The organism is Sphingobacterium bovistauri (assembly GCF_020295405.1).
GTDB classification, from domain to species: Bacteria; Bacteroidota; Bacteroidia; order Sphingobacteriales; family Sphingobacteriaceae; genus Sphingobacterium; species Sphingobacterium bovistauri.
The window spans coordinates 1-57,671 of sequence record NZ_JADEYP010000024.1; the positions used below are offsets into that span (position 1 = coordinate 1).

A 57,671-nucleotide genomic window follows, 5' to 3' on the forward strand; every position below is an offset into this window, starting at 1 on the left:
ATTGTACTTTCATATCGTTTTTTGGGTGCACCTCAATTTACAAAAAATTGAGGACAAAAAACATAAGCCCCGCCATTATTTTTTAATGACGGGGCTCTTTAATTAACAGACCTTTTTAGACAGCCTCTTTTATTTTGCATAATTGAAATAGCATTAAATACCAGTATAATCTCTTACGCAACGTAATGCAATCTTTCTATTTAAGGCTCTATCAGTTTCTTTAAGATAATTTTGTTCACCATCAATTTGAACCATATCATAAACTCCCCCTGTTGCATCTCCATTAACTACATGCAATAATGCCGAATCATTTAGACCTAAAACCCAAGAACTATACGCTCTATTATAATCTGTTGTAAAAATAGCCGTTTTAAAAAACGTAACCCACTGTCCGTCATCACCTTTAAATGATGTGTATGATTGTTGAGGAACATTAACATATGGTTTCGTCGGCCAAGTTACAGGAGAGCTATTATCCCATCCATCAGCTTGTTTTCTATCAGTAGCAGGGGTAGAACTTCCTCCAAGCAATAAATATTCAGCACTAGTAGGTAATCTCCAGCCGCCAGGTACTTGACGACAAGGATCTAGTGATGTACTCCAAGTAGCCCCCCTATGTGAAACGTCATTTGATATTGTAGCATCCCAAGGAGTCAACGAATTATACATCCAATAATCATTTTCTGCATTTACGACAACGCCATTGGGAGTTTTATTAATTCTATAAGTTTTAGTAGTTGGATTATAAGAAAGGTTACCTCTCGCCCAAATAATATTCCCCTTACGGATACCATCTGTATTTAACAAATTCAATCTTGGCGAATACGACGTTCCTGGTTGAGGAATAACAGCTGTTTTCGCTTTGATAACAAAATCCCTATTTGAAATAACCGGATAATCAAAATCTCGATAGGTATATATATCCTTCAACTGAACAGAATTAACACGTAACGTTATATCAGTAAACGCATTAACAAAATCTGCAGTATACAAATATGCAACACGAGATGAATCACCATCTGAACTTACAGCCGGAACAAATCCCAATGAACTTACTGTACTACTTGCAACATTACTAATTTGATTCGACACTAGGTTTAGTGACCCACTTTTAAAGTATGATTGACTAGTAGCAGCTAATTGTACATTAAATTGCGAATTTGGCATTATAGCCGGAAAATCATTTGCTCTCACTGTAATTGCTAACCTAGCAAGCCTATGTTTGAATAAAATATTTACTTTTACATCAGGGACATTCGTTGAATTATCAACTGGAACTAAAATATTAGCAGTAGATGCTGCGTATAATAAGTCTTTATCGACAGGGGTTTGTATTGATAAACTACTTGCGTTTATAACATCAGTTATTGGTTGATTGTTGTTATATGAATAGGCAACCCACTTATAATTTTTCCCTTTGAATATTGGAAATGAGGCATTAGTATAAGTCGTACCACGTGTTAAATCTTTATGAGCTTTATAAACAAAATTCCCTCCCTGCTCTTCAAGTAAGACAAACCTGTATATAATAGTACTACCTAACAGAGTAGCCCCAACTTTATTCATACGGTTGCTATTCAGTTGATTCTTTATAGTTGAAGTACCAAAACTCTCTTTATCGAATGATGTCGAATAATATATTTCACCCTCTTTAATAGTATTTACAACTTCATCATTATGAGATTCTCTACTATTTAAAATAGTATTAGAAGCAGAAATATCCAATTGCTCTTCTATTCCGTCAATATTTATTGTAAAATTCACATTCTCAGTCAAGGAGTTAACTGGATCTACACTCTTTTCTTTACCACAGCCCCAAAATAAGAAGACAACAGAAAGAAGATATAGACTTAATGTATTGCTAATTTTATATTCTATATTTTTCATACTCAAAATTTAATTCTAATAACGTGAATCCTTAATTTATTATTACAAAATCGTTATCATCAAATCCACTTCCATCAGTCCAATTTTCAACTTCTACTGTATTTGATGAGGGATCAATACCTAATCTTGCATTTGACGTACTTGAAATGGAATCTTCCATGTAGATAATAAAAACCTTACAGAATGGACGTTCATATTTTTTCATATTAAGTATTTTTGCTTTGTTAAAAATTAGTGTGTAGGCTAAAACAATAGGTTAAAATTAACTACTCGGCGAAAGTACACATTAATAATTAAGAAACAGGATGTAATACAGGTGTAATAAATTAACTGTAAAGGAAGGGCTACAATTTAAAACACAGCAGCATACAAAGCATATAAACTGTAGATAAATAGCTATACAAAATAAAGAAAAAAGATATTTTCACAGAAACTAACCATGTACCAACATGGAAATGGCTAATTAATTTTCTCAAAAAAATAAAGTAACCAAATAAATCTCATAGCAATAAGTAAGACGGAACATTTACCTAAGAGATCAACACTATAGACTTGAAGAATGTTTGGAGATTAAATATTTGTGTTTTGCTATATAAAATATTGCACACATTCAAAATATAACGAATAAGGCCACTATTTATAAATAGTAGCCTTATTCGTTATATAATCCAAATCACTTTTTATTTCCGATATTTCTTATATACTTTAATAAGCATCATCAGAATTATAGCAAGTCCTACAAGTCCTACAACTCCAAATATCCAATTCAAGGTAGATTTTAGTATAACTAAAAAAACGATTGCAAATAATATAAGAGTTGATATCTCATTCCACAAACGCAGTTGACCAGATGTCCAACTTGACTTTTGATCACGTAATTGATACATGATATGTTGGGTTTTGAAATGATAGATCACCAACGCTACAACAAAGCCTAATTTAATTTGCATCCATCCTTGTCCCAATAGAGCCGAATTGTAATATAACATCAAAAGAGCAGAACCAATAGTAATGTACATCGCTGGAGTAGTAATAATCCACCATAATCGATTCTCCATTACGGTAAACTGATTATGCAAAACACCATATACTTTATCGCCCTTATCCTTTGCTTCTGTATGATAGATAAATAAGCGTGGCATATAGAATAAGCCTGCCATCCAACATACGACGAAAATTACATGTATTGCTTTAGCGTATAAGTAAATCATAAATCTTAGTTAATATTCAAAAATAAGAATTCTATACAAAAACCTATTCAAAATAATAAGGAGCAAAGTTACCTTTGCTCCTTTTATAGTAATTTCTACAAAGAATTAATATCTAAATTCTTTGATAGTATCGATCGCAAACTTCACATGATCAAACTTCATATCTGGCGAAATACCATGCCCTAGATTACAAATAAAACCTTTCTCGCCACGCATTCTTTCAAATAATTCATGAATCTTTGCCTTGATCACTGGTTTATTTGCATACATTATAAATGGATCCAAATTTCCTTGAACTGCCATACCTTCTGGTAAAGACTTTTTCATATTCAATAAATCTGCATTCCAATCCACAGACAAGACATCAGGATTAGTTTCAACCATTAATGGTGCAAATACCGAAGCTCCTTTAGCAAAGGAAATTACTGGAACAGTACGTTTTAGATTCGCAATGATATATTTATTGTACTTATGTGAAAAATCTCTATAATCATTCCAAGATAATGCAGACGCCCAGCTATCGAATAGTTGTACTGCATTCACTCCTGCATCGATTTGCATATTCAAATATGCAATCGTCAAATCAGCTATCTTTTGAAGAATATGATGTGCCAATTCTGGCTCATTGTTCAACATCAATTTTGTTAATTTAAAATCTCTTGTCGAACCTCCCTCTACTAAATAACTTAAAATTGTAAATGGTGCTCCAGCAAAACCAATTAATGGAATCGAGCCATTCAGACGTTGCTGAATTACTTTGATTGCATCCGCAACATATTGCAATTTGTCAATACTCTCAGCACCTGCTAACTTTTTTGCATCAGCTAAAGATCGTACAGGATTTGAAAAACGAGGACCTACCCCTTGTTCAAAAGAAAGATCACCTCCCATCGCTTCCGCAGTAACTAAGATATCGGAAAACAATATAGCAGCATCAATCCCCAACAAGTCAACAGGCAACATTGTCACATCAGCCGCAATTTCTGGTGTTTTACACATTTCTAAGAATGTGTATTTATTTTTAATCTCCCAATACTCTGGCATAAAACGTCCTGCTTGACGCATAAACCATACTGGAGGTCTTTCAGTTTGCTGCGATAATGCAGCTTTAATAAACAAATCGTTTTGTAAAATCGTACTCACTATGCTAATTTTTATGTTTTTCAGTTTCGCTTTTAATTTTTTGAACAATATCCTTTTGTCTTTCTGTCAATTTCAACTTTTCCACAACACCAAGATAAACTTCTGTTCTATCGTACTCTTTTTTTCGAAGATTGATATTAGCCAAATTGATTAATACCATAGCCTTTTCATTATCCTTACGCCACGGTAAGCGCGAAGCCAATTGAAAATGATATTCTGCCTCTTCAATATTGTTATCTTTTAGCGCAATATTCCCAATCATGAACTCATAGAAATTCCTTCTCCCCTTACGTAAATGATCTGGATTTTTTATTTCACTCAATAGACGTTTGGTTTTTTCGTAATCCTGCTTGTGAAAAGCTTGTGTAGCCAAAAATACAGTACCATCACGGTATTGACTCCACACCATGTATCCTATCAAACCTAGAATATACACGCACGTGTAATAATACCCTGATACAACACAATAAGCTAAAGCAATTACAGCAAAAACTAAAATGACAAGACGAAATCTAGTATTCATTCTATATTATCCTTCACTATTGTCAGTAAACTTGTATCCTACCCCACGAATGGAATGAAAATAAATAGGATGCTTCTGATCTGGTTCGAAATATTTACGGAAGGTCAATATAAAATTATCAATCGTACGTGTCGAAGGATACACATCATAATTCCATACCGTTTCTAATATTTGCTCTCGAGACACGGCTTCATTACGACGTTCAATCAACAATTTTAATAACATTGTTTCTTTTTTGGTCAATGACGTGATTGCTCCATCGGCCTGATGCAATTCAAATGAGTTAAAATAAATTGTTTTATCACCAATCGTATAAGAATTCAACTCTTTTAAATCTTCTGGCTTAAGCCCACGACGAATCAGGTTTCCTACACGAAGAATCAACTCTTCTAAATTAAAAGGTTTAACCAAATAATCATCAGCACCTTTTTTAAGTCCCGTAATACGATCTTCGCTGCTATTCTTAGCAGTTAAAAACATAATAGGCACCTCTGTATTTTGCAAACGAATTGTTTCAGCCACTTGGAAACCATCGATTTCTGGAATCATGACATCCAGAATAATCAAATTAAAACGCTCTTCTTTAAATACTTTAAGCGCCTTCTTACCATCTGTAGCAGTAGTTACACGGTAACCCTCTAATTCTAAATTAAGTTTAATAGCTTCCAACAAATGTTCTTCGTCTTCGACTAGCAGTATTCTTTGTTTAGCTTGCATAATTTTCAAATATAACTTCAAAAACACTACCTGAAGGCTGATTATCCTTTACTTTAATGGTAGCATTATGTCTTTGTAAAACGGTTTTTACTATATATAACCCCAAACCAGTTCCTTTGGTTTTACGAGTTGATTCATTTCCAACACGGTAGAACTTATTAAAAATAAGTTTTTTTTCATTATCAGCAATACCTTGCCCATGATCGGCAACTGTAAACACCAAATCCTTTTCTCTTTTGAACATTCTAACATCTACTGTAGCACATGGTGGAGAGTATTTAATAGCGTTCTCTACTAAATTGTTAACTACGTTTGTAATTGCAAATCTATCTGCATGCAGGGTAATATTGGGCTCAATATCGACCTTAATCATCTCTGTCTTGCATGCATTTTTTTGTAATCGATCTGTCACATCTTCAATAAGTGTTGAAAAATCAAAATCTTCCTTAGGTAGGTTAAAACTTCTATTCTCTAATTTAGTAGCCAAAAGTACATTCTCGACCAAGTAGTCCAGTCGTTCAATATCTTTCAACGAATTGGACAAAAAAGCTTTTTGCTGCTCACGATCCAAATCTCTTTTGAGGATAGTCTGCAAATACAATTTAACCGAAGCAAGAGGAGATTTTAATTCATGAGTGACAGACAAAAGAAAATTATTTTGCTGCTGCGAATTATTACGTTCTTTTTCCAAATGGTTTTTAAGGCGTATGATACCTAAAATGAAAATGAAAATAAAAATCATTCCCTCTCCAATAATCATCCCCTTACGATCAGGAACATATTTAATAAACATATACCCCCAAGCAAACAACTGGCAAATTGCGTAAAATGCTAATACATAAAACCAAATTAAAGCTCTCTTCATGTCTTATATTTCAACAAAAATACTTAAAAGCCATAGCAATAGAAAATGCGGCATATTTTATGACAATAAGAGGAAAAATCAAATTCATCCGCATAAGACCTCAATTTTATATCTTTGCATATGTTTCATCACAAAAAAGATATTTTCTTCGATTTAGATCATACGATTTGGGATTTTGATCTCAACGCGAGGCAGACTTTGCACGAGTTATATTACATCTATAAGTTTGACCGACTCTTTAACAGACCTAATTCTGACGAATTTATTGAAACCTACACTATGAATAATCACCGTGTTTGGGATTTATATCATCACGGCAAAATCGACAAGCCAACATTACGCAAGCTACGATTTTCTGACACTTTTACTCAATTAGGTGTTGACCCCGAATTATTTCCGATAGATTTTGAGGAAGATTATCTAAAAATTTGCCCCACCAAAACGAATTTATTCCCTAATGCTATTGAAACATTAGCTTATCTACAAAGCAAGTACAATCTTCACTTGATATCCAATGGATTCAAAGAGGCTTGCGAAAAAAAGCTATACCACAGTGATCTCGAGAAGTATTTCAAAACAATCGTTATTTCTGAAGTTTTTGGTGTTAACAAACCAGATCCAAGGATTTTTGATTATGCCATAACTAATGGTCAGACCCAAAAGGATAAATCAATTATGATTGGTGACAATTTGGATGCTGACGTAAGAGGAGCATTAAATGCAGGGCTAGATGCTATATTTTTTAATGTAATTAGCGCTGAGAAACCAAATGATGTACCGCATATGATTGTTGATTTAAAAGACCTCCAAGAACTCTTTTAGAATTAAAAGAGAGCATTCACTCAGATATCTAAAATATAAACATCATCTACAAAAAAACAGATTAGCATTTAATGCAACATTTTGATGTTTGAAACAAAATCCCACAGCCCCTTACACCTAGAAATTTCGCAAATAAAATCTCCACATATTTAAATATAAAATTTATTTAATCGCACAAAAATTCAGATTAAACCTTCATTAACCTGCACTCTCCCAATCTTTTCTATTAAACTAAAAGTTAACACTTTAAAATCAAACAATATAAAGCCCTAATAATACTTTTTATTCAGCAAAGCTTTATACCTCTTTTTATTAACATAAAATAATATTCCAAAAAGTTAATTAAATATACTTTATGTAAACTATATACTACAATAAGAAAATTACTTAGCTACATTTTTTTAAAACAACTATTAGATTTCTCGAATCTCACAAAAGTTATCAGCAAATTTGCACAACGTTTTAACACTAACTAAAACATAACTAATGAAAAAGAAATATTACACGCCAATGTGTCATGTTACTATTGTTGAAATTGAAGATAGCTATTGCAATGCCTCATCAACGATTAGTCCAAGCTCCAATGATACAGATATTGTTTCTGAATATGAGACAGGACCAGATGACAATAGATCTTTTACTTGGCAATAAATAATAAGAAATAATGAAAAAAAACACTTTTTTATATACTTTTCTACTGCTATTTCCTATAATAATCATTCAATCTTGTTCAAATAAAACAGATAATATAGATATTGAAACAGCCGTCCCCGAAGGATATGGATTAATAAAGGTTGACTTGCCTGAGATTGTATTTCAGGAAGAGAACATGGGAGGAGATAAAAACGCAAGTACTAAATCTACCGCTCCTACTACTAACATTACTGTTAGTGATGGTTTTGTATGCGATGTCAAATTGGAACCTATCGGTACCGCCCGTGGGCTTGATTTAAGCGCCAAAAGTTTTGATAAAAAAGCCGCAACTATTACCGAACAAGTAAAGAAAGACGTAAGATATAGGTTGTATATATTTGACAAAACAACAGGTAATATTGTTGATTCAGCTAAATATATACGAGGAAAAGAATCTACAGTAGCTCCTTTAAAAATTGTTGGGGGTAAAGAGTATACGATAATCGCCTACTCTATAAATTCAACAACAACTGACCCAGCTTATTTAGCAAACAAACAAAACATAAATTCAGCTGAAATTATAAATAAAGATGTTGATTTTATGTTTTACAAACAAAATATTACAATTCCTAACCGAAGCACTAACACCTTAAAAATAAAGTTTAGACACACTTTCAGTCAGATTACAACAACTGTTAAATTGGACAATGCTACAGCTGCTTATTCATACATAAGAAATATCAGTTCAGCAAGTTTTGTAAAACCAAGCTTTACTACAACCAAGTTTAGAGTCAGCGATCAAACTATAACAGGTCTAGAAGAAAACCCTCTAGGAGCACCTGTTATTTTCCCATTTATTCCTTTGACCAACACCTCATACAAAACCATAACAACTACATCACCAACTATTGTAAATTCACCTGCAACAGGTAGTAATGGAAAAATGATCTTTGAAGCCATGACAATAGGTGGAGTAACTAGAGGAAATATAATTGTAGATAATTTAAAACTTACACCAGGAGTAAAGTATAATCTTATTCTCACTTTCAATGTCCCAGAAACAGTAGAACTTGGTGATAACCCCTATTTTAAATATTATGACAACTCTAATACTAATGGAAGCACTTATTTTGACCATGAAGTAAAACTTATCAATCCAACATACGGAGCTCAATTGGACATATTTTACTTAGATAATTCGTTTCAATTATTTGTTAACGATAAACCTGTTTTCTCAAGAGAAATAAACTTCGAAGATTACTTAGGCTCTGATGTAATATTTTCTGATGGTACATGGTATGGATCTCCAAACTCTGGAACATCCGTGATTTATGCGATTAACAAGGATACACCAAGACAAGAAGTCCCTATAATAAGACTCGTAATTGATGAAAAAGGTCAAATCGTATTATTAGGTAGAAAAAGCCTTAATGAGACGCTGCGCATTTTAACATTTAGAAATGGTGTAACATATACTCCTGTTCAATTCAACCCTAATGCTGAGAACAAAATTAAGTTCAGATCTCACAACTGGAATATTACAGACGTATGGGGTCGACTATACGGAATTCGATTGAAATAAAAATACACCTGAATATCTAACAGAGGCATTAGTAGAAATATTAATGCCTCATTTTTTTATAGGATTCTCTTTAAAATCTTATGATAAGCTTCTGCTATTTTAAGCATTCCAATGTCATTTGGATGGGCATAATCAACAGTAGAATTTATATCTAAATTATAATCCATTGCCGATACAAAATACAACTTTTTTACACCTGATTTTTTCAACCTTTTCACGGTAGCATGGACAACTTTTGATGATTTTCCATATTCAGCCATTGTATGTATATTCTGAAACCCTCTAGTATATGCAGAACTATGCTCTGCTAATACAATAGGTGTAGTTGGATGTTTAGAACGCAACAATTGGACAGCGTGTGTAATAAGCGAATCCAATTGTCCTTCCGAACGACTATTGGTGATAGCCAAATTGGGAATACAATCCAAAATATAAACCGCAGCATCTTCTTTATTAATTAAATCCAAAATAGGCTGTTCTAATCGACCATTCCCTGAAAAAGCAAGATTAACAACCTCATTATCGAACTCTCTTCCTAATATATTTGTCCAACCAACACCAGGTCGAGATGCACATGCACCCTGTGCTATTGATGTACCATATACGATAATAGGTTTATTGTCCTTTCGGATAAACTTAAAATTTTCATTTACATTTACACCTATTTCTAGCCATTCTACAGTGTTATAAAGTGGTAGATACAGCCTGTAAGTATGATTGATATTTTTACCTATATTATTAAAATTATAAGTAACCGTATCCTTAAATTGATATTGACCAAAAGCCCAATCCCAGCTTTTAGTTGTTTTATTGAACGAATACAGATCCACGCCACTCACCCCTGTACTAGGCATATGCGGCATGTTTAACGAACCTTTCACCTTATAACGGACCTGGATAGAGTCTGAACTCGTTTCGAACTCTATATAAAGTCCTGCTGAATTTGTCCCCAGAGACCAAACTGGATCTCTTACTACATTCTTGGATTCAAGAGGTAGCCTACCAAAATTTTTTGCTTCATCTAAGATGGCCAATCGTCCTTGTATAGCTTCCTGACCCAATGGATTGAAATATTTTTTACTTTGAGCTATAGCTACAGATAAACTCAACAAACAAAAGAGAGCGCATAATACGCTCTCTTTAATAAAACTATTTTTTAAAATCATTATTTTAATACTTTCACTTTCATATCGCGGTACCACACATCATCACCATGATCTTGAAAACCAATTAATCCAGATTTTGTTACCCCTCCAACATTATTCAACAACTCAAATGCCATTGGCCATTTTTCTTTACTGAATTTACTAGCCTGCAACAACTCGGTCCATTCCTTTGTACGCACAGTATATTCAACCACTTTGACACCGTTTTGGAAATGTTGAATGGTATTACCCTTCACTACAATTTTCGAAGTATTCCACTCGCCTGCTGGCTTTGCATTTTGTGGTTTAGCGGGTATCATATCATATAGTGAAGCAGATTTGCGATTACCATCTACCCCCATCTTAGCATCTGGATGTTTTTCGTTATCTAAGATTTGAAATTCAGGGCTTGAGATATAAATTGGTTGCCCCTTAATCTCTTTAGCAAGAAAGAACACACCTGAATTACCTGCTTCAGATATTTTCCAGTCAAAAGTCAATTCAAAATTCTTAAAATCATACACAAATACGATATCCCCTCCTTCAGGCTTATCAACATTAGGATTTTTTGAAAATTTTAATGTTCCATTATCAATATTCCATTTATTCGGTACATATTCTTTGTTATAACCTCTCCATCCATTTAATGACGAACCATCAAACAATATGTATGCACCTGAGTTATCCTTTTTAAGTGACTTTATATCTACTCTAGATAATTTTAATTCCTCGATTCCTGACTGTTCTTTCACGACCTCAAATGATTTTTTACCTTGAGCGCATGCCGTGGTAAACAAAAGTGATGCGACTAAAGATGATTGTAAAAAGTACTTTATCATAGCTTATAAATTGTATATCTTAAAAGTATAAAAAATATTGCTCACTACATACGATATTTTAATTTGTTTGATTAATAACCGCCATCACCACCATCATCCATAGATCCTTCATCATTACGCTTTGACTTTGAAAAATCCTGAAGGCCAAATCTATAAGAGAATGTCAAATTAAAAGTACGACGTGACCAACGGTGGTAGAAATCCGAATAACGTGTTGGAAGATATGTTTCGCCGCCAAATCTGCGTTTATCAAATACATCACGCACATTAAATAACAATGAACCCTTTCCTTTTAAAATATCTTGTCGCAATGCGAAATCAACACCGTGCATAGATTTCATTTTACCCTGAAGTGTCTTCATCGGTGCACGATAATCACCTTTAATTTGCATAGAAGTTGTAGTAGAAAACTTAACATTTGTTGTCAAATTAACATCCCAAGCTATATTTTCGACTTTGTTGATGTTATAACTTTCTACTGGATTAACACGTTGATAATACAAATTAGCATTTGCTGTAGCATCCCACCATTTGAAAATATTTACTTTAGAAATCAATTCTAAACCTGCATTATTACGAGAGCCTACGTTTTCCCAACGCATGAAAGTCGCATTTTCTTTGCCATCTAAATACATAGCAGCTATCGGATCACTTTCATCATATTGGAGCGGCTGAGTCATATCGTTAACACGACGGAAATAAGCCGTAGTGATGAAATTCCATTTGCTGTAAAACTTAGCAAAACTCAATTCCATAGCATGAATATCTTCGGGCATAAGATTTGGATTCCCTTGTCTAATATTCAATGGATCTGATAAACTCACAAATGGATTCACTTGCCACCCACGAGGACGTTGTACACGACGCGAATAGGACAACTGTACTTTATCCCCTTCCTTATTCACTTCGTAGGTTAGAAATGCACTTGGATAAACGCGGAAATAATCCAAATTACCCTTATCAATGTAATTCCCTGTTGCAATCACAACTGGATCTACACTTTTATTTTCGGTATTTAAATAGGCGTCTTCTGCACGTAAGCCTAGTTGTAGACCGACCCTTTCGCCCAACATACGTTGGTAATTCGCATACAATGCATGTACCCCACTTTTCATTTCAAACTCATTCGAAACGGTATAGTCTGGAATCCAAGCCGTATTATTTAATGTATCAGAAAACTGAAAATCATTTGAGTTACGTAATGTAGTACGATACCCCGTCTCAAATTTATGATTCTCTCCTAATGGTAAAACATAATCTAACTGAAAATTCCAGTTTTTACCATTTTCTCCTGTTCTATTAGAACGATTACTTACAAAACTAGGATTAGTTTGTACATAATCATTTGTTCCATCTTCCTTATCGTTTCCAAATGTCACATTCGCCGTAATTTCCTCCCCTTCACGTTTCAATACTCTTTTGAAATCGAACATCATATCATAGCCTAAATCATCTTCATGCTGTCTCGATGTACGTGGAGTAACCACTGCTGCGGACTGACCACGATACGATTTATAAAAAAGATCTTCGCCCCGATCATTACCACGCACGCTTACATTACCACCTAAGCTCAATGTGGTTTTATCATTAGCATAATAATCTACTCCTAAACGCAACGAGTTATTCAGTCCTTTACGGAATGATTCATTTGTTGTTTCCGTAATTAAGCTATTAGGCTCTTGCACTCCATTAATAAGGCCAATGGTCGTGGTTTTGCCTTCCCCTAAGTTTCGACCGTATCTGAAATTGTAGCTTCCGAAATAATTGAATTTATTGTCACGATAATTTAAAGCAACTCCAGCATTATAATTGTCATAATTACCTACCGAGGCATTTACATTTCCATTCAAACCTGTACGGATATTCTTTTTCAAAATGATATTTATAATACCAGATTGCCCCTCAGCATCATATTTAGCAGATGGATTGGTAATAATTTCGACTTTCGAAACAGCGTCCGCAGGTAACGATTGCAATAGTTTATTCACATCCGAACCTGCCATAGCAGATTCTTTACCATCAATCAATATCTTTACACTCGATGAACCACGCAAACTAACGGCACCATCAGCATCCACTTGCAAAGTAGGGACATTACCCAATAAATCTTGCGCCGTACCACCTACAGAGACGAGACTTTGGGATACATCAAAAACTTTTTTATCGATGCCTAATTGTAAATCTGCGACACGACCTTGCACAACAACTTCATCTAGCTGTTTTCCTGCCTCTTTCAATTCTATTTTCCCTAAGTCTAACGTTCTATTTTCAGAGATCTGTATAATGGCTTGCTCATGATTAAGCATACCAACATAACTTATGAGTAAACTATACGTACCTGCAGGAACAGACTCTATTAGGGCTATACCTTTATTATCAGTTTGACGGCCTTTGATTGGAGCTTTTGAAGTTGTGGTTAAGATTGAAACCGATGCTCCTAAGATTGGTTGTTTATTCTGGTGTTGAACTACTTGAACTTTTAAATTTCCCTGTTGAGCAACTGCGTAAAACGGTAGTAACAGCAATAATAGATAGATTCTTTTCAAATACATGATTGTCTCTTGAATGTGTGTACCTACAAAATTGTAGATTATTCAGTCAACATCAACTATCGTAACTGCAATATTACCAAGTAGTAGAATTATTCTACTGAAACAGTAAGTCCCTCAGCTTTTAAAATTTTACGATAGATTTCCATTTCGGTAAAGGACCCTTCCAAGATAGCACACTTACCATCATTATGTACTGTCCAAGCGATTCTCTCTGCTTCACCTTCCGTATATTGCAAATGGTGTATCAAACAATAAATCACGTGATCAAATGTATTTGTATCATCATTCCAAAGAATAAGACGATGGCTTTCTTTGACAGAAGCCAAAATTTCCTCTAGGGTATAGGTTTCTTGTGTGGTCTCAACACTCATACTGCAAAAGTAGCTTATTTTTCAAAAAAAACTGTATTTTTAACTCGCTTTTGCAATAACTAATTATAAAAAATAAACATATTATGTTTCAGTCAAAAATTGCTGGTATAGGCTATTACGTTCCGAAAAATATATATACGAATAATGATTTAAAACGTTTCATGGATACGAGCGATGAATGGATTCAAGAACGGACAGGTATCAAAGAGCGTAGATATGCTGATCGAATTGGCGAAAGCACCACCACTATGGCTGTAGAAGCATCAAAACTAGCCATTGAACGCGCTGCTGTGACTCCTCAAGATATTGATTTTATCATATTCGCGACATTATCACCAGATTACTATTTCCCCGGTTGCGCCGTATTATTACAACGGGAAATGGGTATGGGAGAAATCGGCGCTTTAGACATTCGCAATCAATGTTCGGGATTTGTGTATGCCTTATCCATAGCTGACCAATTCGTAAAAACAGGGATGTACAAAAATATATTGGTCGTAGGTTCAGAAAAACAGTCTTTTGCTTTAGATTTTTCTACCCGCGGACGTGCCGTCTCTGTAATTTTTGGTGATGGCGCTGGTGCTGTAGTCGTACAACCAACGACAGAGCCCAATAAAGGGATATTGAGTACCCATCTACATTCAGATGGTGCTGATGCTGAAAAACTGGCCATGTATTATCCTGGTGCTTCAAGTGGAATTTGGCTAGACGAACAGCCCGAATGGCCTGATAAAGAGTTAGGAGGTATGTTTATGACGTCCAAAATGTTAGAAGATGGCACAGCATTCCCTGTCATGGATGGACAAGCCGTATTCAAAAAAGCGGTAGCCAAGTTTCCAGAAGTAATTGTTGAAGCCCTGACAAAAAACAATCTTACACCCTCGGATATTGATTTATTAATTCCACATCAAGCGAATTTGAGGATATCCCAATTCGTACAAAAGACCCTTGGACTTTCTGACGACAAAGTATTTAACAATATACAAAAGTATGGAAACACCACTGCTGCCTCTGTACCTATCGCACTTTGTGAAGCTTGGGAACAAGGCAGAATAAAAGATGGAGATATTGTGTGTTTAGCTGCCTTCGGAGCAGGATTCACCTGGGGATCAGCTTTGATAAGGTGGTAAAAACCCATTTCTTAATCTATTTTAAACTTACAAAAATAGATTAAGAACGCTTTAATAATTCCTTTAAACCTTCCTTTTCAAATAACAATTCCCCAATTTTCAAATTTGTCCACCCCTCTTTGAGCTGATAGGTGAATTGTGGATAATTAGCTTCAACTTTACAATCCAAATGATATGCAGAAAGGGATTCTGTATTTTCAATCTGATTTCTCAATTCATAAATATGAGTAGATATTATAAAATTAGAATTTGAAAACTGCCTCAATCCATCTACTGTAAGAGCACTTATTGCGAGCGCATCATCGTGATTTGTACCCTTATACAATTCATCAAAAATTGCAAAACATCGTTTACCCGATCTCACTTCTTCTAAAACTCGCTTCATATTCACAATCTCCTGCATAAAATGACTTAATCCATTTTTGATATCATCACTGTGATTGATATGAATTGAAATAGAATCGTAATAAGGAATATTAGCGGATACTGCAGGAACAGCCAATCCTAAATGTGCAAAATAAACAATTAAACCAACAGTTTTTAAAAAGGTAGACTTACCAGACATATTAGCTCCAGTAAGTAAATTCACAGTTGAATATGTTTGAAAATCATTTTTTATTGGATTAGCCAATAAGGGATGATACATTTGATGAATAGTAAACCCCTCCTTCACAAATTCTGGAAAAACAAACTTATTCTTTCTGATAGTTGTTGCAATTGAAATAAGTGCTTCTAGTCTATTGAACAAAGCATAAAACTTTGCTGTATCACCATTTTTTCTTTTCTCAATTACAGTTCTATGCAAATCCTGGACTGCTGAATAGTTTAAATTTCCTCTATCCGTTTGCTTTTTATACTTCTTGAGTTGAAATGAACTGATGTAATTCAAAATGAAATGTAAATCCGTCTGATATAATTCAGGATACTTTTTGATTTCAAGATGAGATCGCAATATCTTGTCTATTTCAAAAAAGAAGTAAGACAATTGAATATAATTACCTATTAAGCTACTGTTGACTTTTCCTTGGAATATGTATGTCAAATAATCAACAGTTTTGAAATTTTTAGAATCAAAGATATTTAAGAAATAAAAAACTTCAGTGTAATCTGTTTTATAATAGGTAAAAGCATGAGTCAATTCTGAAGCTATAATGGTCTTTAAAATATTTTGACGCGTCACAATACTTTGGATGGATTCCAAAGGTATTGATAGTATAGTCTTCAACTCTGATTTTGCATCATGATTCAATGTCGTATTGAACATGTTTAAAAAATCATCTACGACATATAAATCATCGGTTTTAGTCATTATCCAAGTTTAATAATGACTAAATATAAATACCAATTGATTATCTCAATTCTCTTTTAACTGATTTTAACAGAGTTTACTCATTCACGTAATTAATACGTTGTAGATTAGGCAAAAATACAGCGATTATTCCTATCAGTGGCAGATACGAACATACTTGATAAATGTATTCAATAGAGGTTCTATCAGCCAGCCAGCCTAACAAAGCAGAACCAATCCCAGCCATTCCAAAAGCAAATCCATAAAACAATCCCGAAACCATACCTAATTTTTTTGGTAATAATTCTTGCGCATATACAATTATTGCTGGAAAAGCAGAGGATAAAATTATCCCAATTATAACAATAAACACAGCGGTCATCGTTAAATCAACATAAGGTAATGCTAAAGTAAATGGTGCTGCACCTAATACCGAAAACCAAATCACATATTTTCGTCCAAAACGGTCACCAAATATGCCGCCTAGCATGGTGCCTACAGCCACAGCAATCAAAAAGTAAAACAGATAAACTTGAGCTTGTACATCCGAGAGTCCAAATTTTTCCATACTGTAAAACTGTAGAAAATTTGTAATACTCGATACGTAGAAATATTTTGACAAAATAAGCAACAACAAGATCGTGACAGATAACGCTATTTTGTTTTTTGATAAATCAGGTACTTTTACAGCCTTCTTTTGAGATTTTGCTTGTATGATTAATCTCCCTTTATACCAGTTTCCAATATAATAAGCCACAAACTGGCCTATAATTGGAACGACGATCAACCACATCAAAGCCCATTGCCCTCGTGGCAAAACAACATATGCCACCGCTAGAGGTGCCAAAGCCATACCACAATTTCCACCAATCTGAAAAATAGACTGTGCCAAACTGCGTTGCCCAGATGATGCCATATAAGCAATTCGGGATGACTCGGGGTGAAATATAGAGGATGCGACGCCAACTAGAAATACCGAAAATAATAAATAGGAAAAACTATCTGCATTTGCAAACATCAACATACCGACAATAAGAATACTCATAGATAATATCTGTGAGTAAGGATGTGAATGTTTGTCTGTATAAGCCCCAACTATGGGCTGAAATATAGATGCTGACATTTGATAGACAAATGTAATAAGGCCGATTTGCCCAAAGTCTAAGTTATGTACTTCCTTGAGTAAGGGATACACAGCAGGTAATACACCTTGTATTAAATCATTGAGTAAATGAGCAAAACTTACGGCTACTAAAATCGAATAAACAGGTCTCGATGTAGTTGAATTTAGCATAAATCACATAGTAAAATGGCTTCCTTTACAGAAAGCCAATATCGTTATAAAACGCGAACCAATAAACCCTTTAAGTATTCTCCCTCGGGGAATGAAGCCCTAACAGGATGATCCTCGGGCTGCGCAAATTGACGAATAAACTGTATTTCTTTACCCGCATCAAGTGCTGCCCACGCTATTACTTGTTTGAACGTCTCAATATCCATTGCACCAGAACAAGAGAATGTAGCTAACAAGCCTCCAGATTCTAACAACATCAATCCTCTTCTATTCAAATCTTTATAAGCACGTGATGCTTTTTCTAAAGCTGAGCGAGAAGGTGCATATTTTGGAGGATCTAGCACAATGACATCAAATTTCTCTCCCTTTTCACCTAAAGTACGCAAGTATTTATTTACGTCAGCTTGAACTGCAGTATACTTAGACACGTCTAAACCGTTGTGAATAATATTATTTTTCAATGTCTCAATCGCTAAAGCTGAACTATCCACCGCAACGACTTCGTCAGCACCTTCACGTAAAGCATTCAACGTGAAGCCACCCGAATAGCAAAAGCAATCCAACATTCGTTTACCTTTTACATATTGCGCTGTTAAATATCGGTTATCCCGTTGATCACAATAAAAACCAGACTTTTGCCCATCAATGATGTTTACTTTGTAATGAATGCCATTTTCTATCATATCGACAAACTCTGGAGGTGTTTCGCCCCACAATAAACCATTGGTATCAGGCAATCCTTCATGTTCGCGTGATTTCAAATCACTACGTTCATAGATTCCTTTTGGAGAAAGTAGTTTCACCAATTCATCTACGATAATTGACTTCACACGCTCTACACCTGCTGCATGTACTTGGATAGAAATAAAATCAGCGTACTTATCTGCAATCAAACCTGGCAAAAAATCTGCTTCCGCAAAAATTAAACGAACAGAATCATTCGTCGAAGACAATAAATGTGTTCTATTTTTCACTGCTTTCTGCACTCGCGTTCTCCACCAATTTTCGTTGATTTCATGTGCAGGATTCCATTCCAACAAGCGAACAGCCACGCGTGATGTATTATTGTACACGCCGTACGCTATAAATTCGTCATCTATATTGTAAACAGAGACTACATCTCCATTTTCGATTTTACCTTCTTTTTTGTAGATCGCTCCCGAAAACACCCAAGGGTGTAGTTGCCAAGCCGCTTTATCTTTGCCTTTATTAAGGATTATTTTATTCATCAATGCAAAAATACACAAAGCGATGATTATTATGTAGAGAAATCATAAAACTAAAAGAGGCAATCTTACGATTGCCTCTTTATAAATTATTTATTATTTAACAAATAAGCTTTAAAATCATCATAGCTTACAGCCAAAGGTTCGGCTAATTTTGGTTTACCTGCCAAATCTTCTGCACCAGCTGGATAGGTTACCTTTTCGAAAATATCCGCATCAATTCCTTCTGGGAATTTACACGGGTGCGCCGTTGATAAGAATATAGAAGCATATTCAACAGCATGTTCAGCTTTGTACGCTTTCGCTGCCAAATACGCAATTGCTGTATGCGGACAAGCGACATAATTGTATTTTTCAAACAATTCACGCATTGCTTCTTGAGTCTTTGTATCATCATACGTATAAGACGAAATGATACCATTTAATTTCTCCAATTCATTATCAAACAAATCTTGAATACGCACCCAATTACTTGGATTCCCCACATCCATAGCATTTGCTAATGTTTGAACCGAAGGTTTTGGATTATATAAACCTGAAGCTAAGAAACGTGGAACAGTATCATTCACGTTTGTACCTGCCACAAAATGTTTCACGGGCAACCCCATTTTATAAGCTAACAAACCAGCACCTATATTACCAAAGTTTCCACTAGGTACGGTAAACACAACTTCATTCACACCTTGTGATTTCAGTTGTGCGTATGCCCAGAAATAGTAGAAAGTTTGTGGAATCAGACGTGCGATATTAATAGAATTAGCTGAAGTCAGACGTAATTCTATATTTAGTTCATCATCATTGAACGCTTGTTTCACCAATGCTTGACAATCGTCAAAAGTTCCTTCAACTTCCAAAGCACGAATATTTTGACCATTTGTTGTCAATTGTTCTTCTTGCACTTTAGAAACTTTTCCTTTTGGATACAATATCGTCACTCGTGTACCTTCTACTCCTAAAAAACCCGAAGCGACAGCCCCCCCAGTATCACCTGAAGTAGCTACTAACACATCCAATAATTTATCGCCATCCTTAGAAAAATAGCCCATTACACGACTCATAAAACGTGCACCAAAATCTTTGAACGCATAAGATGGGCCATGAAACAACTCCAAAACGCCTGTTTCTGCATCCAAAAATTTCACCGGAGCATCAAAATTAATCGCATCTTCTACAATTTTTTTCAAATCTTCTTTTGGGATGTCATCACCGATAAGCGTAGAAGCAACAGTCAACGCAATCTCTTGTAAAGAATATTGCTGAATATTTTTGATAAATAAAGGATCAAGTGTTGGAATTACCTCGGGCATATATAAGCCTTTGTCTTGAGGCAAGGAATTGAATACCGCATCCTGAAACGATACACGTAAATCTTTATTATTTGTACTATATAATTTCATATAATTTAGTCTATAAATGGTAATACTTTGGGACCTTCCACGTTCACAGCGGAAACATATTTAAAGCTTTCGATGCCATTAGCCGAGAGATGATCTTGAATTTTTGAAGTAACGATTTCAGCCACTTCTTTACCTTTGGAAACCGCCACCACTGATGGCCCTGATCCTGAGATACCAAAACTCAACGCTCCATTGGACAACGCAATCTCTTTCATGGCATAAAATTCTGGAATCAAAATAGCACGAGAAGGCTCAATAATCACATCATGCATGCTTCTACTGATTAGCTCATAATCTTCTTGAAACAATCCTGCAACTAATCCTGCAATATTACCCCACTGTGTCACCGCATCGCTCAGAAACACTTTATCTTTTATCAATTGACGTGCATCACGTGTAGGGACATCCACCTGAGGAAAAACAATACCCGCATACAATTCTTTAGGTACAGGAATTTTTACAATATCCAAATCTGCACCACCTCGTACTAATGTAATTCCACCCATCAGAGCTGGAGCAACATTATCCGCATGACCATGTCCACACGCTAATCGTTCACCTTCTACACAGTATGGCATAAGCTCTTCTTTAGTCAATGGATTTCCAAGCAAAGCATTGATAGCAAATAAACCAGCCACAGTACTCGCAGAACTAGATCCTAAACCCGAACCGATTGGCATATGTTTAATTAATTCAATCTCAACACCAATATCTTGCAATATCCCTAAATCGTTCAACAACATTTTAACACAAGCACTAACCGTATTACGATCCGCATCCAATGGCAATCTTCCGCCATCACCAACAATGGAACGAATTCGTACTCCAGGTTCATTTACACGATACATTTTAACTTCGTCACCTGGCTCATCCACAGCAAAACCCAAGATGTCGAAACCACAAATCATATTAGCAACCGTAGCAGGCGCAAATACGCGAACCTTATTCAGGATAGTATTAAAATCTATTTTCTTTTCCTTTAGATTATTTTGATAAATAGGCATATGATCCTTTTTAGTTCTATTAAAATTATTTAGCTCCGACATTTACTAAATCTGCAAACACACCTCCTGCAGTCACCTCTGCTCCTGCACCAGGTCCCTTCACAACCAATGGACGCTCTTTGTAACGCTCTGTTGTAAATGAAATAATATTATCACTACCTGACAACGCATAGAAAGGATGTCTCTCATCAACCATTTGCATCGAGATCGCAACTTTTCCATCCTCTAACTTACCAATGTAACGAATAACCCTATTTTCTGCTGCTGCCCTTTCTTTCAAATCATTGAAATATTGGTCAGCTTTCAATAATTCTGTATAGAACTCATCTACTGAATCTGCTTTAAGACATGATTCTGGCAAGATAGCTCCCAAATCTACATCCGAGGGCTCAATTTTGTGTCCTGCATCACGAGCTAGGATAAGCATTTTACGCATAAAATCTACCCCACCTAAATCATCACGTGGATCTGGCTCTGTATAACCCAAAGCCTGTGCTTTCTTTACCACATCGTAGAAAGAAGCGTCAGCTACGAAATTGTTAAATATGTACGAAATTGTGCCTGATAGAATAGCTTCAATTTTTAATATTCTATCACCACTTAACATTAAGTCTTTCAATACACGAACGATTGGTAAACCTGCGCCTACATTCGTTTCGTAGAAAAAGTCAACACCATGCTTACGCGCTGTATCACGTAACAATTTATAATTAGCATACTCACCTGAATTTGCTATTTTATTACATGTTACAATAGAAATATTAGCCTTAAAAATGTCTTCGTAATAAGTAGCTGGTAATTTACTAGCTGTATTATCTATGAATACACAGTTTGGCAAATTCATACTTTTCATTTTCTCCACGAAACTTGACAAATCTGCTACTTGACCATTATCCTCCAGATTTTCACTCCATGTATTCAAATCAATACCTTCAGCATCAAATAGCATTTTACGTGAATTTGCCACACCCGCTACTTTGATCTCAATGTCATTTTTGTCTAATAAGAAATCATGTTGCTCTGCCAATTGCTTAAATAAAGTAGAACCAATATTACCCGTTCCTAAATTGAAAACGTATAGTGTCTTTTTTAATTCAGCAAAAAACGCATCATGTACTGTATTTAAAGCCTTTGCCAAATCTTCCTTAGATATAATAACAGAAATATTAAACTCAGAAGAGCCCTGTGCAATAGCGCGCACATTAATACCATTACGTCCCAAGGCTGCAAACAAACGTCCTGACATTCCAGGTGTGCGCTTCATATTTTCGCCTACGATAGCCAAAACAGAAAGATGTTGCTCAACCTCTGGCATGACTAATTTATTGGCATCCAATTCAAGTTCAAATTCTGAAGAAATCAATTTCAATGCACGCTCTGCATCACTTGGATTTACAGCAAAAGTGATACTATGCTCAGAAGAAGATTGCGTGATTAACACCACATTGATTTGTTCACGCGCCAATAACGTAAATAAGCGTCCCGAAAAACCAGATTTCCCAATCATACCAGACCCCGAAAGATTGATAATAGAGATGTCTGAGATAGATGAAATACCTTTAATAGGATACTGTGTACAATCTGTTTCAAACTGAATAATAGTGCCTGGAAAATCAGGCTCAAACGTATTTCGTATAGCAATTGGAATACGCTTTAAAAATGCAGGAATCATAGTTGGTGGATAAATCACTTTCGCACCGAAATACGATAACTCCATTGCTTCTGTGTAAGATAATACAGGCAATGAAAATGCTTTTTTCACTATTCGAGGATCAGCAGTCAACATTCCATTCACATCTGTCCAAATTTCAATTACTGTTGCATCTAAGATTGAACCAAATATAGCAGCTGTATAATCTGAACCGCCACGTCCAAGCGTTGTAACTCTTCCTGCATCATTCGAGCCTATAAATCCAGTCACAAACATTAATTTATCGGCATGAGAATGTTTCAAGGAATTAATCAATTGAGTCGTTAACTCTTCATTCAAATGCGCATTTCCAAAATTGGAATCTGTCTTTACATAATGTGAAGCATCTACAAAAATTGCTTCTGGATTATATTGTTCCATGATTTTTGACACCATGTAATTCGAGAAACGTTCTCCGAATGAAATAATTAGGTCTTTACTCTGTAAACTTAATTCCTTCAAAGCATAGACACCTTGCAAAATTTCTTCCAACTCATTAAGCATCAATTTCAATTTGGTGAAAACTGGATTTTGATACTTAATAGCTATTAATTGTTTTACTACTTCAAAGTGTTTCTCTTCTAATAATTTAATATCCTCTGAGAATGATTTGCGCTCTGCGGCATTTTTAGCCATCAATGTCAATAAATTAGTGACACCAGACATTGCAGATAAGACAACTAATGGTTTCTCTCCCTTTTCATAAGAAGACTTTACAATCTCTAATACAGATTTGATACTTTCTACTGTTCCTACAGATGTTCCGCCAAATTTTAGAACTTTCATTGGTTTGTATATGTTTAGTTTGTTTTAATACACTGTTAACAAAAGAAGCCTTCCTCTTTTCGGAGGAAGGCTTCTTAATATTTACACTCAATTGTACACACAAGTTACTTCCTCCGAGAATTTGCCCCCGTAGTAATAATAATAGTTGTGATAATTGAGTTGATAATTTTCATATTTTTTAATTCTGCGACTAAGATAAAATAATTTTGATATTAAATTCAAATTTATTTTAAAAAATTAGCAATAAACCATTGTTACAATAGACACACATAAGCAACCGTTTGCGTAATAAACTACTTTTCAGACAGTTAAGGCTTTGAATATGTTAAAAAACTGTTAAAACATCTTAAATTTATTTGGATTGTAGCTATGTTTCTATTATCTTCGTAATATCTACTCCTTGGAAAAGAGTAGAAGGAAGGAAAGTTGTAAATAAAAAAAAGCGATTTAATGAACACAAAAAAACTAATAGCGTCAATGCTATTGATAGGCTTTTGTCTAGTGTCGCAAGCACAAACTACCAAAAAGAACGAGCAAGATAATCTTGCTAAAGAGTATTTTTCGCAAATCATGGGTGTGGCTGTAAACGCTACAACTAATACTAAACTTTATCAGTTTGTATACGATTGGTTGGGCACACCTTACCGTTTAGGTGGTGATTCTAAACGCGGAATTGATTGTTCTAAATTCTCACTTGCAGTTTACGAGAATGTATTTAATACAACGATAGGATTCAACAGTAGAAATCAATATGCTAATGTTACCCCTGTCAGCAAAAATGATTTAGAAGCCGGAGATTTGGTTTTTTTCAAAATCAGAAGCAAAAGCATCACTCACGTAGGAATATATCTTGGAGATGACAAATTTGCTCATGCTTCATCAAGTAAGGGAGTCATGGTAAGCAACCTAAATGAAGCATACTGGAAACGTTACTATTATAATGGTGGACGTCCTAAAGCAGAAGACTCGCAAACAATGACAGCCGATGCTGGAAATTATAACGAGAAAAGGTAATTAAGAATAATTTAATATATTAGAAAGTCCGAATGATAAACATGCATTCGGACTTTTTATTTATTTTTGTCGTAACAGAGCAGAGATTTGAATTTATGTCAGCAAAAAGAACACTCATATTAAATAAAGAACAAATACTTCAAAAGTCGAAGCGTATAGCTTATCAAATCTTAGAAGATAATTTTGATGAAAGTCACATTGTCTTAGTAGGTATAGCAGACAGAGGGTATGTATTCGCACAACGTTTACAAAAATTACTTCAAGAATTTGCAAAAGATAAAGAAGTTGAACTAATTAAAGTTTCGATAAATAAAGGCAAGAGATCATTGGAGGCAACTACTGATTTACCTGTAGAAACAGCCAAGAATAAGGCCGTTATAGTTGTTGATGATGTATTGAACAGCGGAAGAACTTTAGCATATGCCTTGGGCGCCTTTATCAATGTTCCATTGAAGAAAATGCGAACAGCTGTATTGATAGATCGTAGTCATCACCAATTCCCCGTATACAGTGACTTCTATGGTCAAAAGCTTTCTACTATTTTGAAAGAAAATGTGGAAGTATATTTGGAAGAAATTGACGAACAAGAAGATGCTGCTTGGTTAGCATAAAATAAGAAAGGGTTAATGAAAAATTAACCCTTTCTTATTTTTAGTTTCATCCCTGGCTTGATGAATGAATTCTTCAAATTATTATCTGTCTTTATTTTAGAAACAGAGCTACCGTCAAATTTTCTAGCGATACGATCTAACGAATCTCCTTTTTTCACGACATAATAAGCCATTCTAGATTGCTGCTCCTTCTTAACTCTTTCTACGGATGCAACATTTTTTGCCAAGCTAGAATTCTGTGGTCGTGATACTACCAACGAACGTCCAGCCGCCAAACTACTACTCCTTAGATTATTCCAAGCTTTCAAATCTTGGACACTCACTCCATATTTGCCTGAAAGACTAGACAAACTTTCCCCTTGCTTTACTCTATGTTTGCGTAATGAACCAATACTAGCTGCCAAATCTTCAGCTTCTTCTCTTACAGTAGAAACTGTTGAAGAGGAGGAATGAAGTGCTACATACAACAAACTATCGTTCAGTTGAGGTGTTATAGGTACAAACAAGCGTTTTGGATTTTCTACTGTACCATTAATCAATGTCTTTTTATATGCAGGATTATAATGCTTTAATTTATCGAGGTCCAAATTTATAGCTTGAGCAACATGATGTAAATCAACTTTTTTATCCACCATAATCACTTTACTATTATAAGCTAATTCAGTAGAAATAGGCTCAATATCATACAAATTTGCATTGGACATCACGTAAGTCATGGCAACAAATTTAGGGATGTAATTTTGAGTTTCCTTTGGCAAAAAAGGAGATAATTCCCAATATGTTGGACTATTCATCCCTGATCTTTTGATAGCGCGCTGCACACATCCTCGACCACAATTATAAGAAGCTAAAGCTAATAACCAATCGTTAAATTGGTCATATGATTCGATTAGATATTTTGACATAGCATACGTCGAAGCGTAAATATCTTTACGCTCGTCAACTTGCGAATTCATATCTAAATCATAAATCTTCGCTGTAGTATACATAAACTGCCAAGGACCAACGGCTCCAGAGGTTGAAACAAGATGCGGATTTAATGAAGACTCTACTAATGACAGATATTTTACCTCTTTGGGCACTCCCAACTCCTCAAATACTTGATCGTAAATTTTGAAATAATGACTACTCAAACCGTGAAGTCTATTCATATAAGGACGGTAATTTGACGAGATATATTTGTCTATATAATATTTAACTCGAGAATTATAATCCAACGGAATAGCATTTACTATTGCTTTCATACGACGCAAAATAGTAGCATCTTCCATTGAAACATCAACATTTTGATCGACATTCTTTTTAATAGAATCAAGTTCAAGTAAAAGATTCATATGTTCTTCCATGGGCGAAGCCAATGTCGATTGATTATAATTGTAAAAATCATTATCAATTGAAATTTTCTCAGATACTTGAGCTTTTAAGGAAAAAACACTAATTATTGTCGTAAATAATGCGGTGTATAATATTTTATTCATATTGTGCTAGTTTTGGGTACTAGTTGGCAATATTTAGCCATTACCGGCAAAGAACAAAGATTACATTAATATGCTTAATGTAATCTTCGTCATTGATAAGAATTAATTATTTGTTTTTTCTTTCGTATTAGAATCTTGGGTTGTGTCTTCACGTTGACCATCCTTAAATTCCTTAACCCCTCTACCTAATCCACGCATCAACTCAGGAATTTTTTTACCTCCAAATAACAAAAGAACCAATACCACAATGATAATGATCTCTTGTGTCCCTATAAATAATAAATTAGATGTATACATTTTGTGTTATTTCTTTAAATATCTTACGTTAAAATATGACTCCTTACAAATATATAGAATTAATTGTTATCTAAGTGTAACTATCTTGCTAACCAAGGAGCTGGATTAAATTCACTTTGCCCCTGTGATAAACCAAAATAAACCACTGTATAACCTAATTCAGGATCTTTATCTGCTGTACCTATTTGTTGACCTCTACTTACCTTTTGGCCTCTACGTACAGATGATGATGCCAAATTAGAGTAAAAACTAAAATACTCACCATGCTTTATCACAACAACTCCAGCAACAGCCTGAACAACCTCTCCTTCAAAAACGGCTTTCACACCAGCGCCATCATTAGTTCGAATACCTACATCAGGAGCCGAACTTGTGATTCCATCTATCGTATAAGCTCCATAGTTACGAACAATATTCCCCTGTGCTACGGGCCACGGTAAGCGTCCTCTATTTGACTTGAAATCTGCAGACAGTCTAGCCGCCTCAGGCGTAGATCTTAAAATCTCACTATCTGATTTCTTAGGGGTAGCTTTCTCCACTTCTGCTACCGTTTTACCTGTACGTTTTGCTTCGGCTTCGGCGAGACGCTTACGCTCTGCCTCTTCTTTCCTTCTTTGCTCAGCAATTTCTCTATTAATGGCTGCACGAATTAACGCTTCCATTTTTTTCTTCTCTTGTTGCTTTTTAGACAACTGCCCCTTGAACGAACGCTCCTCTTTTACAATACTACTTAATTGTGATTGATGATCAGCTCTATCTTTGCGAATAATATCCCTTTCTTTTTGTTGATCGGACAACAATTCACGTTGAGTCTTACGATCCGACTCCATTTGCGCGATTTTAAGTTCAATATCACTTTTGACTTTTTCAATTTCCGCGGCCTTTATTTTGCGTGCATCAGAAAATTGTTGAAGATATTTTATACGCTTAAATGCTTGATTAAAGTCTTTAGAAGCAAAAATGAACATCATCTTATTGTATCCATTTTTATTACGAAAAGCGAACATTATCATCTTTTCATAATCTTTACGCATTTTCTCCAATTCTGCTTTCAAGCCGTTAACTGCTTTCGTGTTCTGACCAATTTGCGCAGTAAGATTATTGACTTCCTTACTAATTACACCAATCTTTTCTTCACGAAGATTTAACTGACGGCTTAATGCTGTTACCTCTTTTTGTGACAAAAGCTTCTCTTTGGTTTTTGCGACAAGCTCCTTATTTAGATTCGCAATCTCCACATTTATTTTCTCTAATTGCTTTTTCAATTGCACACTACTTTGCCCAAATGATAGTTGGCTACAAAGGAAAATAAAAAATATGCTTAATAGTATGTGTCTAAAATTCATGAAATGAGTCCAGATTACTCGTTTTGTTACAACTTCCAAAAATAGTGATATCTATGTTAGTTGCCTAATAAAAAGATTATTTTAACACCTTGTACTTAGCGGGCACAGAAAATGGCATTTCTAATTCCTGATTAAACTCTGCTTTATTGTAATTCAAAATAGCATTCACTGTAAAGCCTTCTGATGTTAGCTTAATATTCTGATTCTGTGGAAAATTGTATCCAGCCACATCGTTAAAAGAACTGTAAAAACTTTCTAAACTCTGACTTCCCCCTATAGGTGTCAAACGAATGACTTTAGGTCTGTATTTATCATTTAAACTATATTGAAAAGATAAATCATTTTTCACCCCCGCAAGCTGTACATCATCAGTCGCTTGTGCAACAGTTATTTGATCTGTACGCAACAGGTCAGAAGAAACATTGGCAACTAATAAATCTTGTAAAACACCAAAATTCACCCCCTCTCCTGTATATCTACGGATATAATCAAATGGTTTAACTATATATTCACCTTGTAGTTTATTCATAATTTTCACACTATCTGGAGTAATCAATAAACGAGCTCCTTCCACGTTCAAAAAAGTTGCTGTAACAGATATCCAAATAGCCTTGTTGCGCTGTACACGTACATGCAATGTTACATCCTGATTATCTTTACCCAACTCAACTTTTGCTTTTGCTCTTCCAGAAAAAGTATGATAATCCAAGTTATTTATTAAATAATCTGAATTCTTATTTGTTACGACATCATTACTTACAGCGCGATTCGACTTATTTTTCCGAGTACCACAACTTACAAATACAGAAATTACAATTCCCAATATTAATATTTTATTCCACATACTTCCTCTGTTGTATCTTTTCTTGAATTTTCGCCAAACTTACGTCTGATTTTTTACCTAAATCTATTTCCAACGCTTTTTTCCATTGCAATATAGCATCTTTATCTCTATTTAACTTACTTAGTATATCACCGTAGTGCTCAAGCAAAACAGATGATTTACTATCTAACTTAACGGCCTTCTCTATCCAAAAAAGAGCATCATCAAATTTTCCTTGCTGAAACAACACCCATGCATATGTATCCATGAAAGTAGCAGAGTTTGGATCTATATCATTTGTACGTTTAGAAAAATCTGCAGCTTTTTCTAAATCTTGTTTTCTTTGAGCTAAATAATACGCATAATTATTTAATGCGGACACATTGGTACTGTCCAGGGCAATAGCCTCTTCATATGCTACATCAGACATACTTTGCATTTTTAACTGATGGTACATATCCCCCAATGAGCCGTATATTAAAGATCTCAAATAATTATTATCATTTTCTGAATAATTAAGTGCTGTCTCCAATAGATCCTTACTTTTTTCGTAATCTTCTTTTACAGCATATGCTAAACTTGTAAAATATATTATCTCTGTATTATTAGGATTATGTTTCAAACCTTCGAATCCATGTTTGATTGCCTCGTCTGGCTGACCTAATGCTAAATCAGTATTAATTATTTGGCGCCATACCTTTACATATTTAGGATTTGATGAAAGAACTTTTAGAAATAAAGACCTAGCTTCTTCAATATTTTCACGCTTCCAGAGAATCTCTCCTTTTAACACCTTGGCCTCCAAAACATCTGGATGACATGCCTCCATTGCATTAGCTAATTGCTGCAATTTATCACCCGAAAGACCATTATTTTCATTCATTAAGCCAACGAGAAACTTATATTTATCCCAAAAAACAACTTCTGGTGCATCGAAAGCTGTTTTCAACGCATTATACATCGCATCTAGCTTATCCATTCCTTTATACACATCCGCAAGGTCTAAATAAAGACTTTTATCATTAGTTCTTTTTATACCGCGCTCAATAGCGGACAAAGCTTCCTTAGATTTCCCTTCTTTTGTATATATATAACCCAAATACCCATACACGTCACCTATCAGCGTTTTACCCTGAATACTTGTCAATATCTTTTTTGCCGAAGTCAGATTATTTCCATTCAGGTAAACTTCCGCCATTACCAAATTCAATGTATCAGAATGATTAACTTTTATAAGATCTTCATATAGACTCTCAGCCTCAGAGATTTGATTGTTCTCTGCGTATAAAATCAGTAATTCTCTATTCAAACCTTCATGATTGCTATACTGCTGTTTCAAATCTTTTAATAATTGAATACCTTCTCCAAAGGCCTTTTTGGATTTATACAACTCTAAAAGATGATTTGCATAGAACATATGCTTAGTTTTTTCGTAGGCTGCTTGCGCACTATTGACGGCCTGATCATAATTACCAATCTGAGCAAAAATCAATGACTTTGCATAATTAACATCGGCCGCATCAGGATATTTTACACCTATCTCATCCAACAATGCTAACCCACCCTGAAAATCACCTTCGCGCAACTTAACCTCTACACGTCTTAGATCATCTTTATAATAAGCCACATCTTTCTCGATTTGGGCATAGGTCAACACTACACTAGAGACACTCAATAGCACAAATAGAAATAATCTTAAAGTATATCTTAATTCTATATTCATTCTTTTTAAAAACATTTTAACCAACTACACTTAACAACACTAAGGTAACATTCTATACTTACAAAAGAGTAAATTCTAAACCATAAGTTTAAATTGAAAAAACTTAAAAATAGTTAAAAGATAAATTAGTTATAATATGTTTTAAAATTGAAAATAAAAAAGCTACCTTTGCATTCCGATTGTAGTGATTACAATCAGATTAAATATTATTAATTAATTAAATAAAAGCAAGTGAATACGTTAAGTTACAAAACTGTCTCTGCCAACAAAAACACCGTTAACAAAGAATGGATTGTTGTTGACGCTGAGGGCGAGATCTTGGGACGATTGGCTAGTGAAATTGCGAAAGTAATTCGTGGTAAGCACAAACCATCTTTCACCCCACACGTAGACTGCGGTGATAACGTGATCGTTATTAATGCAGACAAAATCAAGTTGACAGGAAACAAATTAGGCGACAAAGTATATGTTCGCTACACTGGCTACCCAGGTGGTCAACGTTTTGTTTCTCCAAAAGAATTATTGGCTAAACACCCTGAGCGCATCATCGAAAAAGCGGTACGTGGTATGTTACCTAAAAACCGTCTTGGTCGTCAGTTATTCAAAAACCTTTTTGTTTATGCTGGAACAGAGCACAAGCATGAAGCGCAAAATCCAAAACCAGTTAAATTTTAAGGAGAACAAACATGTCAACAACTAACACTTCAGGAAGAAGAAAAACTGCTGTTGCTCGTATCTACTTAGGAGCAGGTAGCGGAAACATTACCGTAAATGGTAAGGACTACAAAGAATATTTTCCAACATTGCCATTGCAATACATCGTTACTCAATCTTTATTGGTAGCGGAGTCATTAGCAAATTTTGATGTGAAAGTTAACGTTCAAGGTGGTGGAGTTAAAGGTCAAGCAGAAGCTGTGCGTTTAGCAATTGCTAAAGCATTAGTAGAGCTTAACCCAGAAGTAAAACCAGCTTTACGTGCTAAAGGTTTAGTAACACGTGACGACCGTATGGTTGAGCGTAAAAAACCAGGACGCAAGAAAGCTCGTAGAAGATTCCAATTCAGTAAACGTTAATCAAAGGAGGAACACAAAATGGCAAGAACTACTTATCAAGATTTATTGGATGCGGGTGTTCACTTCGGTCACCTTACTCGTAAATGGGATCCGAAAATGTCTAAGTACATTTTCATGGAACGCAACGGTATCCACATCATTGACTTGAACAAAACTCTTACGAAATTAGAAGAAGCTGCTTCAGCTATCAAACAAATCGTAAAATCAGGTCGCAAAGTTTTATTCGTAGCTACGAAAAAACAAGCAAAAGAAATCATCGCTCAACAAGCTAAGGCTGTAAATATGCCTTACGTTACTGAACGTTGGTTAGGTGGTATGCTTACAAACTTCGCAACAGTTCGTAAGTCTATCAAAAAAATGACTACTATCGACAAAATGCAAAAAGATGGTACATATGATGTATTGTCTAAAAAAGAAAAGTTGATGATTCAACGTGAGCGTATTAAGTTAGAAGCACTTTTGGGTGGTATCGCTGACTTAAACCGTTTACCTGCAGCTTTATTCATCATCGATGTGAAAAAAGAACACATCGCTGTAGCTGAAGCTATCAAGTTGAACATCCCTACTTTTGCAATGGTAGATACAAACTCTGATCCTACTAACATCGACTTCCCTATCCCAGCTAACGATGACGCTACTAAATCTATTAGCCTTATCGCTGGTATCATTGGTCAAGCAATCATAGAAGGTTTAGACGAGCGTAAACGCGACAAAGAAGAAGATGCGGAAAAAGAAGCTGCTGCTGCTAAAGCTGCAGTAGACAATGGTGACGCTGATACTTCAGGAAAACGCACTCGTAAAGCAAAAGACGTAGAATAATATTCTATATATAAAGCCGGATAGACAAGTGTAGGTTTCTGGAAGTTTGCTTCCTTACCCACGCACGTCTTTCCGGTTTTTTTGTTAAAAAGAACCAAAAACTTAACAATAGCTCAGCGCTTTGTTAATGACAACATTGTAATTTTATTAAAAAAGAAAATATCATGTCAGTACAAATTTCTGCATCAGATGTAAACAAATTGCGTCAACAAACAGGCGCAGGTATGATGGATTGTAAAAAAGCTTTAGTAGAAGCTAACGGTGACTTCGAGGCTGCTGTTGACTACTTACGCAAAAAAGGTGCTAAAGTAGCTGCTAGCCGTCAAGACCGTGATTCTAACGAAGGTGTTGTAATCGCTAAATCATCAGCTGATGGTAAAACTGGTATCGTAGTAGAAGTTAACTGTGAAACTGACTTCGTAGCTAAAAATGCTGATTTCGTAGCTTTCGCTGACAAAATCGCTGATATAGCTTTAGCTAATACGCCTGCTACAGTTGAAGAATTGAAAGCTTTAACTTTAGACGGTAAATTAATTTCAGAAACATTAATCGAGCAAACTGGTGTAATTGGTGAGAAAATCGATGTTTCTAAATACGAAATCGTAACTGGTGACAAAGTAGTAGCATACATCCACGGTAACTACCGTTTAGGTGTATTAGTAGGTCTTTCTGCTGACGCGGAAGGTGCTGACGAAGCTGGTAAAGATGTAGCTATGCAAATCGCTGCTATGAACCCTATCGCTATCGATAAAGATGGTGTAGATGCTAATACAGTAGAACGTGAAATCGCTATCGCGAAAGAACAAATCATCGCTGAAGGTAAACCAGCTGAAATGGCTGAGAAAATTGCTCAAGGTAAATTGAACAAGTTCTTCAAAGAAACTACTTTATTGAACCAAGAGTTCGTTAAAGATTCTTCTAAAAACATCGCTCAATTCTTAGACTCAGTATCTAAAGGATTAACTGTAACTGCTTTCAAACGCGTACAATTAGGAGCATAATTTTAGTATTAAGTAGAATACTTAATATTAAGATATAACAAAGCCTTGCTGAAATTTCAGCAAGGCTTTTGTTTGTAATGTATTACATTATATATTATTTGTAAAAAAATATTTTTTATAGCTCCCCAACTCCTTAATATAACATAAGATACAAATAGGAATATTCCAAAAAACAACAATAATCTATAGTCTTTTGATAATAAAGCGGTAAAAACCAATACACCAATTAGTAGCAAATAAAAATTAAATCTCAGGTTTCTCATGATCCAGGTTTAACAAACTGAGGGTAAATATAATATTTCGGATATAAATTAGCAAAACGACTATTTATTTGCAATAAAGATGAATCTACAGCATATAAAATATGCTTACTTAGAATTTAAGTAAGCATAATATTTTTTGAACAATGTGTATAACTATTTTTCTACGCGGAATGAAATTTTACAATTCACACCATAAGTAGATATTTTACCATCTTTGACATGACACTTCATGTCTTGCACCCATACAGAATCAATATTTTTAACAGATTTTGAAGCTTCTGTCACGGCTTGCTGTACGGCATCATCAAAGCTCACTGTAGATGATGCAATTAATTCAATTACTTTTACTATTGCCATATTATTTAGTTTATACTGTTATATGAACTAACAACAAGCAATATGTAATATTGTTTATCTAATAGATACGAAAACTATTTTTTATATGGTCTGTGTGAGATAAAATGAGATTTCAATTTATCTAAACCAATATCCTCTTCTGGTTTATCAATTTCGTACAACCAAGCTTTATCATTCAACATTTCTACGCGTTCTTTTGAAATAATTAAATCCAAAGGTTTCACACGAAACTCTTTGCTAATAGGTTGAGTCTGTGTCTGAATTAATCGACTATGACGAATAATTTGCAACTGAAAAGTAGGCCACTTCCCAACTGTTGAAAAATTAGCCGTATAAAATTGTGCAAAATCATGCTTGGGAACTGAATTCGCGAAAACACCTGTAGTTTTCGAACCCGAAACTTCAGATACAGATACTAACAATTCAAATGATGTCTCATTGACAATATAAAACTTTGCTAATCCATCCTTTTGTTCGCCTAATACAGCAATATAAATTCCTTTATCTACAAATGGTAAATTAGCTTGAACTGGTAAATCGTCTAAATCATCTTCTACAGTGCGCATATTACCATGTACCAAAGTCAATTTAGAACGTAAAACAGGTATTTCGAATCCCGTCTCATCTGTAACACCTATTATATCATTTGCTTGTATTGATGTGATATGACCCTCTATTGGCTCATCCACAAAACGTACTAAATCTCCTAGTTTTAGATTCATCCTACTTATCTATTTTATCTATTACCTCTATTAATTTATCAACATCTTCATTTGTATTATACATATGCAACCCAATGCGAATTCCTGAACCTCTAGGAAAACATTTAATACCATTCTCCATTAGAAATTCATAATGTTTTGGTTCTATTTGCAGATTAATCAAGGAAGATTTTATTTTACGCTTGCTAATTTCAGGTAAAATTAAGCCTCTTTCGTCTAATTTACTATATGCATAATCATTTAAATCTACAAGATACTTACTAATATTATCTAATCCCATTTCTTTCAGAAAACGAATAGATTGTAATAAAGTACCATGGCTCAAAGTATCTTGATGCCCTGGCTCGAAAAAAGTATCTAAGATACTTTTTGCTGACCACATAGCTTCTCTTGGTCTATCGCCATATTGAGCTTTACTGTATAACATGGATTTGACATATTCAGAAATCATCATATAACCATTCCCAAAGCCAGCCATCAACCACTTATATCCAGACCCACCCACTATATCAAATCCTGAAGAATAAAAATCAAAAGGTTCGGTGCCTAAATACTGTGTCGCATCTCCAATAATAATCAAATTTGGATTAGCAGATTTTAATCTCTTAATAAAATCCAAATCAATCTTTATTCCATTAATATATTGAACAATACTCAATAAAACCACATCAACTGAATTATCCAAAATAGATTTTTGAATATTTTCTTCCACAAACTCATCAAGTCTAATCTTGACATAATTCAATTGACGACTAATGATTGGGTAATTCAAAGAAGGGTAGTCTCCTTCCAGGATAGCATATTTTAAATTCTGAGGAAGACCATTCAAAATTGTATGTAGACCGAAAGAAAAATTCGGTAATGCAAATAAATTCTCCTGTTGACAACCAAAGATAGAAGCAAATTCTTCTTTTATAGATGAAATAAAAGCACCCTGTTGATCACGTAAATGACCATTTACATCAAAGAATTTCTTATCGCGATCTTGCCTCCATTGGTAATGAGTTCTTGGCATCAAACCATTTCCAGGTGTGTTTAAATACGTAATATCTTTAGGGATATCGAAATAGTTTTTGAAGTCCATTTACGGTATATTTTTGATTACTTAGCAAAGTATAAAATAATTCTGAATCAACTCCCCTTGCACCCATTGATTCTAAATGTTCAGAATGAATTTGACAATCTACTAATTCCAAATCAAAGTTTTGAATCAGGTAGATAAGCGCAGCTTTTGAAGCATTAGAAACTATTGAAAACATACTCTCGCCACAAAAAACTTTACCCACCAGGATACCATACAATCCCCCAACTAACCTTTCGTTCTGCCAGACCTCTACACTATGTGCAAATCCTTGCTGATGTAAAGAATTATACGCATTCTGCATATCATCCACGATCCAAGTTCCATCTTGATCTGCACGATCTACATTCGCACAATTAGAAATTACATTTTTGAATGATCTATTAAAAGTAATGTTAAAAGCGTTACTTTTCATCACTTTCGCCATCGATTTACTTATCTTTATTTCTGTAGGAAAAAGCACAAAACGTTCCTTTGGAGCATACCAAAGTATGGGAGTATCTTCAGAGTACCATGGAAAAATCCCTTGAAAATAAGCCTGTAGAAGACGCTCACTACGCAAATCACCTCCTACAGCTAATAAACCATCATCATCCGCTAATCGTGGATCGGGAAATAAAATTGAATTATCTTCTAAACGAAATATCATAATCAAAAAAGCCAGATTAATTAATCTGGCTGTCTAGTTTCTTTACTGATTTCTTCGAAAATTTTATCCATATGCTCGACATATTCATTGGTATCATCTAAGAAAAACTCTAACTGCGGTACTATTCTTGCTTGATCCTTAATACGAGCGCCCAATTTATATCGAATTTCATTTGTTTTCGTCTTTATAGACTTAATATCATCTTTTGCTGTATTGGTATTTAAAAAGCTTAAAAATACACGCGCAATAGCCAAATCTGGTGTAACACGTACTTTTGTAACTGTAATAAAAGCTCCTGGAGCCCATGCTCCCCCCTCTCGTTGAAATAGCTCCGCTAAATCTTGTTGTATTACCCCTGCAAATCTTTGTTGTCTCTTACTTTCCGTACCCATATGTATTTCTTCCTAATGGTTTTTAATCTGTAGACATTGTCTGTACAAATATACGTATTTGGACCTGTTATTTATATATAAAAGAAAGACTTGTCGAAGGTTCGTCGACAAGTCCATAATTAGTCTAAAATAGTTTTATAATTGGATAGAAAATATCTTGTGAAGTTTTAAGACATTTCGGTCTATCAATAATCTTGTTTTTTGGTTACCAACTTGTAAGTAAATACTCACAAAGTTTCATTCTTTCATCTCCCTTAGTCTTACAAACATAATGAGTTCAAATGGATTACGAAAGAAAAAATAAAAAAAAAGTAAGTGGTCACTTTTTAAGTTTGTTTAATCCAAATCAAGGGCATTTCCCTTGCCATATTCATTCGAATAGACTTTTACCAATACGCCTACAGATGATAAAATCAATGGTCCAAAAATTAATCCCAACATTCCAAACATTTTTAATCCCAATAAAACCCCAAAAACAGTAATTAAAGGCGGAACATTACCCAATGTTTTCAGAATCGTAAATCTCAAGATATTATCAATACCACCTACCAACAAAAAGCAATACAGTGTCAAGCCAATACCATTGCCCATCTCTCCAGAGGCAAACACAGTAATACATAAAGGAATATAAATTGTCATCGTCCCTAACACCGGTACAATAGAAGATGCACCAGTCAATATGCCCAAAAGAATGTAATTCTCTACACCAAAGATCCAATATCCAAACATAGCTACCAACCCTTGACAGACTCCCAGAATAGGAATCCCTATTGCATTTGAACGCACCATTAAATCAACTTCAGCCCAAATTTCATTCTTACTCGTTTCTGAAAAAGGTAGTGCTCTACGTATGTAATCTTCCATTTTACGTCCATGGACTAACATAAAATACAGGACAAAAAGGGCTACTAAAATATTGACCCCAACCTCCATCACCGAATTCAGAATGCTAGGTATATACTTCGTTAATCGTTGTAATAAATTTAGTAAAGCCTCATCTGACATATCTATTTCTCGTAATAGAGGTTTATCAGACATAAATACTTTTACTTGATTAAACTGAGTCACGATTTGATCAGTATTATTTAAAAAGCTACTAATTTGTGGAATAAGATAGTCAACAATCGCCCATATGGGTAATACTATAAACACAATCGATATCAAAATATATAAAACACTTGCTAATGCCCTATTCCATCTTCTGTCTTCTGTCAATTTAAAATACGAACTACGATATAGGATATATAAAGTCACTGCACCTAAAAAGCCAGGTAAATAATACAATAGATTGTTAAAAATCAACACACATATCAGTAGAATAATCAAAATCAACATGATTTGATTAATTGGCGTATTATTTATCTGTTTATACCTCATCCTACTTAATCTCTTTTACTTTTTTAACACTAAGAACCATAATTAAGGCAGATAAAATTAACACAACCCAGCCCCATTTGATATGTAAAGTTTTTGCTAATAAACCATCAACCAGCTTCATTCCAAAATAGTTATTAATCTTGAAATAAACAGCTATCACTCCCAAAATAGTCCAGAAAAAATACCCTATTGATACAAAGCGGAATAAAGATATTTTTCGCATCACAAAAAATAAAACAGCTAAGCCGAGAAAACCTAATGTAATCAAAAACAAACTTGTGTCCGTGTCATAAAGATTCCAATTACCTTTAATCGGAACTTTCAAAAATGGACAAAAAACAGTTGATACTGCACTCAGTACAATACCAAATAAGGCTATTGGTTTTCTTAGTATATACATAAATGTAAAGGTAAATTTCAAAATTAATAAGCCAAAATAATTTAAAAGCTATATTTGAATATTATCACACAGCCAAAAATAACACACTTCTATTACCCCAAATTATGATTGTAATTACAAAATAGATTTTATTTATGTGACATAGATCATAAAAAGAATATTTTAAATTTACAACAATCTAATTATCAGTAATTTAAATATTTAAAAACTACTATTTAGAGTCTTTCTAAATTAATTGGTTTGACAGATTTTTGACATTAGAACAAAGGTTTTAGGTTACATTTGCAACAGTTATTTGAGCTAGAAAGTTAAAGAGTTGAAGAATTTAAAAGTTATAGCATTCACCCACAAACATGTTGACCTAAAAGATTTGGGTAATTTAGTTATCTGCAACGAAGAGTTAGATGCTAGATTAATCAATCTTAAAAACACGTTAGATATACCTGAAGTTTTTTATATAGCTACATGTAATCGTGTGGAGTTTGTTTTCTATGGCGCACATGATTTGACAGATGATTTCATAGCTGACTTTATGCAACGCATGAATTTCTGCGTACCAGCAGAAAGATTGCAATGTTATTTGGGGCAAGTAACACGCTACACTGGACTTGAAGCTCTGAACCACCTATTCCGCATGTCTTGCTCTCTAGAGAGTCTAGTTGTTGGTGAAAAAGAAATCTTAGCACAAGTTCGCCGTGCATATGAAAAATGTCGTGAAGCTGGCTTTACAGGAGACTTCCTTCGTCTAATGATGGATAGATTGGTAAAAACAGCTAAAGAAGTGTATACTTACACAAACATTTCTCGCAATCCTATATCGGTTGTTTCTTTGGCTTACAGAAAGCTTAAAGAAATCAAGTTAGCCGAAAACCCAAGAATACTTGTTATTGGTTCTGGTGAAACAAATCAAAATTTTGCTAAATACCTAAAAAAACATAGACATTCTAATTTCGTCATTTTCAATCGTACATTAGAGAATGCTAAAAAATTGGCAACTGAGCTTAATTGTGAAGCTTATCCTCTGTCCGAATTAGCAAATTACAAACAAGGATTTGATGTAATTATCACATGTACAGGAGCTGCTGGCTCTATCATTGACAATAATCTATATCAAACTCTTTTAAACGGTGAAGCAGACAAAAAAGTTGTTGTTGACTTAGCAATCCCTAATGATATAGACGCTGAAGTCTTGACAAACAATTCGATTCACTATATCGAAGTAAGTGGTTTGCAAGCTATTGCTGAGAAAAATATCCAAGAAAGATACAACGAATTAGAAAGTGCTGAAACGATAATCGAAGCTAATATCAAAGAATTTCTTCCAATCATCAAACAACGTCGTGTAGAAGTAGCTATGCGTCAAGTACCTGATAAGATAAAAGAAATTCGTGCTATGGCGATGAATGAAGTTTTTGCACAAGACCTAAGCAATCTTGACCCGCAAGCTCGTGAGGTTTTGGAAAAGGTTATCAATTATATGGAGAAAAAATACATCAAAGTTCCTATGGTGATGGCTAAAGAAATTCTTGTAAAAAATACCGAATTCGAGAAAAACTAATTCACTTTATTCTTTCCGAGCAAAAGATACTTTATTCTGACACTAAAAGAGGCAGAATTTGGTTCTATTTGGCTAAATTTGCACCGTTAATACATAACGTAAATCAGTCTCAGTGAACAGAAAATTAATTATCGGAACTAGAGGTAGCCAACTTGCACTTTGGCAAGCCAACTTCGTAAAAGATACATTAGCAGAAATCGGCGTAGAAGCTGAATTAAAAATTATTAAAACTCAAGGCGATATTATCCAACACTTACGTCTGGATAAATTAGAAGGCAAGGGATTTTTCACCAAAGAATTAGAAGAAGAATTGCTTTCTGCTCAGATTGATCTTGCTGTTCACTCTCACAAAGATTTACCTACTGTAAACCCTCCTGGTCTTATTATAGCCGCTGTTTCGGAACGTGAAGATCCTTCAGAAGTTATAATTATTCACAAAGACTGTGTAGATGTGACTAAGCGCCTTTCCTTGAAACACAATGCAAGTGTAGGAACTTCATCAAACAGACGTAAAGCACAATTATTATCGGTTCGTCCAGACTTAGAATTTTCGGATTTACGTGGAAATTTACAGACGCGTATTCAAAAATTACGTGATGAGCAATACGACGCTATTGTACTAGCCAAAGCTGGGGTTACTCGTATCGAAATGGATTTATCTGATTTTCATATTGAAGAAGTTTCTCCTGTTGAAATCATCCCTGCTCCTGCACAAGGTGTATTAGCGATTCAGATTCGTGAAACAGACCAAGATTTATTCAATTTATTACAAAAAATAAACTGCGAAGGGGTTGCCAAAACTATAGCTGTAGAGCGCAAAGTATTGAACATGTTTGACGCGGGCTGTCATGCACCCCTTGGCTCCTATTGCCGAGAGCGTAATGGCAAATTCGAGTCATGGACTTCTATCGCCGAAGACAACGAAGATTTCCCCAATAGATTGTACTTGGAGTCGAATACGACCGAGGGTATGGCCCAAAGAATTTTTGATAAATTCAAGAAAGACCGCAAAATGCCTTCTTCCGTTTTTATTTCAAGAGATTTGGATGAAAACTCTTATTTAGGTAAATGGTTAGCCAAACATAATATTACTGTTGATGCGCGATCATTAATTAAAATATTCCCAACGACTAACACATTAGATTCTTTTATCCTAAAAAGAGCAGATTGGATATTCTTCAATAGCAAAAATGCAATTGAACACTTCTTCAAACTTGAACCATTGATTTTGAAAAAGACTAAAATTGCAGTTTTAGGTAGAGGCTCAGAGTCGACTTTACGTAAATTTGGTCGTGTAGCAGACTTCTCAGGAGATGATTTAGGTATCAGCACCGAAGAAATTGCGAATGAGTTTGCGAAAATTGCGGATGGACAAACAGTCTTTATTCCACGTGCTAAAGATTCGTTGATGAGTATACAAAAAGCATTGACAGAGAATACGACTGTTATTGATATGCCAATCTACGAAACGGTGCTAGAAGAAAATGTAGACAAAACAAATGCAGAAGTATTAATATTCACTAGCCCAAGCAACGTACAAGCCTACTTTGCAGAGAACTTAGCAGAACCAGACCAACAAATCATTTGTATTGGCTACTCAACAGCTAAAGCTATCGAAGAAATGGAGTTAAAATATACACTTCCATTTTCTCCAGATGAAATGGGGCTGTCAGAAGCAATTTTTGGATTAGAATATAAATAAAAAACACAAAGCCATTTCGTCTGAAATGGCTTTTATACAAACACATATACCATGTTACAACGTCCTAGAAGAAACAGAAAATCAGCAGTCATTCGTGACATGATTCAAGAGACACATTTGTCGTCTTCTAACTTAATATTTCCTTTATTTATTGTGGACGGCGAAAACCAAAAGGTGGAAGTAAAATCCATGCCAGGTATTTTTCGCTACTCCATTGACAATTTACTACATGAAGTAGAGAGTTGTATGAATTTGGGATTAAAAGCTTTTGACTTGTTTCCTGCTGTGGAAGAATCGTTGAAAGATAAATATGCTACAGAAAGCTACCGCGAAGGAACTCTGTACTTACGTGCTATCGAAGCTGTGAAAAAGAATTTTCCTGAAGCCTGTGTAATCACTGACGTAGCAATGGATCCGTACAGCTCCGATGGACATGATGGAATCGTGGAGAATGATGAAATCTTGAACGATGAAACTTTGGAAGTTTTAGGCAAAATGGCTTTAGCTCATGCGAGGTCTGGTGCAGATATTATCGCTCCATCAGATATGATGGATGGACGTATTGGCTATTTACGTGAGGTACTAGACCAAAATGGTTTTACAAATGTGTCCTTGATGTCGTATACAGCAAAATATGCTTCTGCATATTACGGTCCTTTCCGTGACGCTTTAGGTTCTGCGCCGAAGAAAGGTGATAAAAAAACATATCAAATGAATCCTGCAAACAGTAGAGAGGCATTAATCGAAGCACAATTAGATATGGAAGAGGGGGCTGATTTCTTAATGGTAAAACCAGGTCTTCCTTATTTAGATATTATCAAATTATTGCACGATAATTTTGATTTACCAATCGCAGCGTATAATGTTTCTGGTGAATATGCGATGTTGAAAGCAGCTATTGCAAATGGTTGGTTGTCTGAAGCAGCTATTATGGAAACTTTATTAAGTTTCAAACGTGCTGGCGCAACTTCTATCCTAACCTACCACGCGAAAGAAGTCCTGGAAAAAGGTTGGTTGAAATAAGGTAAACAATATTTGTCATTTCGACCAAAGGAGAAATCTGTTTTAGATTCCTTAACTTCATTACATTTCGTTCGGAATGACAATATAATAATATAGATAACTTCGCAACAATATTGATTTTAACACATGAAAGCACAAGATATATCTAGAGAAAAGTCAGCTGAACTTTTCGAAAAAGCAAAAAATTATTTCCCCGGAGGAGTAAATTCTCCGGTTCGCGCATTTAAATCGGTTTATGGCACACCATTATTTATCGAAAGAGGTGACAAAGCACATCTTTGGGATGCCGATGGAAATGAATTTATAGATTTTTGTTGTTCTTGGGGACCACTTATTTTAGGTCATAACAATTCCGAAATCCGAGAAGCGGTACAAGCGCAATTGGCTAAAGGTTTGAGTTTTGGAGCACCTACAGCTTTAGAAAATGAATTAGCAGAATTGATTATATCGAACAATAAATATGTAGAAAAAATCCGTTTTGTAAGTTCGGGTACTGAAGCGGTGATGTCAGCCATTCGTTTGGCTAGAGGCTATACAAAACGTGACAAAATCGTAAAATTCGAGGGTTGTTACCACGGTCACTCGGATTCATTGTTGGTAAAAGCAGGTTCAGGATTAGTAACATTTGGAGAGACATCTTCAGCAGGTGTTCCTAAAGCTTTCGCAGATGAAACTATCGTAATCGGCTTAAATGACAAGGCTGCTCTAGAACAAGTTTTCGTTGATTTCAAAGATCAAATTGCTGCTGTAATTATTGAAGGTGTACCTGCAAATAATGGATTATTGATTCAGGATAAAGCTTATATTCAATTCTTGAGGGACATCACTAAATCAAATGGTTCTTTGTTGATTTTTGATGAGGTTATTACTGGATTCCGTCTTGGTTTCGAAGGCGCCGCTAAATATTATGATATCCAACCTGATATTTTAACCTATGGCAAAATTATAGGAGGTGGTATGCCTGTAGGTGTTTATGGTGCTTCGGCAGAAATCATGGGACATATTTCACCAGATGGAGGTGTTTACCAAGCGGGTACCTTGTCGGGAAATCCAGTTGCTATGGCAGCAGGTATTGCGGCATTAAGTATTTTAGCTCAACCAGGTTTCTATGAAAACCAAGAGAAAACTACGTTGGCTTTCGTAGAAGAAATCCGCGCATTTATCGCAGAGAATAATCTTGAAGTAAAAATCTTTACTCTTGGTTCTATTTTTTGGTTTGCATTCACTTCTTTGGACAAAATTCAATCTGCTGACCAGATTGAACATGAATCTATGGGAAAATATAAAATCATGCACCGTGAATTGTTAAATAGAGGTATTTACTTTGGGCCATCTGGTTACGAAGTAGGTTTTATTTCAGCAGCACATACGCAAGAAGATCTATCTACGACAATTTCAGCAATTAAAGAAGCGCTTTTAATAGCTTTCGAATAAAACTTTTTAGGACAGTGGTTTGTTGTACTAAGTATTGATTACAATAAACCACTTTCTCATGAAAAATATTCTATCAAAAAATATTTTGTTAACTGCTGCTTGCGGATTAATAATTACATTTTCATGTAATTCACCCAATAATTCGCAAACGACTTCTACACAAGACTCCTTAGCGACTACAGATACCGCAAAAGCGATTGAAGTGACACCATTGCCACATGCGAAAGAATTTCCTGGCGCCACATTAACCATTTCTTCTTTAGCTTCGGAAAAATTAGGTAATGATTCGGCAAAGGTTACCATCAAGTATGAGCTTCAAAACTTTAATCTCACGGATCAAACCTCGCATGATCATCATATGGCAAATTCGGCCGACGGACAACATATTCATTTTATATTAAACAATACACCGTACGTTGCATTATATAAACCTGAGCATACATTTACAGTCCCTATTAATTCACAACATTACCTTCTTTCCTTTTTATCCAGATCTTTTCATGAATCTATCAAAACTGCGGATGCGTCAAAGTTGATAAAATTCAAAATCAATGCAGATGGAAAAATCGAGGAACAAAATGTTCCTACAGAACCTTCTTTATTCTACAGCAGACCAAAAGGCGACTATAAAGGAGCCGATACTAAATCTGTTCTTTTAGATTTTTTCGTTGTAAACACTGATATTTCACCTGAATCTAATAAGGTTAAAGCTGTGATAAACGGTCAAGAATTTGTGTTGGATCGCTGGATTCCTTATGAAATTATCAACCTACCATTAGGAGAAAATACAATTCAACTAAGCCTAATTAATAAAGAAGGAAATGCCCTGACGGGAGATAATGTGACAATTGAAAGAAAATCTAACATTTTGGAATGATATTGGTTATAAAGAAATGTAAAAATGTGTTAAACTTTTATTGATTATCATTGTCACACCTAAAAACTAGTATTAATTATTTTAACTTTCAATACACATGAAAAAGATATTACTTGCATTAGCTATTGCTAGCGCTTCTTTGGTCACACTAAATTCTTGCACAAAAGAATATATCACTAATACTCTACCAGGAGTAAGCTACGTGTATCCTATAAAATCAAACCAATGGGTTCAAACCGAACCAAGAGTATATCGATTTGAACAAAATATTTCTGATCTAGATGAGAGGTATTTTGAAGATGGTCATGTAAGTGTTGCTATATCATATGACAACAATGAGACAACTTATGAATTATTACCTGCTACAATAGGCAATTATATATTCACTGCGAATTATTCAATTGGTAAAGTAAGAATATTCGCAGAGTATCGTGGTTCGGGTTCTCCAATTTCGCCTGATAACATGATTACAAAAATCATATTAACAGATAATGAAATTGGCAACTAAAAAATAAAAGAGCGGTCTAACGACCGCTCTTCTTGTTAAAAAATCTATCTATTTTAACTTTAGGGTGCAATTCCAAAACTAATAGCCAAACCTTTGGACTGTAAATTTGTTCGACCATAGCCTATTCCTGTCAAAGGAAGTTGCATAAATGGTCTTATTCCAATACTCAATTTGTTGTTAATTTTTCGATCAAAAGAAACAGAGAGATCTGCGACTCCAAAATAATGTTGATTCTCTCCCTTTATGGTATAATCGGATGTATATGCCTGATATCCCTTACCGTTATACAACATCTTATACTTTTCGCTCAACATAAAATAACTTGACAATCCTGAACTTATAGTAATTCCAAAATTGCCATGTTTCAAAACTTGATAATTAGCTAAAATCGGTACAGACAATACCTGACATGATGCATCTACTTCTGATGGTAGATGATGTGCTGTTCCATATGGATTCTTCGGATTGTAATAACTGAAAGGTGATTCATAGTTTTTCTTTGAATACAAAATACCGGATGAAACACTGAATTTATTTGTAATTGGATGCGTATAAAGTAAACCCACATTCTGGCTTATAGATTGTTTGCCTGCTCCTCTCACCTCTGTCATATCCAATGCAGCCAATATATTTATTGTTCCACGACCCTTTACAGAAACTAAATCGGCTTTATTACTCGCATGATCTTCATTGGCATAAGAATCTCCTATAATCGTCTCATTTACAACCGTTGATTCAGTGGTACGTTTGCTACTATCAGGTTGGATTGCTATAAGTTTATTTTCTAGTTGCGTATTGCTGTTAGCAATTTGAGTCAACCCACTGTTGTTAATATTTATTTCTAACACGTCATTTGTTGCAAGAGTATCACTAATGACATTTCCTTGATTATCATTGCTAAACAAGTGGATTCTCTCAACTACATAATGATTAATTATCTCTTTGCTTTTAGTATTTCTAACGAATGATAAATCATTAACTTCCTTCTCAACATTGTTGTTTAATAATTCTTCACTCAGTTTTTTTACACTTATATCCGTCTTATCTATGACACGATTAGAAATATCACTTTCCTTTACCTTGACTAGTTTATTATCATCTTCGACTGGTGATTTTTGTTTTGAAAAAATAAAAAACAGTAATAATGCTGCTGCAATTGAGGATGAAGTAATACCAGCAAAATATACGAATCCATTATTTTTTTTACGCATAGGCAAAATGGTTTCAAGAGCTACCCAATCTTTATCTCTAAAATTATTCGAAGGATAGTTTCCCAGCCCTTCTTTAAAAATTTTATCTATATCATTATTTTCCATTACCCTACTTCCCTAATATGATTCTTTATAATTATATCTACTATTATCCTCAAGAGTTTTGACCATCTCCATTAATTTTGTTCTAGCCTTAGACAAATTCGATTTGGAAGTACCGACCGAAATATTCAATTGTTTTGAAATTTCATTATGATTAAAACCCTCTATTGCATATAAATTAAATACTGTTCTATACATCGGAGAAAGCTTTTGAATAAGCTTTAGCAATTCTTCGTAGCGAAGCTTTGAGTACACAAAATCATCTGTCTTCACGACATTTACATAATCTTCTATCTCAACATTGTTTTCAAATTTTGATTTTTTTCGACAATAATCGATTGAAGTATTTATCATTATCTTTCTTATCCACGGTGCTATCGGCTTCTCAACATTAAAACTATCAATCTGGTTGAAAATTTTATAAAAACCCTCATTCAAAATACAGGATGCGTCATCACGATTATTGGCATAACGTTGACAAATTGACAAGCTAAAGTCATAAAAAACCCTATAGAGTTCCTTTTGAGATCTACTATCGTGTTTTCTACATCCTTTTACAATATTATTGATAATCTCTAACCGTTCTTCCAAGTTGATTTATTCACTAACTGACATCATACATGCAATCATTTCTTAATACGTAAATAAAATGCGAATGGTTGCTTCAATACTATAAAATATTTTTTCGAATAGAAGGCAACCATTTAAATTCTCTAAACGTATTACATTTGATAACTTAAAATTAATAAATTAAAAAATTATGAGAAATATTTTAAAAAAAACAACAGCAATCATAACTACAACTTTATTATTTGCCTCTTGTGGAGACGGAGACAGCGCCGCTCCAATGGAGAATAAACCAAAAGGAATCCAATTGGCTGATGATGCTACACATGGCAAAATATTGACCGACGCTAATGGAAAAACTTTATATTATTTTGCTGATGATGTAGATGGTAAATCAGCTTGTACAGGCGACTGTTTAGTTAATTGGCCGGCATATTACACCGCAGACGTCACTACAGATAGCAAAGTAGATAAGGCTCAAATCAGTCAAATAACAAGAGCTGATGGCACAAAACAATTAACATATAAGGGATGGCCTTTATATTATTACAAAGATGATATGAAAGCCAAAGACACAAAAGGCGATAAACTTGGAAATGTCTGGTATGTTGCCAAACCCGATTATACGGTAATGATCGCAAGAACACAATTAATCGGAAATGATGGTAAAAATTATATTCAAACTGGTGAAGGGACTGGTAAAACCATCTATTTAACCGATGATAAAGGGAGAGCTTTATATGTCTTTAAAAACGACACTGAAAACAAGAATAATTATACCAAAAATGCAGACAGCGAAAAATCATGGCCAATATTTGCGCCACAAGTAGCGCTATTCCCATCGTATATCAGTAAAGACCTTATTTCTAAAACAACTGTGCTAGACAAAGCACAATTGACCTATAAAGGTTGGCCATTATATTATTTTGCGCTAGACACTAAAAGAGGAGAAACAAAAGGAGTAAGTATGGGATATAGCCAAAATGTATTTACTTGGCCAATCATTAATGCTACTTCAGTTAACGCTACTAAATAAGTAATAATTTTAAAGATTAAAAAGCAACAATAGAAGATCGTCCTAGTTCCTATACTAGGACGATTTTTGTTTTATTGACAATAAACTTTTTGCATGCTCCAAAGCTGCTTCTCCAGGATTTGCACCACTCAGCATTTGCGCAACTTCTACAACTCTTTCCGCAGGATTTAGCAATAAAATATTTGATCGAGTCTTATCATCCCTATCTTCTTTATACACTTTAAAATGTGAAGTTCCCTTAGAAGCGATTTGTGGCAAATGCGTTATTGCTAATACTTGCATATTGGAGGCCAGCCCCTGCATAACTTCTCCTACACGTAAGGCTACTTCTCCCGAAATACCCGTATCAATCTCATCGAAAATAATAGTTGGCAGAGCTGAATTTTTAGCAACCAAAGATTTGATGGCTAACATCACACGAGATAATTCACCTCCGGAAGCTACTTTATGAATCGGCTGCAAAGATTGTCCCTTATTTGCACTAAATAAAAACTGAACCGCATCCATTCCTTTAGACGTTGCCTTTTCTAAAGATTGTAAGGTTAGTGAGATATCCAATTTTGCATTACTCATGCCCACGTGCGCTAATGTATTTTGTACCGCCTCTTCCACAGAAACCTTTACTTTCGATCTCTTGTCATGAATAACTTGACCTATAGCTATAACTTTTTCCTGCTGTTGTTGTTTTTCTACTTCTAATTTGGATAAAATTTCATCGTGATTTAACGCGATTTGAAGCTTTTCTTCCAATTCATGTCGCAATTGAATTAATTCCACTTCCGAATCCACATGATGTTTTTTCAACAAACTATAGATATCACTCAAACGCGAATTGACAATATCCAAACGCTGTTCGTCCAAATTCACGGCAGATTCTTGATTTGCAAGTTCTGCCGATACATCCTTGATTTCTATATAGGCACTTTGCAAGCGATTCGCAAAGTCATCCGCATCCGAAAAATAACGAGAGGCTTGTTGAATCTGCTGAATGCTTTCTTTTAATAAGGCTAAAGCATTTTGCTCACCATCTTCCAGCAAATGATTTGCTGCCAATAAAGCATGTTTAATTTCTTCGGCATTTTCCAATTGCCCTTGCTCCTCTTCCAACTCTTTCACCTCACCTTCACGCACGTTCAATTTCTCCAACTCATCAAACAAAAATTGGTTATAATCCAATTCTGCATTTGCCGTACGAGACTCTTCTTTTAACGACTTGAGTTTTTTATCAACAAGTCTTAATTGCTGTAGTTCCTTACGAAACTCTACTATAATTGACTCATTATCTGCAATAGCATCCAAGACAAACAATTGAAAATCCTCTGTATTTATTTGTAAAGTAGCATGTTGTGAATGGATATCGATCAAACGCTCACCTAAAGACTTTAACAATGTAAGATTCACCGGAGAATCATTTACGAAAGCACGAGATTTGCCATCTACTGCTATTTCCCGACGGATGATGGTTTCGTCCTCATATTCTAACTCATTTTCTTCGAAAAAAACTTTCAAATCATAAGGCGCTATCAAAAAATAGCCCTCTATCACGCATTTTTTATCTTCATTAAAAAACTGCTTTCCCTCCACTCTATTACCCAAGATCAAACCTAATGCCCCCATCAAAATTGATTTACCAGCCCCTGTTTCTCCTGTAATAATATTTAATCCCTTATCAAAAGTGATATCTAAATTGTCGATTAAAGCGTAGTTTTTTATTAATAATCGTGATAGCATATAGTGTTTGTTGATGATCGTTCTACCGAAAAACTAAATTCAAATATAGGGATAAGATTTAGGTTTGAAAACCACAAAAAATTCACTTTATGCTAATAAAATAATATGTTTGTACTGATATGCCTGATTTCAGCAAACAATTGAGTAAGTATATTCCAGCAGAGGCTGCACCGATTATTTCGCAATGGATTAATGACAGTACTTGCCGTTTCAAAGTAACCAAAAGCCGAACATCGAAATTAGGCGACTATCGCGCACCATTTCGAGGAAGTCCTCATCAAATCACTGTGAATCACGACTTAAATCCTTATGCTTTTTTGATGACGACTGTGCACGAATTTGCGCATCTCAAAACCTATCAAGATTTTAAAAATAAAGCTAAACCCCATGGTGAAGAATGGAAAAATAATTTTAAATCGCTCATTCAGCCATTTTTAAAATTAAATATCTTCCCTACAGATGTAGTTATTGCGATTAATAACTACATGAATAATCCAGCAGCTTCCTCTTGCACGGATCTCAATCTTTATCGCGTCTTAAAAAAATATGACAATAAGATTTCGGAAGTAATTCATGTAGAAGAATTGCCAGAAAAAGCTGTCTTTCAACTTAAAAATGGACGGACATTCCAAAAAATGGATAAATTACGTAAACGATATAAGTGTTTAGAAATTTCAACGAATAAAATCTATCTCTTTCATCCTATAGCAGAGGTTTTTCCTGTCAAAGATTAGATAAATCAGCGACAATCTTCTTTTAAAATTGTAATTTTAGTCGTTTCAACACAAAAGAACTATGAATAAATCATTTTTTATTTCCTGTGCACTTAGTTTGGGGCTATTCTCTTGTACAGAACAGGCATCAAATTTTAACGCTAGTAAACTCGATAGCCTAGCGCTTGAAGCCATTACAGAGGATTCTTACAAAGCACACGTCGCGCAATTATCCTCTGATGATTTCTTAGGTAGAAAACCATTTACTAAAGGTGATACCCTAACCGTAAATTACATACAAGAGCAATTCAAAACTTTAGGCTTAGAACCAGGAAATGGTGATTCATACTTTCAAGAAGTGCCTATGGTAGAAATCACTTCGAAACCTGTGGTGCAAAACTTAACTTTCACTGGGAAGAACGGATCAATATCTGTTAAAAACTTAGATGATTTTGTAATAGGCACACGTAAACTAAAAGAAAGCACAACAGTTGAAAATACAAAACTAGTATTTGCGGGTTTCGGAATTGTAGCTCCTGAGTACAACTGGAACGATTATGAAGGACTAGATGTAAAAGGAAAAACTGTAGTCGTCATGGTGAGCGATCCAGGTCGATACGATAAAAATCTTTTCAAAGCAGATACAATGACCTATTATGGTAGATGGCGTTATAAATTTGAAGAAGCTGGTCGTCAAGGTGCAACAGGCGTCTTATTGATTCATGAAAAAGGTGCGGCTAGTTATGGATGGGATGTAGTTCGCTCGGGCTGGTCAGGTCCGCAGCTGGATTTAACTACCAATAATCCTGATGAAATGCCAGAATTCGAAGGATGGATTTCCTCAGAAACAGCACAGAAATTATTCAAAATCGGAGGACTTAATGCAGATGTATTAGAAGAGTCTAAAAAAACTGGATTTAAAGCTATACCGATGAATGTCAGCACTAAAGTTGAACTTAAAAATTCGTTCAGACATTCAAAATCGAACAACGTAGTCGCTAAAATATCAGGTTCAAAGCGTCCAGATGAAACCATTATTTACACGGCTCATTGGGATCATTTAGGTATTGGAGAAGCTGTGAATGGAGATTCAATTTACAATGGCGCAATTGATAATGCTGCTGGTGTAGCTGCTTTATTTGAAATCGCAAAAGCTTTTAAAGCTGCAAAACATCAACCAGAAAGATCTATTATTTTTATTGCGTTGACAGCTGAGGAAGAAGGTTTATTGGGCTCTTCCTATTATGCAAATAACCCAATTTATCCACTGAATAAAACTGTAGCAAATTTGAACATGGATGCCTTCAGTCCATTAGGTGCGACAAAAGATGTCTCGATTGTAGGTATTGGTCAGACAGAAATTGAAGATTATGTAGAACGTTCAGCTGCAAAATTTGGAAGAATTGTAGTTGGTGAAAAAAATCCTACATCAGGAGGATTTTACCGTTCAGATCATTTTAATTTTGTCAAAAAAGGTGTACCTGGTTTATTTATGGGATCTGGCTCGGAATTGATTTCAACTGATACTATTGCCATTGAAAAACGCAAAGTCTCATTAGCAAATAGGTATCATAAACCTCAGGATGAATTAGATGAGCATTGGGATTTTTCTGGCATCCTAGCTGATATACGTTTGTTTTTTGACATTGGACATATCATGAGTCAAGAAAAAACATTCCCTCAATTTAAGACTAAATCTGAATTTAGAGAATTAGGTGAAAAACGACTTTCAAAATAGTACTTTTGTAATAACGAAAATTAAAAACAAAAACATATGTTAACAGGTATGAAACACTTACACTCAACTTTGGCTATTATTCTATTGATAGCTTTAGTTATTTCTATTGTAATTACGGCAGTGAATTATTTTAAAGCTAACCCATATAATCGCAAAATCGCATTAATTGGATTTATCTCTGCGCATTTACAATTACTTATTGGTTTGATTATTTACTTTGTTTCTCCATTAGGTATCAAAAGTTTTTCTGGAGAAAATATGAGTAACAGCTTATCGAGATTGTACTTCCTAGAGCATCCATTGGTTATGATTATTGCTATTGTATTAATTACAGTAGGATATATAAAAGCTAAAAAAGCAACAGAAGATTATGCTGCCAACAAAACAGTTTTCATTACGTATACTATTGCATTGATTTTGATTCTATCAAGAATTCCATGGTCAACTTGGTCTACATTAAACTAACAAAAAAAGCTCTTCGTCGAAGAGCTTTTTTTGTTTCTACTAATTAAAATTCACAACTCTATCTTTAGGATACTTAACTGTAAACGTAAAACGATATGTTTGGGTTTCTGCGGGCTTCACATTTAGCATCCAAGTTAACACCCCTGTTTCTCTGTTGACAGAGCTTCCCCCACCATCAACTAAATCAATCTCTATCGACTTATCTATCGAAATTGGAAATTGATCTTTCAACAACATATTGATAGCTGTCGATTTAGTATTACGCACACGCAACTCATAAGTATATGTTTGTCGCTTTGTACCACCACTTACTTGTGTGCTTTTTTCATCCATTATACGCTCTCTTTTAATGGAAATTGATTTATCGCGTCCCATACTTAGGTTTAATGTATCTGTTGTAACGGCAGGATTAATATAAGAAGTTCCAACAAACATATTTTCGAACAAAATATTAGCTTCTCCAGGAACGAGATTCAACTTTTCAAAATCTTTGATTTCAGCCAATAAGAACGCATCTTTATCCAATTTCGGTACTGCATAATATTTAAATAACGCTGGATGTGAAAATTCTTTCAGTGTCACACTATGTGGAAGACCATTGGACGCTATATCATACGGAAAATCTATTTCAAATATTGCACTTAATTGGTTCTCCGTAATGGTAGCAACAGGACTAGATAGCGACTTTTTTGCTTCAGTTTGTTCCATCCGAGAGTTTTCCATCTCCGCTCTTGTCCCAATAGATTGAACTCTATTTTGCATGACATTTACCCCTGCCGCTCGTCCTGACAATTGCCCAAAAAGACCTTGATTAGAATAATACTGTGCATAAATTGGATTCAATAGAGGAGCATCCCCATTTTGGGAAGGGTTTCCCGTGGAAAGCGTAAGTTTCACATTTTTCCAATCCACACCAGTAAACTGCGTAACCCGTGCTTTGTACAATATCTCTAATGGCGAAGCAACAGATTTAGCTCTCAAATCATAATAAGCCTCCCAATTTGCTGAATACGTCATATACGAAATATTGAAAATCCCCTCTATCGCTTTAGCATTGCTCATCTGAATAATCAATTGTCCACCATCCCCCGTGTACACGCGGATTTTGTCCTGTAGACGTCCTATGGCTTTATCCTCACTAGCTATATCTTTTTTCAAGGAACTAATATTTGCATTTAATTCGACGACTTTGACTTGGTAATAGTCGACCAATTTAGTCAAATCTCCCAATTCTACTTTGCTGCCTCCACCGAGCAACTGATCATTATTCAAAATTTTCAATGCACCTTGTGCTGCATTTAGTTTGTTCATCAATATCTCACGACGAGAAATAGCACTATCCAAAGTATCCTTTAGCTTTCGATGTATAGGATTTAATATTTCCATCTCGCCAGACTGTTGTGTACTTATAGAAAGAACAGTGATACCATCAGGTCCTGATATCTGTACACTCCGCAAATCCAAATCTTTGGCTACATTCTGCACGAATAAAGTCGTACTACCTTTTGGCAAATTTACTTTTACAGAACTAGACAATTCAGCACCATTAGCATATACAGTAACCTCTTTAACCTGTGCTGCTGCATTTATTCTATCTTGAGCATTTGAAGCTATATTAAATGCTACTAATAAGCATACAAATATTATTTTTATCATAAATCGTAAAGTTAGTTTAGCAATGGATGCAATATTTAATACATTTCCACAAGTCGATTCAAATTATATCACAAAATATTAACATAAAGAAAATTAAACGTCAATTAAATCTAAAAAAAACAAACTGAATTATGCCTAAAACTTTCATTTATAAATGAATCTACAACACCCTCCACAGTATTATGCATTAATACATTCTACTTAGCATATTTTAAACCAATATTTGAAGAGTAAAAACTATAAAAACTATAGATTATCTATAAAAAACATATATCCATATGATGCTTAAACCTTTTACCAAAATAGACACTTATATTTCAATACTTTATAAAAAACATTAGATCACAAGACATATACTTCGTATAAAAAACAAAATATGAGTAGAAATTTCGGAGTATCAATCTTATAGAATTTAATTTTGAATTTAACTACTGGATAAATCAAAAATTATTATGCAATAATAGACAATAATCGCTTCCTAAAACATTTAATTTCATTAACTTTACACGCATAAATTTGTATAAATCAATCAAAATGAGTGTAGATATCAATAAACTTGAACAGACTGCAACACAAGTAAGACGTGACATCGTGCGTATGGTACACGGTTGTCAATCCGGACACCCAGGAGGATCATTGGGCTGTGCTGACTATTTCGTAGCATTATATTTTCATGCTATGAAACATGACCCTTCATTTAATATGGATGGTAATGGTGAAGATTTATTCTTTTTGTCGAATGGACATATTTCACCCGTGTTTTACAGCACTTTAGCACGCGCTGGATATTTTCCAGTGAGTGAATTAGCTACTTTCCGTAAACTTGACTCTCGTCTACAAGGTCATCCGACTACACACGAAGGTTTACCTGGTATCCGTATCGCTTCAGGTTCATTAGGTCAAGGTCTTTCTGCTGCTATTGGTGCTGCTCAAGCTAAAAAACTAAATAAAGATAATAGTTTAGTTTATGTATTGATGGGTGATGGTGAATTGCAAGAAGGTCAAGTTTGGGAAGCTGCTATGTATGCACCACACAACAAAATGGATAATGTGATTGCAGCAGTAGATTATAATGGAGCTCAAATTGATGGTTCTACAGATCAAGTTTTGTCATTAGGTAATCTAAGAGCTAAATGGGAAGCTTTCGGCTGGGATGTTTTAGAAGTAGAGAAAGGTAATGATATGACTTCTGTCGTAGCGGGTATTGAAGAAGCAAAATCGCGTACTGGTAAAGGCAAGCCTGTTATTATCTTATTGCACACGGCAATGGGTGCAGGTGTTGACTTTATGATGGGAACACATAAATGGCATGGTGTTGCTCCTAATGATGAGCAATTAGCTAGTGCATTAAATCAATTACCAGAAACATTAGGCGATTATTAATATTAGAAATTAGATATCGATGTTAGACATTAGATTATATGCTAAATACTAACTACTAACATCTAAATACTACGACTACAACAACATGAAAAAATATACATTCACAGAATCTAAAGATACACGTTCAGGTTTCGGTGCAGGCTTATTAGAAGCTGGTAAACAGAACGAAAATGTAGTAGCATTATGTGCTGATTTGGTTGGCTCATTAAAAATGGATGCTTTTATTAAAGAATTTCCAGAGCGTTTTTTCCAAATTGGTATTGCTGAGGCTAACATGATGGGCATAGCTGCAGGTTTGACTATCGGTGGTAAAGTTCCTTTCACAGGTACATTCGCGGAATTCTCTACAGCACGTGTATACGATCAAATTCGTCAATCTATTGCTTATTCACATAAAAATGTGAAAATATGTGCTTCACATGCAGGGCTAACTTTA

The 57,671-nt window shown here is 34.8% G+C and carries 55 protein-coding genes (1 of these 55 running past the window's edge); 22 read left to right on the forward strand and 33 right to left on the reverse strand.

Annotated features, from left to right (window positions below):
- Positions 1-153: 153 nt before the first annotated feature.
- The 7 genes from IPZ78_RS12275 to IPZ78_RS12305 all read right to left on the reverse strand — a co-directional run bounded on the left by IPZ78_RS12275 (position 154) and on the right by IPZ78_RS12305 (position 6,346).
- Positions 154-1,887 carry a hypothetical protein gene (locus tag IPZ78_RS12275; protein WP_225554135.1) on the reverse strand — a complete coding sequence of 578 codons (1,734 nt, stop codon included), beginning with the start codon at positions 1,885-1,887 and terminating at the stop codon, positions 154-156.
- 31 nt (positions 1,888-1,918) lie between these two features.
- Positions 1,919-2,092, reverse strand: coding sequence for a hypothetical protein (locus tag IPZ78_RS12280; RefSeq protein ID WP_225554137.1), 174 nt, complete (start codon positions 2,090-2,092; stop codon positions 1,919-1,921).
- A 475-nt stretch (positions 2,093-2,567) separates the two neighbouring features.
- Positions 2,568-3,098, reverse strand: a complete 531-nt coding sequence (locus IPZ78_RS12285; protein WP_225554139.1) for a CopD family protein — start codon at positions 3,096-3,098, stop codon at positions 2,568-2,570.
- Between the two features lie 105 nt (positions 3,099-3,203).
- Complete coding sequence (hemE, locus tag IPZ78_RS12290) at positions 3,204-4,241, reverse strand: uroporphyrinogen decarboxylase (RefSeq protein WP_225554141.1); 1,038 nt, start codon at positions 4,239-4,241, stop codon at positions 3,204-3,206.
- 4 nt (positions 4,242-4,245) lie between these two features.
- Positions 4,246-4,764, reverse strand: a complete 519-nt coding sequence (locus IPZ78_RS12295) for a tetratricopeptide repeat protein (protein ID WP_225554144.1) — start codon at positions 4,762-4,764, stop codon at positions 4,246-4,248.
- A gap of 6 nt (positions 4,765-4,770) precedes the next feature.
- A complete protein-coding gene (locus IPZ78_RS12300; RefSeq protein ID WP_225554146.1) occupies positions 4,771-5,481 on the reverse strand; it encodes a response regulator transcription factor in 711 nt (236 codons plus the stop codon).
- Positions 5,471-6,346, reverse strand: coding sequence for a sensor histidine kinase (locus IPZ78_RS12305; protein WP_225554148.1), 876 nt, complete (start codon positions 6,344-6,346; stop codon positions 5,471-5,473). The genes IPZ78_RS12300 and IPZ78_RS12305 overlap by 11 nt, the downstream gene beginning before the upstream one ends.
- Before the next feature lie 120 nt (positions 6,347-6,466).
- On the opposite strand from IPZ78_RS12305, the gene IPZ78_RS12310 reads away from it, so the two are divergent.
- The 3 genes from IPZ78_RS12310 (at position 6,467) to IPZ78_RS12320 (ending at position 9,383) form a co-directional block, all read left to right on the forward strand.
- Positions 6,467-7,168 carry a YjjG family noncanonical pyrimidine nucleotidase gene (locus IPZ78_RS12310; protein WP_225554150.1) on the forward strand — a complete coding sequence of 234 codons (702 nt, stop codon included), beginning with the start codon at positions 6,467-6,469 and terminating at the stop codon, positions 7,166-7,168.
- A gap of 486 nt (positions 7,169-7,654) precedes the next feature.
- Complete coding sequence (locus IPZ78_RS12315; RefSeq protein WP_225554152.1) at positions 7,655-7,819, forward strand: hypothetical protein; 165 nt, start codon at positions 7,655-7,657, stop codon at positions 7,817-7,819.
- Between the two features lie 13 nt (positions 7,820-7,832).
- The gene (locus IPZ78_RS12320) at positions 7,833-9,383 is read left to right on the forward strand and encodes a fimbrillin family protein (protein ID WP_225554154.1); all 1,551 of its coding nucleotides are present in this window, start codon (positions 7,833-7,835) and stop codon (positions 9,381-9,383) included.
- A gap of 56 nt (positions 9,384-9,439) precedes the next feature.
- Here the strand turns inward: IPZ78_RS12320 and IPZ78_RS12325 are convergent, their stop codons facing one another.
- From IPZ78_RS12325 to IPZ78_RS12340, 4 genes are all read right to left on the reverse strand, one after another.
- Complete coding sequence (locus tag IPZ78_RS12325; RefSeq protein ID WP_225554155.1) at positions 9,440-10,495, reverse strand: SGNH/GDSL hydrolase family protein; 1,056 nt, start codon at positions 10,493-10,495, stop codon at positions 9,440-9,442.
- 53 nt (positions 10,496-10,548) lie between these two features.
- Positions 10,549-11,367: a 3-keto-disaccharide hydrolase gene (locus tag IPZ78_RS12330; RefSeq protein ID WP_225554158.1), complete on the reverse strand. Its 819-nt coding sequence runs from the start codon at positions 11,365-11,367 to the stop codon at positions 10,549-10,551.
- Positions 11,368-11,438: 71 nt separating this feature from the next.
- The gene (locus IPZ78_RS12335; protein ID WP_225554159.1) at positions 11,439-13,919 is read right to left on the reverse strand and encodes a TonB-dependent receptor domain-containing protein; all 2,481 of its coding nucleotides are present in this window, start codon (positions 13,917-13,919) and stop codon (positions 11,439-11,441) included.
- An 89-nt stretch (positions 13,920-14,008) separates the two neighbouring features.
- Positions 14,009-14,290, reverse strand: a complete 282-nt coding sequence (locus IPZ78_RS12340) for an ATP-dependent Clp protease adaptor ClpS (RefSeq protein ID WP_225554161.1) — start codon at positions 14,288-14,290, stop codon at positions 14,009-14,011.
- 83 nt (positions 14,291-14,373) lie between these two features.
- Here IPZ78_RS12340 and IPZ78_RS12345 point away from each other — a divergent pair, with 83 nt between their 5' ends.
- Positions 14,374-15,420 carry a 3-oxoacyl-ACP synthase III family protein gene (locus IPZ78_RS12345; RefSeq protein ID WP_225554163.1) on the forward strand — a complete coding sequence of 349 codons (1,047 nt, stop codon included), beginning with the start codon at positions 14,374-14,376 and terminating at the stop codon, positions 15,418-15,420.
- Between the two features lie 40 nt (positions 15,421-15,460).
- Here IPZ78_RS12345 and IPZ78_RS12350 read toward each other — a convergent pair whose 3' ends face one another.
- The 6 genes from IPZ78_RS12350 to thrA all read right to left on the reverse strand — a co-directional run bounded on the left by IPZ78_RS12350 (position 15,461) and on the right by thrA (position 24,105).
- Complete coding sequence (locus tag IPZ78_RS12350) at positions 15,461-16,729, reverse strand: MutS-related protein (protein ID WP_225554164.1); 1,269 nt, start codon at positions 16,727-16,729, stop codon at positions 15,461-15,463.
- 76 nt (positions 16,730-16,805) lie between these two features.
- A complete protein-coding gene (locus IPZ78_RS12355; RefSeq protein WP_225554166.1) occupies positions 16,806-18,002 on the reverse strand; it encodes an MFS transporter in 1,197 nt (398 codons plus the stop codon).
- A 44-nt stretch (positions 18,003-18,046) separates the two neighbouring features.
- Entirely contained in the window at positions 18,047-19,231 is a 1,185-nt protein-coding gene (locus tag IPZ78_RS12360; RefSeq protein ID WP_225554169.1) for a class I SAM-dependent rRNA methyltransferase, read from the reverse strand.
- Positions 19,232-19,317: 86 nt separating this feature from the next.
- On the reverse strand, positions 19,318-20,625 hold the full coding sequence (gene thrC / locus IPZ78_RS12365; RefSeq protein WP_225554171.1) for a threonine synthase: 1,308 nt from the start codon (positions 20,623-20,625) through the stop codon (positions 19,318-19,320).
- 5 nt (positions 20,626-20,630) lie between these two features.
- Positions 20,631-21,671 carry a homoserine kinase gene (locus tag IPZ78_RS12370; protein WP_394371244.1) on the reverse strand — a complete coding sequence of 347 codons (1,041 nt, stop codon included), beginning with the start codon at positions 21,669-21,671 and terminating at the stop codon, positions 20,631-20,633.
- A complete protein-coding gene (gene thrA, locus IPZ78_RS12375; protein WP_225554173.1) occupies positions 21,655-24,105 on the reverse strand; it encodes a bifunctional aspartate kinase/homoserine dehydrogenase I in 2,451 nt (816 codons plus the stop codon). The genes IPZ78_RS12370 and thrA overlap by 17 nt, the downstream gene beginning before the upstream one ends.
- Positions 24,106-24,555: 450 nt before the next feature.
- On the opposite strand from thrA, the gene IPZ78_RS12380 reads away from it, so the two are divergent.
- Complete coding sequence (locus IPZ78_RS12380) at positions 24,556-25,119, forward strand: C40 family peptidase (RefSeq protein ID WP_225554175.1); 564 nt, start codon at positions 24,556-24,558, stop codon at positions 25,117-25,119.
- A 41-nt stretch (positions 25,120-25,160) separates the two neighbouring features.
- Positions 25,161-25,730, forward strand: a complete 570-nt coding sequence (locus tag IPZ78_RS12385) for a phosphoribosyltransferase family protein (protein ID WP_317197580.1) — start codon at positions 25,161-25,163, stop codon at positions 25,728-25,730.
- 23 nt (positions 25,731-25,753) lie between these two features.
- Here the strand turns inward: IPZ78_RS12385 and IPZ78_RS12390 are convergent, their stop codons facing one another.
- The 5 genes from IPZ78_RS12390 to IPZ78_RS12410 form a co-directional block, all read right to left on the reverse strand.
- Positions 25,754-27,208, reverse strand: coding sequence for a lytic transglycosylase domain-containing protein (locus tag IPZ78_RS12390; protein ID WP_225554177.1), 1,455 nt, complete (start codon positions 27,206-27,208; stop codon positions 25,754-25,756).
- Between the two features lie 102 nt (positions 27,209-27,310).
- Complete coding sequence (locus IPZ78_RS12395; RefSeq protein ID WP_225554179.1) at positions 27,311-27,505, reverse strand: twin-arginine translocase TatA/TatE family subunit; 195 nt, start codon at positions 27,503-27,505, stop codon at positions 27,311-27,313.
- Positions 27,506-27,585: 80 nt separating this feature from the next.
- Positions 27,586-28,776, reverse strand: a complete 1,191-nt coding sequence (locus tag IPZ78_RS12400) for a murein hydrolase activator EnvC family protein (RefSeq protein WP_225554181.1) — start codon at positions 28,774-28,776, stop codon at positions 27,586-27,588.
- Positions 28,777-28,927: 151 nt separating this feature from the next.
- Positions 28,928-29,695: a DUF4292 domain-containing protein gene (locus IPZ78_RS12405; RefSeq protein WP_225554183.1), complete on the reverse strand. Its 768-nt coding sequence runs from the start codon at positions 29,693-29,695 to the stop codon at positions 28,928-28,930.
- On the reverse strand, positions 29,685-31,397 hold the full coding sequence (locus IPZ78_RS12410) for a tetratricopeptide repeat protein (protein ID WP_225554185.1): 1,713 nt from the start codon (positions 31,395-31,397) through the stop codon (positions 29,685-29,687). Before IPZ78_RS12410 ends, IPZ78_RS12405 begins: the two co-directional genes overlap by 11 nt.
- A gap of 231 nt (positions 31,398-31,628) precedes the next feature.
- On the opposite strand from IPZ78_RS12410, the gene rplM reads away from it, so the two are divergent.
- From rplM to tsf, 4 genes are all read left to right on the forward strand, one after another.
- The gene (gene rplM / locus IPZ78_RS12415) at positions 31,629-32,072 is read left to right on the forward strand and encodes a 50S ribosomal protein L13 (RefSeq protein ID WP_149915609.1); all 444 of its coding nucleotides are present in this window, start codon (positions 31,629-31,631) and stop codon (positions 32,070-32,072) included.
- Between the two features lie 11 nt (positions 32,073-32,083).
- Entirely contained in the window at positions 32,084-32,470 is a 387-nt protein-coding gene (gene rpsI / locus IPZ78_RS12420) for a 30S ribosomal protein S9 (RefSeq protein WP_225554187.1), read from the forward strand.
- Between the two features lie 18 nt (positions 32,471-32,488).
- Positions 32,489-33,289 carry a 30S ribosomal protein S2 gene (gene rpsB / locus IPZ78_RS12425; protein ID WP_225554189.1) on the forward strand — a complete coding sequence of 267 codons (801 nt, stop codon included), beginning with the start codon at positions 32,489-32,491 and terminating at the stop codon, positions 33,287-33,289.
- A 164-nt stretch (positions 33,290-33,453) separates the two neighbouring features.
- Complete coding sequence (gene tsf / locus IPZ78_RS12430) at positions 33,454-34,290, forward strand: translation elongation factor Ts (RefSeq protein ID WP_225554191.1); 837 nt, start codon at positions 33,454-33,456, stop codon at positions 34,288-34,290.
- Positions 34,291-34,706: 416 nt separating this feature from the next.
- On the opposite strand, the gene IPZ78_RS12435 is transcribed toward tsf, so the two are convergent.
- From IPZ78_RS12435 to IPZ78_RS12465, 7 genes are all read right to left on the reverse strand, one after another.
- Entirely contained in the window at positions 34,707-34,910 is a 204-nt protein-coding gene (locus IPZ78_RS12435) for a dodecin family protein (protein ID WP_225554193.1), read from the reverse strand.
- Between the two features lie 74 nt (positions 34,911-34,984).
- Positions 34,985-35,632 carry a hypothetical protein gene (locus tag IPZ78_RS12440; protein WP_225554194.1) on the reverse strand — a complete coding sequence of 216 codons (648 nt, stop codon included), beginning with the start codon at positions 35,630-35,632 and terminating at the stop codon, positions 34,985-34,987.
- A 1-nt stretch (position 35,633) separates the two neighbouring features.
- Positions 35,634-36,716 carry an aminotransferase class V-fold PLP-dependent enzyme gene (locus tag IPZ78_RS12445; RefSeq protein WP_225554196.1) on the reverse strand — a complete coding sequence of 361 codons (1,083 nt, stop codon included), beginning with the start codon at positions 36,714-36,716 and terminating at the stop codon, positions 35,634-35,636.
- Positions 36,685-37,362, reverse strand: a complete 678-nt coding sequence (gene aat / locus IPZ78_RS12450) for a leucyl/phenylalanyl-tRNA--protein transferase (RefSeq protein WP_225554198.1) — start codon at positions 37,360-37,362, stop codon at positions 36,685-36,687. Before aat ends, IPZ78_RS12445 begins: the two co-directional genes overlap by 32 nt.
- A 20-nt stretch (positions 37,363-37,382) precedes the next feature.
- Positions 37,383-37,754, reverse strand: a complete 372-nt coding sequence (gene rbfA / locus IPZ78_RS12455; RefSeq protein ID WP_225554200.1) for a 30S ribosome-binding factor RbfA — start codon at positions 37,752-37,754, stop codon at positions 37,383-37,385.
- Positions 37,755-38,090: 336 nt separating this feature from the next.
- Positions 38,091-39,131 carry an AI-2E family transporter gene (locus IPZ78_RS12460; RefSeq protein ID WP_225554202.1) on the reverse strand — a complete coding sequence of 347 codons (1,041 nt, stop codon included), beginning with the start codon at positions 39,129-39,131 and terminating at the stop codon, positions 38,091-38,093.
- Position 39,132: 1 nt separating this feature from the next.
- Entirely contained in the window at positions 39,133-39,531 is a 399-nt protein-coding gene (locus IPZ78_RS12465; RefSeq protein WP_225554204.1) for a hypothetical protein, read from the reverse strand.
- 316 nt (positions 39,532-39,847) lie between these two features.
- Here IPZ78_RS12465 and hemA point away from each other — a divergent pair, with 316 nt between their 5' ends.
- From hemA to IPZ78_RS12495, 6 genes are all read left to right on the forward strand, one after another.
- Positions 39,848-41,089, forward strand: coding sequence for a glutamyl-tRNA reductase (gene hemA, locus IPZ78_RS12470; RefSeq protein ID WP_225554206.1), 1,242 nt, complete (start codon positions 39,848-39,850; stop codon positions 41,087-41,089).
- 112 nt (positions 41,090-41,201) lie between these two features.
- Positions 41,202-42,791: a hydroxymethylbilane synthase gene (gene hemC, locus IPZ78_RS12475; protein ID WP_225554208.1), complete on the forward strand. Its 1,590-nt coding sequence runs from the start codon at positions 41,202-41,204 to the stop codon at positions 42,789-42,791.
- 51 nt (positions 42,792-42,842) lie between these two features.
- Positions 42,843-43,814 carry a porphobilinogen synthase gene (hemB, locus tag IPZ78_RS12480; protein WP_225554210.1) on the forward strand — a complete coding sequence of 324 codons (972 nt, stop codon included), beginning with the start codon at positions 42,843-42,845 and terminating at the stop codon, positions 43,812-43,814.
- A gap of 126 nt (positions 43,815-43,940) precedes the next feature.
- Complete coding sequence (hemL, locus tag IPZ78_RS12485) at positions 43,941-45,248, forward strand: glutamate-1-semialdehyde 2,1-aminomutase (protein WP_225554212.1); 1,308 nt, start codon at positions 43,941-43,943, stop codon at positions 45,246-45,248.
- A 58-nt stretch (positions 45,249-45,306) separates the two neighbouring features.
- A complete protein-coding gene (locus IPZ78_RS12490) occupies positions 45,307-46,125 on the forward strand; it encodes a hypothetical protein (RefSeq protein WP_225554214.1) in 819 nt (272 codons plus the stop codon).
- A gap of 97 nt (positions 46,126-46,222) precedes the next feature.
- Positions 46,223-46,633, forward strand: a complete 411-nt coding sequence (locus IPZ78_RS12495) for a hypothetical protein (RefSeq protein WP_225554216.1) — start codon at positions 46,223-46,225, stop codon at positions 46,631-46,633.
- Between the two features lie 59 nt (positions 46,634-46,692).
- Here the strand turns inward: IPZ78_RS12495 and IPZ78_RS12500 are convergent, their stop codons facing one another.
- Together IPZ78_RS12500 and IPZ78_RS12505 are read right to left on the reverse strand one after the other, a co-directional pair.
- Complete coding sequence (locus IPZ78_RS12500) at positions 46,693-47,949, reverse strand: outer membrane beta-barrel protein (protein WP_225554218.1); 1,257 nt, start codon at positions 47,947-47,949, stop codon at positions 46,693-46,695.
- Between the two features lie 12 nt (positions 47,950-47,961).
- On the reverse strand, positions 47,962-48,537 hold the full coding sequence (locus IPZ78_RS12505) for an RNA polymerase sigma factor (RefSeq protein WP_225554220.1): 576 nt from the start codon (positions 48,535-48,537) through the stop codon (positions 47,962-47,964).
- Between the two features lie 169 nt (positions 48,538-48,706).
- Here IPZ78_RS12505 and IPZ78_RS12510 point away from each other — a divergent pair, with 169 nt between their 5' ends.
- Entirely contained in the window at positions 48,707-49,549 is an 843-nt protein-coding gene (locus IPZ78_RS12510) for a hypothetical protein (RefSeq protein WP_225554222.1), read from the forward strand.
- A 54-nt stretch (positions 49,550-49,603) separates the two neighbouring features.
- Here IPZ78_RS12510 and recN read toward each other — a convergent pair whose 3' ends face one another.
- On the reverse strand, positions 49,604-51,280 hold the full coding sequence (gene recN / locus IPZ78_RS12515) for a DNA repair protein RecN (protein ID WP_225554224.1): 1,677 nt from the start codon (positions 51,278-51,280) through the stop codon (positions 49,604-49,606).
- Positions 51,281-51,399: 119 nt separating this feature from the next.
- Here recN and IPZ78_RS12520 point away from each other — a divergent pair, with 119 nt between their 5' ends.
- The 3 genes from IPZ78_RS12520 to IPZ78_RS12530 all read left to right on the forward strand — a co-directional run bounded on the left by IPZ78_RS12520 (position 51,400) and on the right by IPZ78_RS12530 (position 54,196).
- Positions 51,400-52,014 carry a SprT family zinc-dependent metalloprotease gene (locus IPZ78_RS12520; protein ID WP_225554226.1) on the forward strand — a complete coding sequence of 205 codons (615 nt, stop codon included), beginning with the start codon at positions 51,400-51,402 and terminating at the stop codon, positions 52,012-52,014.
- Between the two features lie 61 nt (positions 52,015-52,075).
- A complete protein-coding gene (locus IPZ78_RS12525) occupies positions 52,076-53,731 on the forward strand; it encodes a M28 family metallopeptidase (protein ID WP_225554228.1) in 1,656 nt (551 codons plus the stop codon).
- A 48-nt stretch (positions 53,732-53,779) separates the two neighbouring features.
- Entirely contained in the window at positions 53,780-54,196 is a 417-nt protein-coding gene (locus tag IPZ78_RS12530; RefSeq protein ID WP_225554230.1) for a hypothetical protein, read from the forward strand.
- Positions 54,197-54,235: 39 nt separating this feature from the next.
- Here IPZ78_RS12530 and IPZ78_RS12535 read toward each other — a convergent pair whose 3' ends face one another.
- Positions 54,236-55,852 (reverse strand): DUF4139 domain-containing protein, encoded by a 1,617-nt coding sequence (locus tag IPZ78_RS12535; RefSeq protein WP_225554231.1) that lies wholly within the window; start codon positions 55,850-55,852, stop codon positions 54,236-54,238.
- 534 nt (positions 55,853-56,386) lie between these two features.
- On the opposite strand from IPZ78_RS12535, the gene IPZ78_RS12540 reads away from it, so the two are divergent.
- Both IPZ78_RS12540 and IPZ78_RS12545 read left to right on the forward strand, forming a co-directional pair.
- Positions 56,387-57,235, forward strand: coding sequence for a transketolase (locus IPZ78_RS12540; protein ID WP_225554233.1), 849 nt, complete (start codon positions 56,387-56,389; stop codon positions 57,233-57,235).
- A gap of 85 nt (positions 57,236-57,320) precedes the next feature.
- Positions 57,321-57,671, forward strand: the start of a protein-coding gene (locus IPZ78_RS12545; protein ID WP_225554235.1) for a transketolase family protein. 606 nt of this gene lie beyond the right edge of the window; 351 of the gene's 957 nt are visible here — the first part of the coding sequence; the start codon lies at positions 57,321-57,323; its stop codon lies beyond the right edge, outside the window.

Bases quoted from the DNA above. Each gene is read 5' to 3' on its own strand.
- IPZ78_RS12465 (WP_225554204.1), bottom strand. From the start codon at position 39,531: ATGTATATACTAAGAAAACCAATAGCCTTATTTGGTATTGTACTGAGT.
- IPZ78_RS12405 (WP_225554183.1), bottom strand. From the start codon at position 29,695: ATGTGGAATAAAATATTAATATTGGGAATTGTAATTTCTGTATTTGTA.
- IPZ78_RS12525 (WP_225554228.1), top strand. From the start codon at position 52,076: ATGAATAAATCATTTTTTATTTCCTGTGCACTTAGTTTGGGGCTATTC.
- thrC (WP_225554171.1), bottom strand. From the start codon at position 20,625: ATGAAATTATATAGTACAAATAATAAAGATTTACGTGTATCGTTTCAG.
- IPZ78_RS12320 (WP_225554154.1), top strand. From the start codon at position 7,833: ATGAAAAAAAACACTTTTTTATATACTTTTCTACTGCTATTTCCTATA.
- IPZ78_RS12395 (WP_225554179.1), bottom strand. From the start codon at position 27,505: ATGTATACATCTAATTTATTATTTATAGGGACACAAGAGATCATTATC.
- hemB (WP_225554210.1), top strand. From the start codon at position 42,843: ATGTTACAACGTCCTAGAAGAAACAGAAAATCAGCAGTCATTCGTGAC.
- tsf (WP_225554191.1), top strand. From the start codon at position 33,454: ATGTCAGTACAAATTTCTGCATCAGATGTAAACAAATTGCGTCAACAA.
- IPZ78_RS12315 (WP_225554152.1), top strand. From the start codon at position 7,655: ATGAAAAAGAAATATTACACGCCAATGTGTCATGTTACTATTGTTGAA.
- IPZ78_RS12535 (WP_225554231.1), bottom strand. From the start codon at position 55,852: ATGATAAAAATAATATTTGTATGCTTATTAGTAGCATTTAATATAGCT.
- IPZ78_RS12410 (WP_225554185.1), bottom strand. From the start codon at position 31,397: ATGAATATAGAATTAAGATATACTTTAAGATTATTTCTATTTGTGCTA.
- IPZ78_RS12380 (WP_225554175.1), top strand. From the start codon at position 24,556: ATGAACACAAAAAAACTAATAGCGTCAATGCTATTGATAGGCTTTTGT.
- IPZ78_RS12435 (WP_225554193.1), bottom strand. From the start codon at position 34,910: ATGGCAATAGTAAAAGTAATTGAATTAATTGCATCATCTACAGTGAGC.
- thrA (WP_225554173.1), bottom strand. From the start codon at position 24,105: ATGAAAGTTCTAAAATTTGGCGGAACATCTGTAGGAACAGTAGAAAGT.
- IPZ78_RS12275 (WP_225554135.1), bottom strand. From the start codon at position 1,887: ATGAAAAATATAGAATATAAAATTAGCAATACATTAAGTCTATATCTT.
- IPZ78_RS12440 (WP_225554194.1), bottom strand. From the start codon at position 35,632: ATGAATCTAAAACTAGGAGATTTAGTACGTTTTGTGGATGAGCCAATA.
- IPZ78_RS12330 (WP_225554158.1), bottom strand. From the start codon at position 11,367: ATGATAAAGTACTTTTTACAATCATCTTTAGTCGCATCACTTTTGTTT.
- IPZ78_RS12310 (WP_225554150.1), top strand. From the start codon at position 6,467: ATGTTTCATCACAAAAAAGATATTTTCTTCGATTTAGATCATACGATT.
- IPZ78_RS12335 (WP_225554159.1), bottom strand. From the start codon at position 13,919: ATGTATTTGAAAAGAATCTATCTATTATTGCTGTTACTACCGTTTTAC.
- rbfA (WP_225554200.1), bottom strand. From the start codon at position 37,754: ATGGGTACGGAAAGTAAGAGACAACAAAGATTTGCAGGGGTAATACAA.
- IPZ78_RS12300 (WP_225554146.1), bottom strand. From the start codon at position 5,481: ATGCAAGCTAAACAAAGAATACTGCTAGTCGAAGACGAAGAACATTTG.
- hemL (WP_225554212.1), top strand. From the start codon at position 43,941: ATGAAAGCACAAGATATATCTAGAGAAAAGTCAGCTGAACTTTTCGAA.
- IPZ78_RS12350 (WP_225554164.1), bottom strand. From the start codon at position 16,729: ATGACTAAAACCGATGATTTATATGTCGTAGATGATTTTTTAAACATG.
- IPZ78_RS12280 (WP_225554137.1), bottom strand. From the start codon at position 2,092: ATGAAAAAATATGAACGTCCATTCTGTAAGGTTTTTATTATCTACATG.
- rpsI (WP_225554187.1), top strand. From the start codon at position 32,084: ATGTCAACAACTAACACTTCAGGAAGAAGAAAAACTGCTGTTGCTCGT.
- IPZ78_RS12385 (WP_317197580.1), top strand. From the start codon at position 25,161: ATGCATTCGGACTTTTTATTTATTTTTGTCGTAACAGAGCAGAGATTT.
- IPZ78_RS12540 (WP_225554233.1), top strand. From the start codon at position 56,387: ATGAGTGTAGATATCAATAAACTTGAACAGACTGCAACACAAGTAAGA.
- IPZ78_RS12495 (WP_225554216.1), top strand. From the start codon at position 46,223: ATGAAAAAGATATTACTTGCATTAGCTATTGCTAGCGCTTCTTTGGTC.
- IPZ78_RS12340 (WP_225554161.1), bottom strand. From the start codon at position 14,290: ATGAGTGTTGAGACCACACAAGAAACCTATACCCTAGAGGAAATTTTG.
- IPZ78_RS12345 (WP_225554163.1), top strand. From the start codon at position 14,374: ATGTTTCAGTCAAAAATTGCTGGTATAGGCTATTACGTTCCGAAAAAT.
- IPZ78_RS12295 (WP_225554144.1), bottom strand. From the start codon at position 4,764: ATGAATACTAGATTTCGTCTTGTCATTTTAGTTTTTGCTGTAATTGCT.
- IPZ78_RS12355 (WP_225554166.1), bottom strand. From the start codon at position 18,002: ATGCTAAATTCAACTACATCGAGACCTGTTTATTCGATTTTAGTAGCC.
- IPZ78_RS12500 (WP_225554218.1), bottom strand. From the start codon at position 47,949: ATGGAAAATAATGATATAGATAAAATTTTTAAAGAAGGGCTGGGAAAC.
- IPZ78_RS12490 (WP_225554214.1), top strand. From the start codon at position 45,307: ATGAAAAATATTCTATCAAAAAATATTTTGTTAACTGCTGCTTGCGGA.
- IPZ78_RS12530 (WP_225554230.1), top strand. From the start codon at position 53,780: ATGAAACACTTACACTCAACTTTGGCTATTATTCTATTGATAGCTTTA.
- IPZ78_RS12390 (WP_225554177.1), bottom strand. From the start codon at position 27,208: ATGAATAAAATATTATACACCGCATTATTTACGACAATAATTAGTGTT.
- IPZ78_RS12305 (WP_225554148.1), bottom strand. From the start codon at position 6,346: ATGAAGAGAGCTTTAATTTGGTTTTATGTATTAGCATTTTACGCAATT.
- IPZ78_RS12360 (WP_225554169.1), bottom strand. From the start codon at position 19,231: ATGAATAAAATAATCCTTAATAAAGGCAAAGATAAAGCGGCTTGGCAA.
- IPZ78_RS12510 (WP_225554222.1), top strand. From the start codon at position 48,707: ATGAGAAATATTTTAAAAAAAACAACAGCAATCATAACTACAACTTTA.
- IPZ78_RS12460 (WP_225554202.1), bottom strand. From the start codon at position 39,131: ATGAGGTATAAACAGATAAATAATACGCCAATTAATCAAATCATGTTG.
- IPZ78_RS12445 (WP_225554196.1), bottom strand. From the start codon at position 36,716: ATGGACTTCAAAAACTATTTCGATATCCCTAAAGATATTACGTATTTA.
- rpsB (WP_225554189.1), top strand. From the start codon at position 32,489: ATGGCAAGAACTACTTATCAAGATTTATTGGATGCGGGTGTTCACTTC.
- aat (WP_225554198.1), bottom strand. From the start codon at position 37,362: ATGATATTTCGTTTAGAAGATAATTCAATTTTATTTCCCGATCCACGA.
- IPZ78_RS12520 (WP_225554226.1), top strand. From the start codon at position 51,400: ATGCCTGATTTCAGCAAACAATTGAGTAAGTATATTCCAGCAGAGGCT.
- recN (WP_225554224.1), bottom strand. From the start codon at position 51,280: ATGCTATCACGATTATTAATAAAAAACTACGCTTTAATCGACAATTTA.
- IPZ78_RS12370 (WP_394371244.1), bottom strand. From the start codon at position 21,671: ATGTCGGAGCTAAATAATTTTAATAGAACTAAAAAGGATCATATGCCT.
- IPZ78_RS12285 (WP_225554139.1), bottom strand. From the start codon at position 3,098: ATGATTTACTTATACGCTAAAGCAATACATGTAATTTTCGTCGTATGT.